Origin of the sequence: Enterobacter quasiroggenkampii, from assembly GCF_043972695.1 — a bacterium.
Classification (GTDB): Bacteria; Pseudomonadota; Gammaproteobacteria; order Enterobacterales; family Enterobacteriaceae; genus Enterobacter; species Enterobacter quasiroggenkampii.
The window spans coordinates 2754442-2809932 of the sequence record NZ_CP143745.1; the positions used below are offsets into that span (position 1 = coordinate 2754442).

Here is a 55491-nt window from a genome sequence, read left to right on the forward strand (position 1 = left end):
AATGATGGAATTTAGCGTAGAGCCGTCTTAAATACGACTCTCAATTATGGTATCGCATTCACCGCGCCTGCACGTTCACGGTGGGTTTGAAAGTGAACGCGATAACGATCAACAGCACAACTCCTGCACTCATCACCAGCCAGGCGCTGGTCAGCGAGACCGAACTGTCGCGAACGATCCCTGCAACTAACGGCATGAGCGCGGCGATCATATATCCTCCGCCCTGAACTTTAGACAGTAACTTCCCGGCCTGCGCGGGCGTTCGCGCATGATCGAACGTGACGATAAGCGACAGCGGGAAGAGGGCGCCGATACCGATGCCAAGCAGCAAGGTTGATAAGACCGGCGTGGTGCCCGGCGCAAAGACCAGACACAGTAATCCCGCCAGCAGCAGTAACAGTACAGTTATCAGCGGAACACGGCGGTCGGGGAATTTACCGATCAGCGCGGAGACGGCAAACCCGGCGGCCACCTCGGTTAAGGTCAGCCAGGCCAGCATATAGCCGCTGCTGCGTGCTGACCATCCTGCCTGAATATAGAGCGGGGGCAGCCAGGCTAAGACCAGCGTGTAGGCACCCGTCCCCACGCCAAAAAAGAGCAGAAGGAGTCCAGTCCGGGAGGTAGAGAGCGTAACGGGTTCATGTGCTGTTTGTTCCCCTTGAGGCTGTTTAACCAGGGGTAACCACAGCATCAGCGCCAGCAGCGCGAGCACGCCTGCCATAGCCAGCGCGGGCTTGAGCGAGAGCCATGAAAACAGCGGCTCGGCGACTGCCGCACCGGCCATAATGCCCGTGCTGAATAGCGACATGATCGTGCTGGCCGTTTGCATATACGCCTTTTTTATCAGGGCAGGCATTAACGCCTGGATCGTGCCGATGCTGGCCCCACCCAGTAACGCGGTACCCATCAAACCCGCCAGCGAGGTGCTGAAACCGCGTAATGAACAGGCTACCAGCAGGATGAACAGCCCGAGCATAATTCCCCTGACGGCACCGATCCTGGCTAAAAGCCAGGGGCCACACAGGGCAGCCAGTCCCATCATCGCCACCGGCAGGGTAGTCAGCAGGCTGAATTGCGTCGCGGTCAGGCCCGCTTCGCGCTGCAGCACGGAGAAAAGAGGGCCGACCGAGGCCAGAATGGGGCGCAGGTTCAGCCCGACGATAAAAGCGATAACGGCGAAGAGTAACGGTGATGTACGTTTCAACATGGCATCCTTTTCGGTTGTGAATGGCCCAGGCAAATTGCCGCGAGCATTTATCTTAACGTTAAGATAAAATCTGTTTTTGTGTAAGATGTACCGCACAACTCGATAAATTCCCACGCTATCCGGGGTGAAGATGAAAGACCATGTAGACTTCGTTGTCGGCCAGTGGAGCAGCGCCATGCCTGAGCTGGACGTCTCGTCGATGAAAATTTTTGGCCGAATGCTCAGGCTGATGAAGCACCTGGGAAAAGAACGCGCGCAGGCCATGGCGCCGTTTGGCTTTCGCGAGGGCGAGTTTGACGTCCTCGCCACGCTGCGCCGCGCCGGGGAGCCGTACTGCCTTTCGCCCACGCAGCTGTATACATCCCTGTTGATCACATCAGGGGCGATGACGAACCGGCTCAACCATCTTGAACAACAAGGCCTTATCAGGCGGATTGCCGATCCTGATGACAAGCGCAGCTCGCTCGTCAGCCTGACGCCGCACGGGCAGGCTCGTATCGAACAGGCGCTGCTCGTGCACACGGAAACGCAAAATGCGCTGCTGAGAAACCTCTCTGAGGCGCAGCGCGCGCAGCTTGAGTCTCTGCTCAGAGGGCTGCTGCTGACGTTTCCGGCTGAGGAATGGGGTGAAACGTCACCGAGTGCCGATAATACAAAAACTGCATGATTACACCTGACAAAAAGGGAACGTATGTCTTTACCGCCACTGTATGCACTGCGCGCGTTCGAAGTTGCCGCACGTCTGAACTCCTTTAGCAAAGCGGCTGAAGTCCTGAATATCACGCCGGGGGCAGTCAGCAGACATGTCCAGACGCTTGAAATGTGGTTCGACTGCGAGCTGTTTAAACGCCAGGGTCCGAAAGTAGAGGTCAGCGATGCCGGGCGTATTCTGGCCGGGCAGCTTAGCGAAAGTTTCTCGACTATTGAGTGGGCCTGTCGCGCATTCAAAAGTGAAAACCACCTTCTGCGCCTCAAAGCGCCCAGCTCGCTGACGATGCGATGGCTTCTGGATGTGCTTAAATCCTTTCGCGAGAACCACGCGAAGCCGAAAATCGAAATCGCCAGCGTCTGGATGGACTTCGACACCGTTGACTTCAGCCGCGAGCCCTACGATTGTGCGATCCTCCTCGGGAACGGCTATTTTGGCGAGTCAACGGAGAGCCGGCTGCTGTTCAGCGAATGGCTTATTCCGGTTTGTACGCCGTCTTTGCTGGAGCCTGCCCGGCATCAGCTTCCAGAGTGCGATCTTATTCATCCCTCACCGGACAGACGGGACTGGAAGCGCTGGCTGAAAAGGACGGGCTTATTCCCCGGCCTCGACATGAGCGGTGGGATCGTGTTCGACACCCTGGAGCAGGGAAGCCTTGCGGCCATGCACGGACACGGTGTAGCGATGGCCGATCTCCGGCTCACGCTCGACGCGTTGAAAAGCGGCCTTCTCGCGCTGCCCTTCAGGGAGGCGATAGCAACAGGGGACGGTTACTACCTTGTCTGGCCCAAAAATTCGCTCAGAGGACAGAGTATTGAACGGTTGCTGGCCTGGCTTAACCTTAATGCGCCAGTGGTGCCCTCTTTGGATATTGTCTGTCTTGATTTCAACGAAAAGCGGATTTAATAAATAGCGGAATATTAACAGGGAGATATTCCGCATAGTGAACGTATTTATGCGTAGGGAATATTTGCCATCTTTTTATATCTTTCCGGCAGGGCGCTGTTCAGATTGAGTAATTTATCCAGTATATAAAGAGCGGGCGTTCCCTTTGCGCGTTCAGCTTCGATCAGCGCAGAACGTAACAGATTGGTAGCCGATGTCATTTCACGGAAGTACTCCTCAGATTCAGGCGTCTGAACTTCACCTGACCCCACGTAACGCACCCGGGGCCAGTCCGCGAAGTCCAGAACCGGAAGGATCCCGTCGTCTTTGGGTAAATGCGCAGAGAGTAACTCGTCGGCGTTACGCGGATTGCTCTGGGCAAAAGAGAGCAGATGCAGGCGATGAATAAAGGGTGAAAGCAGCTCAGTGCTATCGTCTTCTGACGAAAGTAACGTTATTAACGCATGTATATTTTCACCCGCGATGTTTTTTTCAGGTGAGATCATTTTCATTAGATGAAATAAAACATCGAGTGTCATACGTACTCCATAGACTTGCAGGTGTATTTATTATTTGAGTTTCGCTCTCTGTTCCAGGTCAGGAAGAGATTGGGAATGAAGGGATGGTATTTCAATGCGATCAGGTTTGAAAAACGAGAAATAGTGGGATTCAATGTGAGTTTTACTCAACGTCAAATGTTGAACAACCACACTATACTTACGCCCTGAAACCGAACGCGTGGCATGAGGATGGTATGACCGCCGAGAATTTATCCAGAATGGGCGCTGCAAAAGTCCGCCAGGTGATGGATCAACATGGCAATACGTTGATAGAAAAATACCCTGTTAGCGATGTTGAATACGGCTTTTATGAGCGTGCTGCGGACCCGCTACGTCGCGTTGTTGCATCCCCGCGACTGTTGCACGCCGATCCGCATCGACGCTGCCTGAGGATCGAATATGTTCCTCATAAGCTCTCTCAGGATGAGATTTCCGGGGATGAGATATTGAGACGCCTTGTCCGCCTTCATGATTATCCTGCCGATCCTGCATGGATTTATCACACCCATACCTGGTCTGAGTCAGGGCTTGAAAAATCCTTGTCTCTTTTGGAATTACCCATGCGTGCTGAGCAGCAGATGCGATGTTTTCAACAAGCGGGCAGCGTTTTGTTTAGTCAGGAATGTTTAATTTCTGGTGATACCAATGCGGGTAACTGGGGCAGAAGAGAAAACGGCGATGTGATCCTTTTCGACTGGGAAAGATTCGGTACTGGCAGTCCGGCTATCGACCTTGCTCCGCTGGTTCAGGGGATGGGCTCAAAACAAAGCATTTTACAACTTGCCGAGCGCTACTGTTTTTTTGCCACGCATTCTGATGCATATCAACTAGCCAGGGAAATCACTATCGCCAAAGCATGGATTGTCACAGAAGTGGTGTTATTACTGCACGAAAGGAAAAAGCCTGATTTGAATCTTTACCTTAACTGGTACAGAAAACACCTCCCTGATTGGCTTGAAGAGTCCGTCTCATCTCTTTAATGCCTTATATCAGCCTTCGGGGCGATAACGCAGGCAGTGATTTGTTTCACAAATCCCATCGCTCCTCGACCGTTCAGGATGGTATAACGTCTTGCGGCAATCGGGTTGCCGTAGACAGCCCACATTCCTAAAGGTGTATATGAAACAAATTACTTTCAGTGACCTGCAGCAGCAAAGCGAGCAGGCCGCAAATTCTCCTCGCTTACGCGCCCATCGTAATTTACACCCTGAACTGAGCGACCCGGTGCAGCGCCTGGCCATTGCAATGGAACCTGGTACCTATGTTCGCCCCCATCGCCATCCTCACACCTTTGAACTGCTGACGGCGCTGAGCGGTCGCTTTCTGGTGCTGAATTTTGACGACAGCGGCAACGTGACCCGGCGTGTGGTGTTAGGTGAAGAGTGTAAAGTGCTGGAGATGGATGCCGGAACCTGGCATGCCGTGCTGTCGCTGGATAAAGGTGGCGTCATTTTTGAGGTTAAACACGGGGGGTATCAGCCCGTGCCCGAGCATGATACCGCCCCATGGTCACCGGCAGAAAACGAGCCTGGCACCGAGAAGCTGATGCGATGGTATGCTCAGGCACAGGTGGGTGACGGTGGGTTTACCCTGTAATTATTCTCTTATGTGCCCGGCGCGCGGAAAGGCGAGCCGGGTAAAGAGATAAGCGCTCACGCGAGTCAACTCACCGTATTAAAAAGCCAGTCACGAGCAGTCGAGAGCGTCACGAACGGGCCTGCCAGCGTGCTGTTGTGATGGGCAATAATGTCGCTGGCGGATAAATAGTCATTATCCATTGTGGTATGCGCATCTGAAATTAATACCGTCCTGAAACCTAGTTCCGGTGCGGCCCGGCAGGTCGTATCGACGCAAAACTCTGTTTTCATCCCGGCAATGACCAGCTGTTTAATACCTCGCTGATTAAGTTCTCGCAGCAATACCGTATCCCGAAAACAGCTGGGATAGCGCTTGGTGAAAACAACGTCCTGCTCCTTCACGTCCAGTTCAGGTATCAGCTGTGTTAACGGCCCCTTTTCTGAGAAGGGGGAGTCGTCCGGCCCAATATGGCGGGCAAAAAAGACGGGCACCTGCGCGTCTCGGGCGTTGGCGATTAACAAGCGGATATTGGCCAGAACGGCATCGGCGGAGCGAGGGGAAACCGGGCCCCGAAAGAGGCCCTGCTGCATGTCGATAATCAAGAGAGCATTGTCAGATGAAACCATTTTCTTTCTCCATTCAGAGGGTGGTGAACGGAGAGAGATTTCCCCGTCCATGTCGGCGGGGATTGAGGTTCTGTTTGTCAGTCGTTCACTACAGATACGCTCTCACCGCCGAAGGCTCCGGTGGTGGTGAGGGTGGTTGTTGGCTGAACTGACGTAAACATATTATGACCTTCGCTGATATATCTTTTAAGTCATATCCGGACGAGCCGTTAAACTTTAAAAATTTGCTGCCGATAGTTCTTTTCAATACCATCAATATGCATGTAAAGATGAACAAAATCATATCAGCATATTTGGTAGTTGCGTATTTGTCGGCTCGACTTATTGCACAATCCAACAGTGCGAGAGACTGGATAAAAACCGTTGTGTTTCGATAAAAAATCACAAAAAGGATGTGCGTATGTTGAAAAGATTAGTCGCGGGGCAGATGAGCTTACCGATGACTTTCTGGGGATGGGGAATTTGCGGTAATTTTCTACTGGGTCTCATTGGGCTTGCTGGAGTGCAGACCGGTCATCCGGCCATGATGCCGCTTTCCTATATACTTAAAGCCATTCTGTTCAGTGCTGTACTTTCGGGCATAACTTTCATTCTGCGTCGAAAAATCACGGTATTGGGTGGGATCGCTTTTTTTATTATTTTGATTCAGGTGATTATGAGTGTAGTGATGACGATTGGCCTTTTCTCGTTATTTTTTGAATAATCAAGAAAGAGTGTTCCGGTTTGCCAGCAGGATCCCTGACGGTTAGTAACATCGAGAACTCGTGCCTCCTTTTGGCGAAGGAGGCACGCCGTTGCTGGATGGATAGCCGATATTATTTTAGGTTGCCGATCTCGCTCAGAAATTCGTCAACCTGCTCGGGCGTCGCCGTGTCTGCCTGGTAAAGGATATCGAGCTTAACGTTCTTCAACCCGCAGAAGCCAAATACCCCTTCGATTATCTGTGTCTGAATCGCCGTCGAATAGCCGTGTTTATCAAATCCGGTGAGATCGCTACCGCCAGTGGCAATCAGGCGAACGGGAACATCCCGTAAATTGCCCACGATCCGGCCGTCGTCAGCCACCTTATACGCCCAGTTCAGGGTCAATACGCGGTCGAACCAGCCTTTCAACAGCGCGGGAACCGACCACCAGTACACTGGGAAGACAAACACCAGCATATCCGCACGCTCGACGCGCTGCTGCTCGCGCAGAATATCGTCGGGGAGGGCGCTCGGATCCCCGTGATACAAGTCAAGATCGGCGCGGGTCATCGCCGGATTAAACCCTTCAGCATGAAGATCGGCCATCTCAACCTGCATACCTTCCTCGCGTAATTTTCCGGCAATGCGGGCGGCCAGTGAATGGGACAAGGACGTGTCGACAGGGTGAGCCGTCACGATCAGCGCGTTACTCATGGCATTTGTAGCAGACATAGCAACCTCAAAATGGGGGAGAAGAGATGCCTATGTTACTATTGGTAACTTAAGTGTCAATCCACCCCCGGCGATCATTTTGTGCTATCCGCGTAGGTCGCAAGCACACCGGTCATGGCGCCGCTGAGGGTATCTTCTGCAACGTTTCGGGCGAGCACGCCGTTGCCGGCCGCGGTGCTGAGCGCCTCCGCCGCGCCAATGATGGCCGTCAGTACCGCTTCCCCCTGAACGCCTTTTAAGACGATAAAAGGCGAAAGCGCGGTGCGCAGGCAGTCGGCACATTCGGCCACGCATGCTTCCCGGAACGTCTGCAGCGCGCGAGAACCGGACAGCGCCGCGGCGATTGGCCCGGTTTCAGGCCCGGCGGCAATGGCACAGTCGATATAGGCCGCGCTGAAAAAGCGGATCGTCTTCTCCAGCGTTTTGCTGTCAACCGCCAGCGTCTCGCGGAATTTCGCCAGTTGCCGATCGCTATAGTCCTGATACAGCGCCATCAGCAGCCCTTCGCGATCGCCAAAGTGGTCGTAGGGGATGGGCTTGGTCACGTTGGCCCGTTCTGCCAGATAGCCAAGGGTCAACGCCTCGGTGCCTTGCTGACGCACGATTCCACGCGCAACCTCCAGCAGCTGCACGCGGCGGTCCTCTTTTCTTAAGCGCTTAACAACCATGCTTTCCTCAGATTAGTTATCTACCAATGGTAGTTTACACGTTTTCCGTGCCGTGCTGAACGCGTTGTTCAACCGGGCGGATCCGGAACCAGATCGCATACATCGCGGGCAGGAAGACGAGGGTAATGATCGTCCCGCCCAGCGTTCCGCCGATCAGCGTCCAGGCCAGCGTTCCCCAGAACACCGAATGCGTCAGGGGAATGAACGCCAGCACGGCCGCCATGGCGGTGAGTAAGACCGGTCGCGCTCGCTGGACCGTCGCCTCGACCACCGCCTGGAACGGATCGAGGCCGTCCTTCTGGTTATGATCAATTTGACCGATCAGAATCAGCGTATTACGCATCAGAATGCCGGAGAGGGCGATCAAACCGACCAGCGCGTTGATGCCAAACGGCTGATTAAATATCAGCAGGGTCGGCACGACGCCAATCAGCCCCAGCGGCGCGGTTAAGAACACCATGACCATCGCGGAGAGTGAGCGCACCTGCAAAATGATGATCAGCAGCGTCAGGGCAATCATGATCGGGAACAGCGGTAACATGGCCTGCGTGGCTTTACCTGATTCCTCAATCGAACCCGCCATGTCGATACGGTAGCCGGCCGGTAGCGCATCGGCGATCGGCTGGAGCTGCTTCATGATGGCGACCGACACGTCCGGCGGCTGAAGATTGTCGGCGATATCACCCCGTACGGTAATCGTGGGGGTGCGATCGCGGCGGCGCAGGATCGGGTCTTCCATGCCGATCTCAATCCTGCCGATTTGAGACAGCGGCACGCGCTGTCCCGCATTGCCGACCAGGGTAAAGCCTTCGATTTTTGCCGGGTCAAGGCGGATATCACCCGCCGCGCGGGCAACGACGTCTACCGATCGAATATCTTCCCGCACGGAGGTGACAGGCACGCCTGATAACAGGAACTGAAGCTGCTCAGCAACGGCGCTGGAGGTTAAGCCGGTCGCCTGCAGGCGGTTCTGATCGAGAGTGAAATGCAATACCGGAACGCGTGACCCCCAGTCAGTGTTGACGGTTCGCATCATCGGGCTTGCCTGAAGCACGGCTTTCACCCGTTCGGCGATGTCCTGTACCTGTTTGACGTCCGGCCCCGACACGCGCCAGGCAACCGGGAAGGGCGAGTAGGGGCCAAACACCAGCTGTGTCACCCGCACGCGGGCTTCAGGTGCAAGACCGCTGGCGACGGCCTCCCTGAGCCTGAACTTAAGCGCCTCGCGTGACGTCTCGCTGTCCGTCAGGATCACGATTTTTGCAAAAGAGGGATCGGGTAGCTCGGGAGCCATTGCCAGATAGAAACGGGGCGAGCCCTGACCAATATAGGCCGTGACGATTTTGGCTTCCGGCTGCTGGCCCAGCCATGCTTCTATTTTTGCGGTTGCGGCGCTGGTTTGCGCAATCGAGGTGCCATAAGGCATCTGTACTTCAACCAGCACTTCCGGGCGATCGGAGGTAGGGAAGAACTGTTTTTTTACCAGCCCCATGCCGAGAACGGCCAGAATGAAAATGGCGACCACGGACCCGGCCACGCGCCATTTTCTGGCGATAACGCGGCCAAGCAGCTGGCGAAAACGGTTATAGCGGGGGGTGTTATAGATGGCGGCATGGCCGCCTTCCACTTTGGGGATCGCCGGCAGGATCTTCACCCCAAGATACGGTGTAAACACCACCGCCACAAACCATGAGGCAATCAGGGCGAGGCCGACAATCCAGAACATATTGCTGGTGTATTCCCCGGCGGTCGACTGGGCAAAACCATTCGGCATAAAGCCAATGGCCGTCACCAGGGTACCGGCCAGCATCGGCGCGGCGGTGTGGCTCCAGGCGTAGGCCGAGGCTTTGATTCTGTCGTAACCTTCCTCCATCTTCACCACCATCATTTCGATGGCGATAATGGCATCGTCAACCAGCAGACCGAGGGCGAGGATCAGGGAGCCCAGCGTGACACGGTCAAAGTTTATTCCCGCGGCTTCCATCACCACGAAAACGACCGCCAGCGTCAACGGTACCGCCGCGGCAACCACCACCCCCACGCGCCAGCCCATGCTGACAAAACAGACCACCATGACCACAAGCAGGGCGACGAAGAATTTGATCATAAACTCATCGACAGACGAGCGGATATTCACGGACTGGTCGGTGACTTTGGTCAGGGTCATGCCAAGCGGCAGGCTATCGTTTATTTTCGCCGTTTCCGCATCCAGCGCTTTACCCAGCGCCAGGCCGTTCCAGCTCTCACGCATGACAATGCCCAGCAGCAGGGCGGGTTCATGCTGATTGCGTATCAGCATCGTCGGGGGATCTTCATAGCCTCGCTCAACCGTTGCCACATCCGACAGCGTGAGCGTTTTGCCCTTGGCGACTAAAGGCGTATCACGAATTTTCTGCAGTTCATTGAACGCGCCATCCAGGCGGATAAAAATCTGCGCCCCCCGGGTCTCAATGGCGCCCGCCGCGGCCAGGGCGTTCTGGCTATTGAGGGCATTGAAAATATCCTGCGGTGAGAGGCCCAATGTGGCCAGACGGTCATGGGAGAAGGCGATATAAATCCGCTCGGCCTGTTCGCCGATAATGTTCACTTTTTTCACCCCGGGAACGTGCAGAAGCTGCTGGCGCAGGCCTTCGGCATCGCGTACCAGCTGCCGCTGCGGTTCGCCTTTTGCTTTCAGGGCAAAGAGGGCAAAGGTGACATCCGAGAATTCATCATTGATCATCGGGCCAATGACGCCCGCCGGAAGACGCAGGGACTCATCACCAAGCTTCTTACGTGCCTGATAGAACTCCTCCTGCACTTCAGAAGGCGGGGTTTTGTCCTGCAGTGACAAGGTGATATACGCCATGCCGGGGCGGGTGTAGGTTTCCGTACGGTCATACCACTTGAGCTCCTGCAGGCGCTTTTCCAGCGGTTCGGCCACCTGATCCTGGATCTCCTGCGCGGTTGCGCCCGGCCAGACGGCGATCGCCGTCATCTGCTTCACGGTGAAGGGCGGATCTTCCGCGCGCCCGAGCCCAAAAAAGGCGTAAATACCGGCAATCGTCACCAGAACGATCAGAAACAGCGTGACGGAACGCTCGCGGACGGCCAGCGCTGACAGGTTGAAGCGACGTTGGCTCATGGCGCGTTCTCCGCCGGAGCGGCATGGCGTTGTTCTGCCAGCCTGACAACTTCACCTTCGTGCAGAAGATGGGCGCCTAACGCAACGATCTTCTCCCCGGGCTTCACGCCACCCGTGACCTGGACCGCATCTTCGCCCACGCTCAGCACCTTAACCGGCGTCCATGTGACCTTTGCTGGCTGGGCGGAAATGCGCCAGACGCCAGGCCCTTTACCCGCATCGTAGAGTGAGGCCAGCGGGACCTGCATCGCCTGACCTTCCGTTTTCGCGTCTTCAATGCTGAGCGTGACGGTCGCCCCCAGCGGCGCGTTCGCCAGCTGACCATCCAGCACGTAGCGGGCTTCATACGTGCGGGTTGCGGCATCCGCGGAGTCAGACAGCAGGCGCAACGTCGCGGTGACCGGGTGTTGTTCACTGCCATAAAGCGTGGCCTGCGCTTCGCTGCCGACGGCAGGGCGCAGCGTCTCCGGAAGCTGGACAAGCGCTTCGCGCTGTCCCGCTCTGGCAAGGCGGATGACGACCTGCCCGGCGCTAACGACCTGACCGGGTTCGGCGAGCGTCTCCATCACCACGCCGTCTGAATCCGCCAGCAGTATGGCATAGCCCGTGGCATTTTGCGCCACGTTGGCCTGCGCGCGGGCAGCGCTGAGATCCGCCCGGGCCGTATCGGCCGCCGCTTTAATCTGATCGTACTCCGAGGCGGACACTGCGCCGGACGCCACCAGGCCGCGATAACGCGACTCATCGCTGGTGGCTTTTCTCGCCCGCGCCTGGGCAGCATCCACCGCGCGCTGCTGCGCCTGGGCCTGTAATTTCAGGTCAACAGGATCGAGACGCAGCAAAGGCTGTCCCTGTCTGACGGTCTGCCCGGTATCCACCAGGCGTTCGAGGATTTTTCCCTGAACCCTGAAGCCCAGGTCGCTTTGCGTTCTTGCCACCACCACGCCCGTGAAGGCGCGGGCGGTAGGGTTCGCCATCTCGACAGAGGCGGATCTGACAAGCGGTGGCTTAGTGCGCGGATCGTCACTCGCGGAATTATCGCCGCACGCCACCAGGGCAAACGGCAGAAGACATACGGCAACGCGGGCTGAAGTGAGCCTGAGCATGGGAAACCTTATTGAAGTAACAGGACGGTATCCGCATTCTCTGACTAGTGACCAATAATGTCAATGGTCACTAATTAGGTGGCCAGGCTTCTTAATATCAGTGAGGAGAGAAGCACCGCGGCAGCGGGGGCCATTTCAAGGTTGTACTGCAGCTGAACGGGGTTGATAAAAGGACACATCACCATGTGGATGGCCTGAGTGACCTCATCCAGCGGCGTTTTTCTTTCAAACTCTCCGGCCTGCCTGCCTTCAATAATGATGCTCTCAATCAGCTTCATCAGGCTTTCAGCATACCGTTCAGTCGACGGCCACTGCTCGCGTGCGGCGACGGCGGCGATGTCGTAAAGCTTGCGATCGTGGAAAAACAGCTCGCTTCCTGCCTCGGTAAGCGCTTTGAAAAGCCGGCGTAATTTTTCGCTTGCTGACGGTGCACCCTCAAGGGCGGAAAGCACTGCCGCCATGATCAGCTCCAGGCGGTTAGCGCAGATCACCTCGCCGATAGCCTGCTTGGAATCGAAGAACTTATAAATGTAGGACTTTGAAAAACCGATCGATTTCGCCAGCTCGGCGACGGTGGTTTTTTCATAGCCGTAGTGACCGAAGTGCTCAAAAGCCGCTTCGACGATTTGCTCTCTGACAGAGTGGTCAAGCGGACCACGTATTGATGGGGCGTTCATAGTTTTAGTCATTATGTAAGCTTAGCGTGACGGGCCAGGGTTGGCAACGAGTGACCATTTTGTACTTTGGTTACTATTGTGCTGTCTTACGTCGTAAAGACGGGACAATCGGCCAGGTGGAGTAAGTGTATCACTGTTTTTACGTTAATGTTTTTTAAGCCAGTCGAGAAAAAACTGACTGAACGCCGTAACCTGAAGCGGCTGCAGCTTGCGCTGCGGATAAACAAACTGCAGCCCGACATCTTTGCGATCGTAGCGGCTAAAGCCGGTGAAGCTGTCGGCAAACAGCACCGTGAGTCTTCCGGCCTCAACGTCGTCTTTGACGTCCCACCACGATTTCCCCGCGATGCCGGCCCCGCTGAGCGCCCACTGACGAAGCACTGCCCCGTCGTCGCACACCATGGCGGGCTCGACGCGCACAATGTTTTCCTCTCCCTCTTTTTCAAAACGCCATTCGTTCATCACCACGCCCTGAGACTCCAGCGCCAGGCAACGGTGTCGGGCTAAATCTGCAAACGTGTCGGGGATGCCGTGGTCGTTAAGATACTCCCCGGAGGCAACCAGCACCCGATGGTTCGGGCGGATGTTTCTGACGACAAGGCTGCTGTCCGGCAGGTTACCGAAACGCACGCTCATATCCAGCCGGTTAGCGACCAGATCCTCAACGTGTTCTTTTAGCGAGATGTAAAATTTTACGGCAGGATGGCGTCGGGAAAATTCAATGACGGCAGGGCTAAGATACTGTCTGCCAAAGTCCGAGGGAGAGGAAAGGCGAATGTTGCCGCTGAGCACGCCCTCTTTTTGCATCAGCAGCGATTCGGCGTGATGCACCTCTTCCAGCACGCGCAGCGCGGCGTGGTAAAACTCTTCGCCTGCGCGGGTCAGGGTGAGGGAGCGCGTGGAGCGATGAAACAGCCGCGTCTGGTAACGCTCCTCAATCGCCTTCAGCCTGGCCGTCATGGTGGCAGGGGAAAGCGACAGGCGTCGTCCGGCGGCGGAAAGACTTCCGGCCCTGGCGACTTCCACCAGTAAGGCCATGTCTTCGAGTTTACCCATTATTCATTTTTTCCGAAAAGTGCATCTATTTTTAGCGTAATTATCAAAATCAGATGCCGACTGTAAAGTGATTTCATCCAAACCATAAGGGATGAAAACATGAAACCTACCTCACTCTTTGAACGTTACAGGCTGGGTCAGTTAGAGCTGAAAAATCGTATCGTCATGGCGCCGATGACTCGCGCGCGCTCCCTTCAGCCGGGCAACATTCCCTCCGCGCTGATGGCCGAGTATTACCGGCAGCGGGCCAGCGCGGGGTTAATCATCACCGAAGCCACGCAGATCTCGCCTCAGGGTCAGGGATACTCCTGGACGCCCGGCATCCATTCGCCGGAGCAGGTTTCAGGATGGCAGCTCACGACGGGGGCCGTGCATCAGGCGGGCGGCGTCATTTTTTCTCAGCTCTGGCACGTTGGGCGAATGTCGCACGCCAGTTTTCACCCGGACGGTCAGCCCGTCGCCCCGTCAGCGCTGGCCCCGGACGCGCAGGTGTGGGTGGTGAATGAGCGTGGTGAAGGCGAGATGGTTGACTGCCCGCAGCCGAGAACGCTCTCACGCAAGGACATTCAGAACATCGTCGCGGACTATCGCCAGGCCGCTTTGAATGCCGTCCAGGCCGGATTTGATGGTGTGGAGATACACGGTGGAAACGGCTATCTGATCGACCAGTTCCTGCGCCAAACCTCCAACAAACGCACGGACGAGTACGGCGGCACGCTGGCGAACCGGATCCGCTTCGCCCAGGAAGTGTTAAGCGCGATTGCCGAAGCCATTGGTCACGACCGTACGGGCATCCGTCTTTCGCCGTTTATTACCCAGCGCGGGATGAACGACCCGCAGGTCTCTGAAGCCATACTCGCGCTTGCGGCCTGGTGCGAACAAAAAGGGATTGCGTTCATCCACCTGGCGGAAGCCGACTGGGACGACGCGCCGCAGATACCCGAGCGTTTCCGTCAATCCCTTCGCGAGACCTTCAGCGGAATGCTGATCGTCGCGGGCAACTATGACCTTGCCAAAGCCGAAGAAATTCTGGCGGCGGGCTATGCCGATTTGATTGCCTTCGGACGACCGTTTATTGCCAACCCGGACTTACCTCACCGGCTGGCGCACCGCTTGCCGCTGGCCCAGGTGCGCGACCCCGCCACGCTGTTTGGCGGCACCGCCACGGGATATACCGATTACCCAACGTACACCCTGGAGGAGGAAACGTTATGACCCGTAAAACCTTAATTATCGGCGGCGCTTCCGGCATCGGTTTCGCCGTGGGCACTCTGCTTGCCGGGCGCGGCGAGGAGATTATGCTTGCTGGGCGCGACAGCGCAAAACTGGACGCGGCACGGCAACGACTGAGCGCTCATGCCGCGTCTGTTAGCACCCTCGTGCTGGATATCAGCCGTGAGGCAGAGCTTGTTGCGCTCAGTGAAACGCTGGGCGAGGTTAATAATATTGTCGTCACTGCGGGCTCACAGGCGCCGGGCGGGCTGCTTTCCGGGCTGGATCTCCGTGCGGCAAGAGTGGCCTTTGATACAAAATTTTGGGGAAGCCTCAATGTCGCCCGCTATCTCAGCGGGAACATCGCTCCCCGCGGTACGCTGACCTTCACCAGCGGCTTTGTGGCGCGCCGCACCGTGGCGGGCGCCATCGTAAAAACCACGATGAATACCGCCATTGAGGCCGCGACAAAAGTGCTGGCGAAGGAGCTTTCCCCGCTGCGCGTCAACGTCGTGAGTCCGGGGCTGACCGACACGGAAGCGTATGCGGGGATGGACGCCGCCGCGCGGGAAAAAATGCTCGCCGGCGCGGCGGATACCCTGCCAGCCAAAGCCTGGGGAAGGGCGGAGGACATCGCGCAAGGATATCTCTTCGCCATGGACAATCCCTTTGTCACGGGGTCGGTCATTGATATTGAGGGCGGGGCGTTAATTAACTAAATCCCCACCGGTTTGAACCGCAGGAAATCGTCTGCGGGTAACGTAATACTCTGTTGAGAGACATCATGAAATATACGACGTGTTTTCGTCCAGCTGTGGCGATGCTTATTCTTGCCGCTCTGTCCGGCACCACATTTTCGGCGCAGCTGGAATGGCTTCAGCCGAAACAGCTTATTGTTGATAAGAGCTTGTCCCAGGCGCAATTAAGGGCGAATGAAGCCGTTGCCAGAGAATATGCAACGTTCTGGAATACGGGAGAAGAATCCCTGGCGCGTGATGCGCTGGCGGTGAATTTCAGCGATAAAACGCCCCCGGAAGGTCGTAAGCAGGGGCCTGAAGGCGCTATTTTAGCCTCCCGGGCGTTTCGTGCCGCCGTGCCGGACTTACGCTGTGACGTTGAGCAGATGATTATTTCAGGCACTCGCGTGGTTTCGCATTTGCATTTTTACGGCACATTCACCGGGACATTCGGCAAGCTGAAAGGAAAAGGGCAGAAAATAGATTTCATCGCTACGGATATTTATGAAGTCCGCGACGGTAAAATTGCGGCAAACTGGCATATTGAGGACAACCTGACGCTGATGAAACAGCTGGGCGCACTCTAAACCCATCACTCCGGGGCGCCCCGGAGTGATGTAGAAATCCTATAAGCCCAGATCGCTCAGCGACGGGTGATCGTCCGGGCGTCTGCCCAGCGGCCAGTGGAACAGTCGCTCGGATTCTTTTATCGGCATATCATTTACGCAGGCAAAACGACGCTTCATCAAGCCGTCCGGGTCGAATTCCCAGTTTTCGTTGCCGTACGAGCGGAACCAGTTTCCTGAATCATCATGCCATTCATAGGCATAGCGGACCGCGATGCGGTTATCCGTAAAGGCCCACAGCTCTTTAATCAGACGATAATCCAGCTCTTTTTTCCATTTCCGCTCCAGAAACGCCCGGGCCTCTTCACGGTTGGTGGCGAACTCTGCGCGGTTGCGCCATTGGGTATCCAGCGTATAGGCCAACGCGACTTTCGCCGGGTCGCGACTGTTCCAGCCATCTTCTGCCAGCCTGACTTTTTCGATGGCGCTTTCACGGGTGAAGGGCGGTAAAGGAGGACGTGTGTTCATGGCGGTTACCTCAGTGTGATTTTATGTAGACAGGTCTGTCTACTTGGGGTAATCTATGCCTGAAAAATAACGCTGTCAACACCCTTTTTGAGGCTGTCGAAAAAATGAAAACCGAACACGCAGGCAACGAAACAAAAATTAGCGTCCGGGATAAAATATTACTCACGGCGCACGATCTGTTTTATTCCACGGGCTTCAGGGCGACGGGGGTTGATACGCTGATTAAAGAGGCGAAAGTGACGAAGGTGACGTTTTATCGCCATTTTCCGAGCAAAAGTTTACTTATTCTCGCCTATTTGCACTATCGGCATGAAATATGGATTAACTGGTTTGAATCCACGCTGCGCCGACATCTCGATGACGGCGAAATACCTGCTGATGCGATTTCTGCAACGCTCTGTGAATGGTTTATTTCGCCCGAGTTCCACGGCTGTGCGTTTATTAATGCCAGCGCCGAAGCCAAATCCGAAGATATTGAAAGCGAAATAAAAGCGATATGCCGCGATCATAAAATCGAAACAAAGAATATTATTGCGTCGCTGACGACCATCGCGGATGAGCGCGTCGTCAATGAAATCATGTTGCTCATTGACGGCGCCATTATTCATGCGCAGATGGGCATGGAGACGGATGAGGTCATCACGTCGTTGAAGAGGGCACTAGAAGCAGCGTTTTTAGGGGGCAAATAATGTTTACACCTGAGACGACTGAAAAACGCCAGCAACACAACAACACTAAGCGTTGAATAACCTTCACACCGGAATGAGCAAATGGCCTATAACCGTACTTTCGCTCTCGATATAAGCTGGAAAACGCTGCTGAAAGACGCGGGGCTTGAGCCAGAACGCATCCTCCGCAGGGCAGGATTACCTGACGATCTCTTTTTACAAAAAGCGCGGGGACTCGATACGAATGAATACATTCGTTTCTGGAATGCGCTGGAGGCTGAAACGAACGATCCTGCCTTTCCCGTCCCGCTCATTGAGTTGATCTCTGCGGATGTGTTTGATCCGCCCCTTTTTGCCGCACTGTGTAGCAGCAATATGATGCAGGCTGTCCAGCGTCTGGCCAGATATAAACAGCTTATTGCTCCCATGGTTCTGGAGACAACGGTCGACCAAAACGGCAACCTTACCGTCTCACCGCGCTGGCTTTTTGCGACAACTATTCCGCCGTTTCTCCAGGTGGCAGAGTTGGGCTTCCTGCTCAAGCTTCTGCGACTGGGAACGCGCGAACCGGTTAACCCCTTACGGATCTGCGTTTCTGCGCTACCGTCATCGGTTCAGAACAGCCACTTTTCGCGTTTCTTTGGTACTGACGTGCAATACGGAGAACAGCCCGCCATCAGCTTTTCCGCAGCCGATGCGCTTCGACCCTTTTTAACGGTCAATGAGGGAATGTGGCAGGTATTTGAACCGGAACTGCAGCGTCGTCTCGGTCAGTTAAATGAACGGGCTTCAACCGCCGAGCGCGTACGAGCGGTACTCCTGGAGCTAGTTCCCGGTAACGAAGCGACTATTGAAAAAGCGGCTGAGCGTCTGGGGATGAGCAAACGCACGCTGCAGCGAAGGCTTGAGCAGGAAGGGGAAAACTTTCGCAACCTTGTCAACGCGTGTCGAGAACACCTGGCCCGTCATTATCTTCGCAATACGCGTCTTTCCGGGTATGAGATCGCGTTTTTGCTGGGTTTCGAAGATCCTAACTCATTCTATCGCGCATTTATGACCTGGACGGGCCAGACTCCTGAAGCGGCCAGGACAGCCATGCGTCTTGAGTAAACACGTGCGTATTTATCGCTCTGATGGCGCAGTTTGCGAGTCAAATGGCGCGATACGCTAGTTAACATGAGGTCAAAGGAGAGCAAACTAGCCACAGTCTACTCACCGAGGTATCTATGTTTACTCAGGACAAAAAAACTGCGCTGGTCACCGGTGCATCGTCAGGTATGGGCAAAGCCATCGCCCGTCGTCTTATTCAGGATGGCTATCAGGTTTACGCTGCTGCCCGTAGCGTTGAGAAAATGCACGATCTCGCCCAGCTTGGCGCGTACCCTCTGCGGATGGATATCTCACGTGATGAAGACATTGTGGTTGCCGTGAATACCATCATGTCGCAGACAGGTGGGGTTGACGTGCTGGTCAACAACGCGGGTTTTGGGCTCTATGGACCGGTAGAAGAGATCGGTATTGATGAAGCTCGCTATCAGTTTGAGGTTAACGTGTTTGGTGCGGCACGCCTTACGCAACTGCTGATCCCGGCCATGCGCGCCAGACGCAGCGGTTACATTATTAATATCACCTCTATGGGGGGTAAGATTTACACCCTTCTTGGAGCCTGGTATCACGCAACGAAACATGCGCTTGAGGGATGGTCTGACTGTCTGCGTCTTGAAGTGGCTGAATTTGGCATTAAGGTTGTGATTGTTGAACCGGGTTTAATCGAGACAGGCTTTGGTGATGTGGTCAGCGGCAATATAGTTAAACGTTCAGCAAATGGCCCTTACGCTCGCCTCGTGGAGAAAGTGGCTAAATCGGTCAAAAATGCATACGGGAATGGCAGAGGCAGCGACCCGAAGGTGATTGCGGACGTGGTTGCCCGCGCCGTTAAAAGCCCTCATCCGCGTACACGTTATGCAGCCGGCAAGTATGCAAAGATGCTCATCCGCATGCGTCTCTGGTTGGGAGACCGTCTGTTCGATCGCGTTATCCTTGGCCAGACGCTATGACCCAAGCGCCGAGGATGAAACAATCCTCGGTGTCAGTATGTGCTCTTACACAAGGCTGTAAACCCCCGCTCCCCAGTAACCGGTTACCGGGGAAGTCTGTTCTTTCCAGCCTGATGCGATCAGTTCCTTCGCAATAAACCGATTGATCATTCCGTGCCCCATGAGCAAGACGGGGCCGTCAGAGTCCTTCGCTACATTCACCAGGATTTCTGCCGCCTTAACGGCACGTTCTTTTGCGGCGCTTACGCGCTCTGACTCGCCAGACAGGCCGCAGAGCCAAAGAACGCGAAACAGCGCTGTCCAGTAAAAAGGCGATAGCCGTAACCCCGGAATACGGAACACCGGCAGCTCTGCTTCCCGGAAAACCTCATCGATTAAGCCCGGTTCACACCCCAGCGATTTCAATGATGAAAGGGCTCGCGGGAGAGGGCTGCTGAGAAACGTCAGCGCGCGGCACGCGAGGATTTGAGCCATCTCCGAAGGTCTGTCGCGGCCCGTTGAAGAGCGGTTATAGCTGTCGATCCATCCCACCATTTCCCTGTACGACACCTTTCCCGCGCCCCTGTATTCGGGTTCGCCGTGGCGCATCAAAATAATTTCCATATGTCTTCATCGCTCACCATCCATTCACCAGAGGCAGACTAGCGCGTTCTCACACTGATTTTCACCCACCCGTTTTGGTGTGTCAGGGCGTTGATCGCACTTATCAGACTTGTCGGTCTTTTAATTAATAAGTAGACTCACCAGTCTTTTAAATGATCAAAGAGATAATTCAGTGTCAAAAATCACGTCATCTATCACAACACTCTGTCTTTCAAGAATTTTACTGACCTTTTTCTTCTGGATGGCAGGCTTTTACGGGTTGTTCAACTTTGGAGAGATTGTGCTGGAAATGGTGGACGTGGGTCTCCCCTGGCCCGTCTTATTCGCGACAGGCACCATTCTCTGTCAGCTTGTAGGCTCTGCTCTGGTGATTTCGAATTTTGCGGGCTACGGATGGATTGGATCGGCAATGCTGATTGTGTTTACATTACTCACCATTCCGGTGGGGCATCCATTCTGGAAATTTAGCGAGCCCCAGCGCACCCAGGAGTTTCATATCGCGCTTGAACACATAACCGTTATCGGGGGGCTCATGATGAGCATGCTTTTGTCAGGTCGTAAACGATGAGAGAAAAGGTTCGGCAGAAAGGCCGCCCAAAAGATCCGTCAAAGGAGCAGTCGATACTGCAGGCCGCAAGAAGCCTGTTTCTCGAGAAAGGCCTCGATGTCACGACGGAAGAAATTGCCCGCGTTGCCGGGGTGGCAAAAGCCACGCTTTATGCCAATTTCGCGGATAAAGATCTGCTTGTTGAGGCCGTACTCCGTAAGGAATCGGATCTGACCATCAGTGACAGTGATTTTTCCGAGCGGCATCATCTGTCGTTGACCGAGGTCTTAACCGCGTTTGGCAACCGTTTTGTCCGCTTCATCAACCAGCGCGAGCTGACGGGCTGGGACCGCTTAATTGCCTCCGCCGCTATTCGTCATCCGGAGTTACCCGCGCGTTTTTATGCGGCAGGTCCCGGCAGGGCGCAGCAGATGCTGGAGACAATTATCGGTGAAGCCGTTGAAAAGGGCTTACTGATCGCGTGCTCCCCGCGCGAAGCGGCTGACGACCTGGCCGGGTTGTGGCTCGGGATGACAAGCCTTGAGATAAAGCTTGGCGCCAGAAAAAGCTTATCTGATGAAGAAATTGCTCGTCGGGTCACGCATGCGATCGCTGTTTTTATGTGCGCGTATTCTGTGGAAAAGCGCTGAGCATAACCATTTAGAGTAAAGGTAACGGAAATGAGAACACAGAAACGATGCCTCGGCTGCGTGGCTATTGTGGTTGATGACTACGATCGTGCCATTGAATACTACACCGACAAGCTGGGTTTTACCCTTGTAGAGGATACGCCCCAACCGGGAAAACGCTGGGTAGTCGTCTCACCCAACCTGGAAAGCGACTGCAATATTTTGCTGGCTCGTGCGTCTAACGAGAGGCAGGAAGGTTTTATCGGGAATCAATGCGGTGGCCGAGTTTTCCTGTTCCTTCAGACGGATGATTTTTGGCGCGATTACCATGCCATGAAAGCAAAAGGCGTTCATTTTTGTGAAGAACCTCGTGAGGAAGAGTACGGTATGGTGGTGGTGTTTGAAGATGTTTACGGCAACCGCTGGGACCTCTATCAACATGCCCAACGCGGGTGATGACCAGGGATACCTTCCATGACTCTTCGAATTCGACAGGCCAGCGGTGCCGATTCTGCGCTCGTATGCGAACTTGGATACCGCATATACCCCGCCCATTTTCAGCATCTGTGGGTATCCGACGCCGAGATGAAGGCCTTTCTGGACGGCGAGTACGCCGTTTCTGTACTTGAACAGAGCCTGATAGATAACACTGTGTCCTGGTATGTTGCAGAGACCGATCGGCCAGTGGGATTCATGAAAGTGACGTGGGACGCCATGCTTCCAGAAACAGACAAGAGGGGCGTTCTCCTCAACAAGCTCTACCTCGATCCTGCCGAAACCGGCAAGAACTATGGTCAGGACATGTTCAATAAAATTATCGACATGGCCCGGAGCAGGGGAAAGGACTATCTCTGGCTGGAAGTGCTTGAGCAGAACGCAGGAGCGTACCGGTTCTACCAGAAGCAGGGCATGCTCTGCATTAAGAACGTCCTTTTTGAAACAGCCTCACAGCAGAGCATACTCAGAATTATGGGGATGTCTCTTTAGGGCCAGGGCTCTCATCCCGCTGTGCCAGCGACAGCGCGCTGGCGCTGGCGGGATCGAACAGCGAGATGCTCTCAATCTGATTGAGTAAAATCACCTTGCGGAATGACATGGCGCTGCGGGGTTCCGAGTCGAGCGTAATGTCATGCTCGGCGTACCACCGGCTGTAATTATTCTCGATGCGCAGGTTCATCGTCTTCTCGTCCCGGTACCCGCTCAACATCGGGATCAGCACGATATTGGCCGTTTTTTCATATTCCAGCGTCGCGGTGTGGATCATACCCACGTATATCCGCCTCGAGCGGAGCGTGACCTGCGCCAGCTCGCCTTGCTCCATACATTGATAGAGCAGTTGCTCGATCCCGCTCGCCTGCGCAAGCCGTTTGTAGAGCTTTTTCCGACTCTCGCCATCCAGCCTGGCACTGCCTGCCCAGTTAGACCGGTAGAGACAAAACAGGATGGCAAACGCCAGCATTACCACCACCGGCGCCTGAATGCCTAAAAAACTCCAGTTCATAAAGTCGATTTGCCAGTCGGTGTATTTCGGTGAGGCAAAATGGAAAGCGTTGTTGGCGGCGGAAAGGCTAAGCAGCAGCAGCCAGAGTAACCCCGTGGCAATCACCCCTTGCAGAACGAAAATACAGCCGTAAAGCGCAACGAGAAAATAGACATCCCAACCGAAGGAACGCTTGATTTTAAAGCGGGTCGACAGGTCGCGGCTGGTGTACCAGTACCCGCAGACCATCAGCACCATAAATATCGCCGTTCCCATATCAGGCCCTCTTCAGCGCGTTAACGTGACGCAGAAAGTCCTGCCGCACCTCGTTGCTCTTGTAGTTCACCGAGGCGTTCCCGTCCTGGTCGATGATGATGCGGTCGCCATCTTCCACGGCTTCAATAATTTCCTGCTGACTCATCACCTGCAGTAAGGATTCCGGGCTTGAGAACAGGGAGAGAAAGAAACGTTTCATGTCAGGCATCCTTATGAATAAAAAGGATAAGCCTGGAAGATGACCGCTGAATTTGCCTTAAGGATAACCTGAAAGTGAGTGAAAGTCGGGTGGCGGCTATGCCTTACCCGGCCTACAAAAGCTTCAACCGAATGAGCTTTCAACTTATTGATATTTATGTGTAATAAAAAATAAATTCGCACAAACTTGGACAAATAACGTTAATTGTGTAAGTTTTAATTATGCGATTACGCCACGTTGTTTACAGCCAGGATGTGACCCATGAGCACTTTGCCCTCTGTCGTGAGTCGGTTTGTCGAGTACTACGCCGCACTGGATAGCCAGCCGCCGTCCGCGCTGGCGGGGCTTTATCATTCGAATGCCACGCTTATCGATCCCTTCGGTGAGCACAACGGTATTTTTGCGCTTCAGCGCTATTTCACCCATCTGCTGGCCAACGTCGAGAACTGCCGTTTTTCTATCGATCCGCCGCTGTGCAGCGGGAATCGATTTGTTGTCACCTGGGTGATGCACTGGTCGCATCCGCGCATTGCCGGAGGCGAACCGCTCGATCTGCCGGGGTGCTCGGTGGTGGAGACGGAAAACGATCTCATCACGCGCCAGCGGGACTACTACGATGCGGGAGAGATGATCTACGAACATCTTCCTCTGCTGGGCTGGGCGGTTCGCGGCGTGAAGCGGAGGGTGAAATCATGAAGACGGTGTTGATTACCGGCGCAAGCTCGGGGATTGGCGCCGGGCTGGCGAAATCCTTCTCTGCTGACGGCTACCATGTGATTGCCTGCGGGCGCGATCCGGCGCGTCTGGAAGCGCTGCATCAGACCTGTCCCAATCTCACCGTGCGCCTGTTCGATATGACGGACAGGGACGCCTGTCGCCAGGCGCTGACCGGCAGCTACGCCGACCTGATTATTCTCTGCGCGGGTACCTGCGAATACCTCGACGGTGGCGTGGTGGATGCGGCGCTGGTGGAGCGGGTCATGAACACCAATTTCCTTGGGCCGGTGAACTGCCTTGAGGCGCTACAATCGCAGCTGGTTGCCGGTAACCGTGTGGTGCTGGTGAGTTCGATGGCGCACTGGCTGCCTTTTCCCCGTGCAGAGGCCTACGGCGCGTCCAAAGCGGCGCTGAGCTGGTTTGCCGAGAGCCTGCGCCTGGACTGGGAGCCAAAAGGGATTGCCGTCACGGTTGTCTCTCCGGGCTTTGTCGATACGCCCCTGACGCAAAAAAACGATTTTGCCATGCCGGGCAGGGTGACCGTCGACGAGGCGGTCAAGGCGATCCGTATCGGACTGGCGGCCGGGAAAATGCACATCGCGTTTCCGTCCGGGTTTGGCTTCATTTTGCGGCTGCTCTCCGGGCTGCCTGCGTTTCTTCAGCGCACGCTGCTGCGCAGGATGGTGCGTTCATGAATATTGCGATTATCGGCAGCGGCATTGCCGGGCTGACCTGCGCCTGGCGGCTGGCCGGACACCATCAGGTGACCCTGTTTGAAGCGGGATCGACGCCGGGCGGCCATACCGCAACGGTTGACGTGACGACGCCACAGGGTACATACGCGATCGATACCGGGTTTATCGTCTACAACGACCGTACCTACCCGCGCTTTATGGGCCTGCTCAGCGAGCTGGGCATCAGCGGGCAAAAAACGCAGATGAGCTTTTCGGTGCACGACCCCGCGACGGGGTTTGAGTACAACGGCCACACGCTGACGTCGCTGTTTGCCCAGCGTCGAAACCTGGTGAATCCGGCATTCTGGCGGCTGCTGGGCGAGATCGTTCGCTTTAACCGCCTGGCAAAACAGGCGCTGGACGGGGAGGTGGATCCGAACGCCACGCTGCAGACGTTTCTGGACCAGCACGGCTTCACGCCGTTTTTTGCGCGCCACTACATTCTGCCGATGGGGGCCGCCATCTGGTCATCGTCGCTGCAGGAGATGACGCGCTTCCCGCTGCCGCTCTTTTTACGTTTCTTCCAAAACCACGGTCTGCTTGATATCACTCATCGCCCGCAGTGGTACGTGGTGCCGGGCGGCTCGCGGGAGTATATCCGCGCGATGCGGGACAAATTGGGGGATCGGCTGACGCTGCATCTCAATTCGCCGGTTCAGCGGGTGAGCCGCCACGAGCGCGGGGTCACGCTCCAGCTCGAAAACGGCAGCCATACCTTCGATCAGGTGATATTTGCCTGCCACTCCGCTCAGGCGCTGGCCATGCTTGACGACCCGACCACCGCAGAGCGCGAGGTGCTGGGCGATATCGGCTGGCAGCGCAACGAGGTTGTGTTGCACAGCGACCCGTGCTGGCTGCCGGTGCGGCCGCGCGCCTGGGCCAGCTGGAACTACCGCCTGAGCGAGCAGGCGCAGGCCAGCGCCTGTGTCACCTACAACATGAATATCCTGCAGGGGCTGCCTGCGGGCAGCCCGCTGTTCTGCGTCACCCTGAACCCGGACGCGCCGGTGGATGAGCGCTTCGTTCTGCAACGCTTCGTTTATGAACATCCACTGTTTAACCCGCAAAGCTGGCGGGCGCAGGCGCGGCGCGGCGAGATCAACGGCCACCGGCGGAGCTGGTTCTGCGGAGCCTACTGGTACAACGGTTTTCATGAGGACGGGGTGCGCAGCGCGCTGGACGTGGTCAATGCGATAGCGGCCGGGGAGGGGAACTGAGATGAACAGCTGCCTTTACCACGGCGTATTACGCCACCGCCGCCTGCAGCCGAAAACCCATGAATTTCGCTACAGCGTGTTTATGGCCTGGCTGGATCTCGATGAGCTGCCGCAGCTCGCGTCCGTCGGCGTGCGGCGCAATCGCTTTGCTGCCGCCTCTTTCCATGACGCGGACTATCCGCTCGGCACGCCGCTTAAAGAGAACGTGCTGAGCAGGCTGGAGAGCCTGACCGGGGAACGTCCTGACGGGCGGGTCATGCTCCTGACGCAGCTGCGCTATTTCGGGTTCCATTTCAATCCGGTCAACTTTTACTACTGCTATGACGGAAAGGGTACCCTGCGCTGGCTGCTGGCGGAGGTCCGCAACACGCCGTGGAACGAGCGTCATTATTACGCGGTCGACGGGCAACATGCCCAGCCCACGGAAAAAGCGTTTCACGTTTCCCCCTTCAACCCGATGGACATGATCTACCACTGGCGCTTCAACGACCCGGATAACACGCTGCATATGCACATTGAAAATCATCAGGAGGCGAAGGTGTTCGACGCCACGCTGGCGCTGCGCCGGGAGCCTCTGACGCGCCCCGCGCTGCGTTCGCTGCTCCTGCGTATCCCGCTTATGACCCTCAAAACCGTTTTCGCCATTTACTGGCAGGCGCTGCGCCTGTGGCTCAAGCGCGTGCCGCTGTATAACCATCCCGTCAGCAGGAGTGAACGCTCATGACCGATCCCGTCTTTGCGTTAGAACCCGATATCCCGCGCAACGTGCGCCTTGCGCGCTGGCTGCTTTTTCGTCTGTTAAGCGGTATCCGCGGCGGCTCGCTCACGCTGCGAGAAGGGGCGCAGACTTTTCATTTTGGTGAGTCAGCCTCCGCGCTGCATGCCGACGTGCAGATCCTCACGCCCGGCGTCTACTGGCGTGTCCTAACGGGCGGGAGCCTTGCCGCGGCAGAAGCCTGGATGGACGGCGAATGGGAAACTACGCACCTTACGCCGCTACTGGAACTTCTGGCGCTCAACGGCGAGGTGCTTGGCCGTCTGGAAAACGGGTTCCGCCTGTTCGGCAGACCGCTGGAGCGGCTACGCCACTGGACGCGACGAAACTCCCGCGCGCAGGCGCGTGAAAATATTGCCGCCCATTACGATCTGGGTAACACCTTCTATGCCCATTTTCTGGATAAGGATCTGCTCTATTCCAGCGCCTTGTTTACGGAGGACGAGCAGGATCTCACGGCGGCCCAGCAGGCCAAAATGGCACGTCTGTGCGAACAGCTGGCGCTGAAGCCGGGCGATCATCTGCTGGAAATTGGCACTGGCTGGGGAGCGATGGCGGAATACGCGGCCCGTCATTATGGCTGTCGGGTGACCACCACCACGCTATCGCAGGAGCAATACGTCTGGGCGACCGAACGAATTGCCCGCGCCGGACTGCAGGATCGGGTCGAGGTGCTGCTCTGCGACTATCGCGACCTCACCGGGCAGTACGACAAGCTGGTCTCGATAGAGATGATTGAAGCCGTCGGGCAGCGCTATCTGCCCACATTCTTCCGTACCTGCCAGGCGCGGCTGCGCCCGGGAGGACGCATGGCGATTCAGGCCATCACCATTCAGGACCAGCGCTATCGCGACTACAGCAAAAGCGTCGATTTTATCCAGCGCTACATTTTCCCCGGCGGTTTTCTGCCGAGCATCACCGCGATGAACGATCTGATGACGCGCCACACCGATTTCGTGGTGCGCAATCTGTTCGACATGGGGCCGGACTACGCCCGCACGCTGGCGCACTGGCGACAGCGCTTTGTCCACGCCTGGCAGGAGATTGAAAAGCTCGGCTTTGATGAGCGGTTTCGTCGCATGTGGCTGTACTACTTTGGCTACTGCGAAGCCGGGTTTAACGCCCGCACCATCAGTGTGGTGCAGCTGACCGCCGAGCGCGTATGAAACGATATCTTCAGGTCTTTCTGCTGGCCGTCGCGTTCGATCTTTACTGGGCGCTGGTGGTGCTCTTTCGCGAAAAGGGCCTGATTATCTGGCTCGCGCTGGCGATCCTGGCGTGCCTGCTCTTGCCGTCTGTATACCGTTTTTACGCCATCGGGCTGGCCGCGGCAGGCAGTTTGCTGGATACGCTCTGGGCGCTGACGGGACTGATAGCCTTCACGGGCGACTCCCTGATGCCGCTATGGATGGTGGCATTGTGGCTGATGTTCGCCACCGTCTGGACGCAGCTTACGCGCACCACCACGTTGCCCGGCTGGCTGCTGACCCTGCTGGCCGCCGTGGGTGGCCCGGTGGCGTACCTGATTGGCGAGCGGCTGGATGCCATCACATTTCTGGAGCCGACTTTTATCGTCGTCAGCTGGATGGCGCCGGGTTGGCTGGTGTTGATGCTGTTTTTCCACCTGCTGATGGGGAGACAAAAATGAGAGCTGCGATTTTGCTGCTTTGGCTGATCGCCATGCCTGCGGCCCAGGCCGCCGACTGGCTGGCGTGGCGTAAGGTGGGCGATGCCACGCTCACCTGGGGGCCGTTCACCGTCTATACCTCCCAGCTGCGTACGCCGGATGGGCGTTACGGTCGGGAGAACCAGGATCAGGCGCTGATAATTACCTATGCGCGCGACATCGATCGCGATGAGCTGGTCGAGGCGACCCGCGACCAGTGGCAGGCGCAGGGGATCCTTGCGCAGGAACCGCAAAGCGAAGCCTGGCTGCGGATGCTCCGGTCGCTGTGGCCCGATGTTCGACCGGGCTCACAGCTGGCGTTTGTCCTTGATGACCAGCAGGGGCAGTTCTGGTACCGCGATCCGACCCTTCAGAAAACCTTTATTCCCCTGGGACCACGCCAGTCAGAAGCGTTCAGTACCCGTTTTCTGGCCATCTGGCTGGCTCCCCGTACGCAATATCCTGAGCTGCGTCAGCAGTTAATCGGAGGCCAAAAATGAAACGTTTCCTGATGATGGTGCTGGCATTAACGATGCTGCTGGCGGGCTGTAGCACGGAGGTGACCGAATACCGCCACCAGCAGCCGCGGCTGGATATCTTCCACTTCTTCCAGGGCAAAACCGAAGCGTGGGGGATGGTGCAGGATCGCAGCGGCAAGCAGATCCGACGTTTTCACGTTGAGATTACCGGGGACGTTATCGGCGATACGCTGACCCTGAACGAGCACTTCGTTTACGACGACGGCGAGAAGCAACAGCGAGTCTGGCATATCCGGCGCCTGGGGAACGATCGCTACGAGGGCACGGCGGGGGATATCGAAGGGGTTGCGACTGGGCAGGCCGCAGGCAACGCCTTCAACTGGCATTACAGCATGAACGTGAAGGCCAACGGCAGTACCTGGCTACTGAACTTTGACGACTGGATGTACCTGCAGGATGAGAACCATCTGTTTAATAAAACCGAGATGAAGAAACTGGGCGTCACCGTCGCCACGGTGACGCTGTTCTTTACCCGTAAAGAGTGATGATACGAGCAGTGAACAATCCCCTCGCCCCTATGGGGAGAGGGTTAGGGTGAGGGGAACATACGGCTAAGGTGGTATTTCCGTTCACTTTATGTTCCTTGCTACTCTGTAACGACATGACCGGTGAACGTGCCAGGGTGGCTCAGTCGCCACCACCCTGGCGACCCGGGCTCCCGGCGGTAAATCGCCGCTTCGCGGTACCCTCAGCTTATTCCTTCAGGCTATCGGGTCGGGCATGAGCCTGCATCCCTGCAGGCCACGCCCTCTCGGCGCATCCCTGCGCCTCGCCCCGGCCTTACGGAAACGCTTCGGCGATTTACAGCCGGACCAGGGCATGGCTGCAAGTAATTGCTTCACTTTAAAAAAACTTAATCGCTTTCGGTAAAAATTTTCTGGGGAGCCCTCAGTCCGAAAGATGCGATCTCATGTCCTGTCGGTGCGGGTTTTACTACCCGAGTAAATAAAGACAAGCGCAATCCCCAGGCAGACTACCGCCCCCAGACGACTCGGCGAGAACGAAATGGCGGGATTACCCAGCCAGCCAAAGTGATCAATCAACATGCTCATGGCGAGCTGGCCAAAGATCACCGCCACCGTGGCGACGGCGGTACCGATGCGCTGCACCGCCACGACCATAATCACAATATAAGGCACGCCAAACATTGCCCCGAGAAGCTGCCATTTCGGCACGTCCAGCAGGCTGACGGCCTGCTTAGGCTCAAAGAAGAAAATCAGCAGGGCGGTCACCAGCGCGCCGACGGAGAAGGTCAGAAACGCGCTTTTAAATACCCCCACGCTGCTGCCGAGCTGGCCGTTAATGGCGGCCTGAATGCTTAGCGTTGCGCCGCCGCAGACGGCCAGAAGAATCATAATCAGTGTCATACGCTACCCCTGTGCGACCAGAACCAGTGCCGCAATAATGAACCCCAGTGCAATAATGCGCTTTGCGTTTATCTTCCTGTGCGGCGAACCCAGCAGACCATAATGATCAATGATCAGGCTTTTAAAGACCTGGCCGGCCAGAATGCCAATCATGGTCATGGCGATGCCGATGGTGGGTGTCGCCACGGTCAGGATGACCACGTATACCGGACCGAGCACGCCGCCGAGCAGCTGCCAGCCGGGCTGTGCGAAAAACGACGGGCTGTTGCGCGGGCTGAAAAACAGCATCAGCAGAAATGTTAGCGCGGCGCCGACGCCAAAAATGCTGAACGTCGCCCATAAATCCCCGACCTTTCCCCCCAGTGGTCCCAGCAGTCCCGCCTCGACGGAGAGGCCCATCCCGCCAGCAATCACCAGTAAAATCAAAACAAACTGCATTCTTCTTCCTCCGTTTTCAGGCGAAGAAGATTACGTGGGTTGTTCAATGAGAAAAATGCCATAATGCAGTAAACACCTTTGCGGGAAATGCATTAATGGTTGACGCCAGCAACATCAACATCCGCGCGCTTCTGATCTTTATCGACGTGTATGAAGCGCAGAACTTCTCCGTCGTGGCGCGGCGGCAGGGGATATCGGCCTCGCAGATATCGCGCGTGATCCACCAGCTTGAGGATGCGCTCGGGCAGCAGCTTTTCTATCGCAATACGCGGGCCGTCATTCCCACGGAAAGCGGTCATCTGTTTATCCGTTACGCCCGGTCAATGGCGGAAAACCTGGAAGAGGCGCGCCGGGAGCTGGACGCGCGTGCGCTGGAACCGTCCGGTGCGATCCGCATTAACGGACCGGTGTTTTTCGGCCAGAAGCATATAGCTCCAGGACTTCCCGGCCTGTCGGAACGCTATCCCCGCCTGAACGTAGAGCTGACGTTGACCGATGATTTTATTGACCCCCACCGGGATGCGGCAGACCTTATCTTCCGCATTGGCGTACTGACGGACTCCTCGTTTCGGGCGCGGGTGTTCGGGCAGCAGGTGTATCATCTGGCCGCGTCGCCAGATTACGTGCGTAGACACGGTGCACCTGAAGGGCCGGACGATCTGAATCGCCATCACTGTCTTGTCTATCGCGGATCGTCAGGGCCTAATCGCTGGCTGTTGCGCAGGGCGGGCGAGGCGTGGATACACTATCCCGTGACGCCATTGATGACCTCGAATAATGCGGAAGCGCTGCTGGCTGCGGCGCGGGGCGGGATGGGGATTGTGCTGTTTCCGGACTGGCTGGTGAGCGAGCCGCTCCAGCGCGGTGAGCTGATTCCGCTCCTGCCCGCGCTGGAGTGTGCCATCAATACGGAACAGCAGGCGATCGCGGCGATCTACCCCGATGCCCGACATCCGCCCCTGAACGTCAGGGCGGTCATTGATTATTACGTCGAGCGTTTTGGTACGCCGCTTTACTGGCAAAGGTAAGGGGATTACGCGCCAAGCTCTTTGCGGATAATCTCAGCGCCCGCGCTTAAGGCTCTCAGCTTGCCGTTGGCCACCTGACGGGAGAGGGGAGCCATGCCGCAGTTGGTTGACGGATACAGCTTGTCTGCGTCAACAAACTGCAGCGCTTTACGCAGCGTATCGGCCACTTCCTCCGGCGTTTCAACCGTGTTGGTTGCTACGTCAATCGCGCCAACCATCACTTTTTTGCCGCGGATCAGCTCAAGCAGATCCATCGGCACGCGAGAGTTGTGGCACTCCAGGGAGATGATGTCGATGTTAGAGGTCTGCAGCTTAGGGAAGGCCTCTTCGTACTGGCGCCACTCGGATCCGAGCGTCTTTTTCCAGTCGGTATTGGCCTTGATGCCGTAGCCGTAGCAGATGTGGACCGCGGTCTCGCACTTAAGCCCTTCAATGGCGCGCTCCAGCGCGGCGATGCCCCAGTCGTTGACCTCATCAAAAAAGACGTTAAACGCCGGTTCATCGAACTGGATAATATCCACGCCTGCGGCCTCTAGCTCTCGCGCTTCCTGATTGAGGATTTTGGCGAATTCCCAGGCCAGCTTTTCTCGGCTTTTATAGTGCGCGTCGTACAGGGTGTCGATCATGGTCATTGGCCCCGGCAGAGCCCATTTGATCGGCTTGTCCGTGAGCTGGCGCAGGTACTTTGCATCGTCGACGAAGACCGGTTTCTGGCGCGCGACGGCGGAGACCACGGTTGGCACGCTCGCGTCATAGCGGTTACGAATGCGCACCGTCTGGCGGTTCTCAAAATCGACGCCGCTCAGGTGTTCAATAAAGGTGGTGACGAAATGCTGGCGGGTCTGTTCCCCGTCGCTGACGATATCGATTCCCGCGCGGATCTGCTCATCCAGAGACAGGCGCAGCGCATCCTGCTTGCCTGCCAGCAGTTCCTGATCCTGCAATTTCCAGGGTGACCAGAGCGTTTCAGGTTGCGCAAGCCAGGTCGGCTTAGGCAGGCTGCCAGCCGTTGAAGTCGGGAGCAATGTTTTCATAATAAAAGACCTTTTTTGATGTATTAAAGCGTGTAGTTATCAGACCACTGCTCAAGAATGTGTTTGTAAGGCTTAATGAAGTACTCTTCGGTAAATCGACCCTGTTCAATCGCCAGACGGCTTCGCTCTTCCCGGTCATACACAATTTTGGTTAAGGAGTGATCCTGTTGGTTCAGATCCGGTCGGTAGCACAGTCCGGCCGCCGAGTTGGCGTTATAAATTTCCGGGCGATAGATCTTCTGGAACGTCTCCATCGTGCTGATGGTGGCGATCAGTTCGAGATCGGTGTAGTCGCTCAGTAAATCCCCGGTAAAGAAGAACGCGAACGGCGCCACGCTGTGTTCCGGCATGAAGTAGCGCACGCTCAGGCCCATCTTCGCGAAGTACTGCTCCGTAAGCGATTCGCCATCCGGCTGGTACTCAACGCCCAGCACGGGGTGCTGGTTACCGGTGCGGCGATAGATATCTTTGCTGGAGACGCTCAGGCAAATCACCGGTCCTTTTGTGAAGTTCTCTTTGTATTCCGGTGAACTCACAAAATGGCGGAAGATATTGCCGTGCAGTTCGCCAAATTTTTCCGGAATGCTGAAGTGCTGCTGGTTCTTGTTGTGCTCCAGCAGCAGGACGCTGAAATCATAATCCCGCACGTAAGACGAGAAGTTATTCCCGACAATGCCAGGGATACGCTGGTTGTTTTTCTTGTCGACAATGGTGGTTTGCAGTATCTCAATGGCCGGGAACGGCTTTTCCGCGCCAATATTCAAATCGACAGAGATGATCTCAAGCTCAACCGCATAGCGATCGGCGTTTGGGTTATCCCAGCGCGCTAAAGCGTTAAAGCGGTTGTTGATCATCACCAGGGTATTGCGCAGGTTCTCCTGACGCTTTTCCCCGCGGGCCAGGTTGGCGAAGTTGGTGGTCGTACGCGTATTTTCTGACGGGTTGTAATTCTCATCGAAGCAACTGCGCTTAAGGGTATATGTGAAAGCTTTGCTCATTGTGGTTATGCATCCTAAGTTCATGTTGCTAAGAAGTTACCAATGCATAATTTATGCCTGAGCCCGCGGCGCAGGGGAAGTGACTTAATTTCAATGCAACATGAGGGAAGTTCATGAACGGACTGCGATGGTTATCTGCTTCGTGATTGTTCGGGCGGCGCTGGGAAGAAATAGGCTGGTTGCAATTACAACCAGCAATGGATGTTGCGGATTTCAGTTCATTGTATCAATCAGCGCGGACAACAATTCGCTGAAGTTAACATGTGATTCAATGGCAAATTCGGTAGATGCCTTATCACGGATCTCGAAACAGTCATCTTTGAAGTTGTAGGCAAACACGGACATAGCATCTTCACCAATGAGTACCTTGTCAGTAAGGTTTGGATCAACATAGATGTCGTTGTCACGTATTTCAACGTTTCGAATGTAGATATTCGACCATACGGGTTCACCGTTTTTCGCCTGCACCAGGCTGTACAGCGTCAAACCGTTATACTCAAACCCATCCATGATTGCGAACATACCAGAGTAGTCCCGCCGGTTAATCATCAGGCGTTGGATATCCTCGTAAACTCTTCTCTTCTGAGCATCCCATTCAGCAGGGGCGGCGTTGCGCATCAAATCTGCTATTACGTCTGGATCTACTGGGTTCGCTACGGGGAAATTATTGTCAACCAGCAATGTTTTAAGGATATTTGGGGTGAAATAACTCTTCAACTGAGCGGGAAGCAAAGCAGGCATTGCTATTGTTCTTCCTTCTTCGTCGCAAAACTCGACAAGATAGGCCAGCGTCGGGGTATTGAACACCATAACAATCGTACCAATAGTCCCCTTTACCAGCCCTTCATTCGGTAAATCCTCTCCTAAAACCACAACGTCTAATTCGGCTCTTTTCATTTGTATTTTCTCATTTAACGAATAGGGTTGTCAGGCGAGGAACTAACGCGTCTGTTTCATACATCCAGCCAGTACGCACGATCGCTGTTTCACCGTTGACACCTAAAATGGGCATTTCGACAGCCATTGTTTGACCGTAACTATTTGCCTGTAACACTTTTGCTGGGGCCAATAATATGCCTTCCTGAATTCTTGCGGCTAAAACATCTGCATTAGTTGGGTTGTATCCCAGCGCTGACTCAAACACTCGGGCTTTGTGTCCTCCAGTAGGATGTGTTGAATCTAAAGCATAAGCCGCGAGTTTTTTCGGGTCGACAACCGCGTGTTCAGCATTTACTAGTGTGCCGCTCTGAGAGGTGAAACCTTTTACATATGGGCTCTCAAGTGCTGGTATTTTACTGAACCCCGATATTTCATCTATTTCGCTTAAAGGATTTAACCTGCCCATTGTTAATCCTGCTGCAACGGAGGCGCTCGCAATGATTAACCCTTTGTTGTTCATGACTTGCTCATAACCTGCTGGAGCATCTCCGCCAAGCTGCAGCGCGGTTTCATGAAACCCTGTAATATTGCCGTTATAAATACCACCCGCGGCGAGCAGACGACCAACAGCTTTATTGTTCAGCGTTTTCTCCGACGGTGCAGTGGTTGGCGCGTAATAATCATAATGCATCCGTTGAGTAGGAGCAGGCTTCCTGCCTTGCCGATCGGCAATAACGTGCCGGTAGGCACTCAGGATTTCGTCCTTATACCATGCATGCCACGATGAGGAAGTAGGGGTGAAAATTAGCTCGCCGTTATTGTCGATATAAAATGGGTTCCGGTCGCTGCTCCAGCGCCTGGAGGTATCCACACCAACAAGCCAACCAATTTTCAGCTCGTGTTTTACTTCGTCATAAATGGGATCTGCGTCGCTGCGATACCTGCGTTCATACGGTCTTTGATGTGGGGATACGCTATATTTTTTCTTGGGGAGACCAAAAGTAAGACTGTGACCGTTCGCTTCATAAGAGAGATCGTAATAAATACATGCCTCTCTCAGCGAGCCCGCAGGCGTCAGAATATATTGAAAATCTTCAGGGTCTAATCGCCGTGTTATTTCATGTGACCTGTAGAGTCGAAACATCTGAAATCCTTATCCTTTATTTTTGTGTGGATTCTCCGCCTCGACAGTTTAAAAATCAACCGATGAACACAGTGAATATTCAACAATTCAGTGCTGATCATGAATAGAAGCAGACAAAAAATGTAAATTACAGTCTCCTGAAATGCGCTATGAATATGCCAACGCCTGTAGTGGGTACAGATATAAACCTCACATCATATTTATGAACGGCTCATTTTTTAAGAAAATGACCTGGTGATTTTTAACCACTATTCACGCATTACCATTCGTAGAAGCTGCATGAAGAATGAACCAGACTCCGGCAGCAAAACGCCATGCCTACTGCTCTGGCACACGCTCTGCAATTCCCGCTATAATCCCCAAAATTTCCAACCGGTTTAGAAACAATCATGACAAAACTCACCTTACAAGAGCAGATGCTGAAAGCGGGCCTCGTCAGCAGCAAGAAAGCGGCGAAAGTGCAGCGTACGGCAAAGAAATCACGCGTTCAGGCGCGTGAGGCTCGGGAAGCGGTAGAAGAGAACAAGAAGGCGCAGATCGAGCGTGATAAGCTGCTGAGCGAGCAGCAGAAGCAGGCCGTGCTGGCGAAAGAGTTTAAGGCGCAGGTGAAGCAGCTGATTGAGATGAACCGCATCACCGTGGCGAAAGGCAACATCAGCTTTAACTTTACCGACGGTACGCTGATTAAAAAGATTGAAGTCGATAAGCAAACGCAGACCCAGCTGATCAACGGCCGTCTGGCGATTGCTCGCCTGGTGCTCAATGCTAACGGTGACTGCGACTACGCGATCATTCCGGCAGTGGTGGCCGATAAAATTGCCCAGCGCGATGCCGACAGCATCGTGTTAAATAGCGCGCTCAGCCAGGAAGAGCAGGACGAAGACGATCCGTACGCGGACTTCAAAATCCCTGACGATTTGATGTGGTAAACCGCGTTCAGAACGGGGCGGCGTGACGGGCGTTAACCGGCTCGCCGCTCACGGGATGAATAAAATTCAGCTCGCAGGCATGCAGCATCAGCCGGGGCGCTTCCTCAGCACCCGGCACGTCAAGACCGCCATACAGATCGCACCCCAGAATCGAGTGCCCCAGTTGCTGGCAGTGAATACGCAGCTGATGGGTTCGCCCGGTCTCCGGGATCAGTTTCACCCGTGTTAACGGTAATCCCGCCCCCTGATAAAACCGTTCCACAACCTGGTAGCGGGAGCGGGCGGGTTTCCCGGTAATGGCGCAGATCGACATCAGCGGGAACAGCGCCGGGTCTTTGGCAATCGGCGCATCAATGACCCCTTCATCATTTTCCACGTGGCCGCAAAGCAGGGCGCAGTAGACTTTCTCCACGTTGCGCTGGCTAAACTGCTGGCACAGTGCCGCGTTGATGGCCTTATTGCGCGCAACCACCATCAGCCCGGACGTACCAAAATCCAGACGGTGCACCAGCGTGCAGCCCGGGAACGTCTGGACCAGACGATAATGGACGGAATCAAGGTTTTGCGGATTTTTGCCCGAGAGGCTGAGCAGGCCGGAAGGCTTGTCGATCAGCAGCAGATGTTCATCCTGCCAGAGGATCTGAATGTCATCGTGACACGGTGGGGCAATAAAAGAATCAATAATCGCAGACATCAGGCCGCCCGGCTGGAGAGTGGGAGCGGATGATAACGAAATGCGGGGAAAAGAAAAACCCTCCCACCGGACGGTGAGAGGGTGAAGTCTTACGCTGCAACCAGGCTGTCGATGGCGGCTTTCGCGTCGGTCTGCGCTTTGGTCGCCACTTCTGGACCGTAAGCGATACCTTCCGCGAACACGAAGTTCACGTCAGTGATGCCGATGAAGCCCAGGAACAGGCTCAGGTACGGTGCAACCAGGTCGGTTGGGGTGTCTTTATGGATACCGCCACGGCTGGTCAGTACGATCGCACGCTTGCCTTTCACCAGACCTTCCGGGCCGTTCTCGGTGTAACGGAAGGTTACGCCAGCGCGCGCCACCAGGTCGAAGTAGTTCTTCAGCTGGGTTGGGATGTTGAAGTTGTACATTGGGGCGTTGATGACGATGACGTCATGCGCCTGCAGCTCAGCAATCAGCTCGTCGGACAGAGCCAGCGCTTCCTGCTGGCGTGGAGACAGCGGTGCATCGCTTGGGCGCAGCGCGCCAACCAGCTCGCCATCCAGCACAGGAATTGGGTTTGCAGCCAGGTCACGCACGGTGATTTCGTCGGCAGAATGCTGTTCACGCCACTGTTCAACGAAGTAATCAGACAGCTGACCAGACTGAGAGTACCCTGCCAGAATACTGGATTTCAAAACTAATACTTTGCTCATGGGTGATTCCTGTTGTTGCATTTGATTGAAGGGGGTTGCCCCGTTGCTTGTTGACACTCTATTCACAATCCTGCCACAGAGATAGCGCAATATATCGAAGCCTATGTTCGAATTTTTTGAATAAGGCGCGAAAGGCGTCAGTGTGGTACTCTATAGCAATCATTAAAAAGAGAGTTTATCAGGGCGTGTACTGCCCTTTAACGCTATGACAGAACAACAAAAATTCACCTTCCCGATGCTCCTGCAACAGCTCGATTCTCTGACGCTGCGCGACAAACAGCGCTTCGCCCGCCGTCTGCACGGCGTCAAGAAGGTTAAAAATCCTGATGCACAACAGGCCATTTACCAGGAGATGGCGAAAGAGATTGAACAGGCAGCAGGGAAGGTTGTGCTGCGCGAAGCTGCGCGCCCGGCGATTACCTACCCGGAAAACCTGCCCGTCAGCCAGAAGAAACAGGACATTCTTGAGGCCGTCCGTGACCACCAGGTGGTGATTGTCGCGGGTGAAACCGGTTCGGGGAAAACCACCCAGCTGCCGAAAATCTGTATGGAGCTGGGCCGCGGGATCAAAGGCCTGATTGGCCACACCCAGCCGCGTCGTCTGGCGGCGCGCACCGTTGCCAACCGTATTGCCGAAGAGCTGCAGACGGAGCCGGGCGGCTGCATCGGCTACAAGGTCCGTTTCAGCGATCACGTTAGCGACAACACCATGGTCAAACTGATGACCGACGGTATTCTGCTGGCGGAAATCCAGCAGGATCGCCTGCTGATGCAGTATGACACCATCATCATTGATGAAGCGCACGAGCGCAGCCTGAACATCGACTTCCTGCTCGGCTACCTGAAAGAACTGCTGCCGCGTCGCCCGGATCTGAAAGTGATCATCACCTCCGCGACCATCGATCCGGAGCGCTTCTCGAAGCACTTCAACAATGCGCCGATTATCGAGGTGTCAGGTCGCACGTATCCCGTGGAAGTGCGCTATCGCCCGATTGTGGAAGAGGCGGATGATACCGAGCGCGACCAGCTGCAGGCCATCTTCGATGCCGTTGACGAGCTGGGTAACGAAAGCGCGGGCGACATTCTGATCTTCATGAGCGGCGAACGCGAAATCCGCGATACCGCCGATGCGCTCAGCAAGCGCGACCTGCGCCACACCGAGATCCTGCCGCTGTATGCCCGCCTGTCCAACAGCGAGCAGAACCGCGTCTTCCAGCCGCACAGCGGACGCCGCATCGTCCTGGCGACCAACGTGGCGGAAACCTCGCTGACCGTGCCGGGCATTAAATACGTGATCGATCCGGGTACGGCGCGCATCAGCCGCTACAGCTACCGTACCAAGGTTCAGCGGCTGCCGATTGAGCCCGTTTCGCAGGCGTCTGCTAACCAGCGTAAGGGCCGCTGTGGCCGCGTGTCGGAAGGGATCTGTATTCGTCTCTATTCCGAAGACGATTTCCTGTCGCGCCCGGAGTTTACCGACCCGGAAATTCTGCGCACCAACCTGGCGTCCGTTATCCTGCAGATGACCGCCCTGGGGCTGGGCGACATCGCGGCGTTTCCGTTCGTCGAAGCGCCGGACAAACGCAACATTCAGGACGGCGTGCGTCTGCTGGAAGAGCTCGGGGCGATCACCACCGACGAGCAGGCGACGGTCTACAAACTGACGCCGCTGGGTCGCCAGCTCAGCCAGCTGCCGGTCGACCCGCGTCTGGCACGCATGGTGCTGGAAGCGCAAAAGCACGGCTGCGTGCGCGAGGCGATGATCATTACCTCGGCGCTCTCCATTCAGGATCCGCGCGAGCGTCCAATGGACAAACAGCAGGCGTCGGACGAAAAGCACCGCCGCTTCCACGATAAAGAGTCCGATTTCCTCGCCTTTGTGAACCTGTGGAACTACCTCGGCGAGCAGCAGAAGGCGCTCTCCTCGAATCAGTTCCGCCGTCAGTGCCGCGTAGATTTCCTCAACTATCTGCGCGTGCGCGAGTGGCAGGATATCTACACCCAGCTGCGCCAGGTGGTGAAAGAGCTGGGCATTCCGGTCAACAGCGAACCGGCGGAGTACCGCGAAATCCATATCGCGCTGCTGACCGGCCTGCTGTCCCACATAGGGATGAAGGATGCCGAGAAGCAGGAGTATACCGGCGCGCGTAACGCCCGTTTCTCCATCTTCCCCGGTTCCGGCCTGTTCAAGAAGCCGCCAAAGTGGACCATGGTCGCGGAGCTGGTGGAAACCAGCCGCCTGTGGGGACGCATTGCCGCGCGTATCGATCCGGAATGGGTGGAGCCGGTGGCGCAGCATCTGCTTAAGCGCTCGTACAGTGAACCGCACTGGGAGCGCGCGCAGGGCGCGGTGATGGCGACCGAAAAAGTGACCGTTTACGGCCTGCCGGTCGTCGCCGCGCGTAAGGTCAACTACAGTCAGATCGATCCTGCCCTGTGCCGCGAGCTGTTTATCCGCCACGCGCTGGTGGAGGGCGACTGGCAGACGCGGCACGCCTTCTTCCGTGAAAACCTGAAGCTGCGTGCTGAAGTGGAAGAGCTGGAGCATAAATCGCGCCGCCGCGACATTCTGGTGGATGATGAAGCGCTGTTCGAGTTTTATGACCAGCGCATCAGCCACGACGTCATCTCCGCTCGCCATTTCGACAGCTGGTGGAAGAAGGCCAGCAAAGAGACGCCGGACCTGCTCAACTTTGAAAAGAGCATGCTGATTAAAGAAGGCGCGGAGTCGGTCAGCAAACTCGACTACCCGAACTTCTGGCATCAGGGCAACCTCAAGCTGCGTCTGACCTATCAGTTTGAGCCGGGGGCAGACGCGGACGGCGTGACCGTCCACATTCCGCTGCCGCTGTTAAACCAGGTGGATGAGAGCGGGTTCGAGTGGCAAATCCCCGGCCTGCGTCGCGAGCTGGTGATTGCGCTGATCAAATCCCTGCCGAAACCGGTTCGCCGCAACTTTGTGCCTGCGCCAAACTACGCGGAAGCGTTTTTGGGCCGCGTCACACCGCTGGAGCTGCCGCTGCTGGACGCGCTGGAGCGTGAGTTCCGCCGAATGACCGGAACGACCATCGACCGCGACGACTGGAACTGGGATCAGGTGCCCGATCACCTGAAAATCAGCTTCCGCGTGGTGGACGATAAAAATAAAAAGCTGCTGGAAGGGCGTTCCCTGAGCGAGCTGAAAGAGGCGCTGAAAGGCAAAGTCCAGGAGACGCTGTCTGCGGTGGCCGACGACGGCATCGAGCAGAGCGGGCTGCACATCTGGAGCTTTGGCCAGCTTCCGGAAAGCTACGAGCAGAAGCGCGGCAACTATAAGGTGAAAGCCTGGCCTGCGCTGGTGGACGAGCGCGACAGCGTGGCGATCAAACTGTTTGATAACCCGCAGGAACAGCAGCAGATGATGTGGCGCGGGCTGCGTCGCCTGCTGCTGCTCAACATCCCGTCGCCGATCAAGTATCTGCATGAGAAGCTGCCGAACAAGGCCAAGCTGGGGCTCTACTTTAACCCGTACGGCAAAGTGCTGGATCTGATTGACGACTGCATCTCCTGCGGCGTGGACAAACTGATCCACGAGGCGGGCGGCCCGGTCTGGACGGAAGAGGGCTTTGCCCAGCTGCATGAAAAGGTGCGCGCGGAGCTGAACGACACCGTGGTGGAGATTGCCAAACAGGTCGAGCAGATCCTCACCACCGTGTTCAATATCAACAAGCGTCTGAAAGGGCGCGTGGATATGACCATGGCGCTGGGGCTGTCTGACGTGAAGGCGCAGATGGCGGGGCTGGTTTACCGCGGCTTTGTCACCGGCAACGGATTCAATCGTCTTGGCGATACGCTGCGCTATCTGCAGGCGATTGAAAAACGGCTGGAGAAAATGGCTATCGACCCGCACCGCGACCGTGCGCAGATGCTGAAAGTGGAGAGCGTGCAGCAGGCGTGGCAGCAGTGGCTGAACAAGCTGCCGCCAGCGCGCCGCGACGATGAAGACGTGCAGGCGATCCGCTGGATGATCGAGGAGCTGCGCGTCAGCTTCTTTGCCCAGCAGCTCGGTACGCCGTATCCGATTTCGGATAAGCGTATCCTGCAGGCGATGGAGCAGATTTCCGGTTAAACCCTTGCCCGGTGTCGCTGCGCTTACCGGGCCTACGGGAGAACGGGTAGGCCGGGTAAGGCGTAGCCGCCACCCGGCTGGTTATCGTTCTACAATCGCCAGCGTAAACCCATCCCAACCCTTAATCCCCACCGTTTGCAGCGCGGTGGCGGTTAAGCGCGGGTTATCCCCCATCATCTCAATAAAACGCCGCACGCCCAGCACGCGCGCGTCGTCGCTTTCCCCGTTGATTACCTCGCCGTCACGCACCACGTTATCGCCGATAATTACCGTGCCGGGGCGGGAGTAGTGCAGCGCCCATTCCAGATAGCCGGGATTGTTTGGCTTATCGGCATCAATAAAGATCAGGTCGAACGGCGGAACCTCACCGAAATTCTCCAGCGAGCTCAGGGCCGGGCCTTCAATTAATTCAATACGTTCGTCTAGCCCCGCGAGGTGAATATTCTGGCGGGCAACCCCGGCATGCGTCGGATCGGCCTCAAGCGTAATCAGCTTACCGTCCGGCGGCAGCGCACGCGCCATCCAGATTGAGCTGTAGGCACCCAGCGTCCCAATCTCAAGAATGCGTCTTGCCTGCGTCATGCGCACGAACAGCGCCAGCAGCTGCCCCTGATTGGCCGCGACATCGTGTTCGGGTAGTCCGGCGCGTTTGTTGTTTTCCAGCACCTGATGCAGTACGTCATCGTCAGGAATCAGCGAAGAAATCATGAAATTATCAACTGCAGACCACTGTTGTTGCATAGATTGTCTCCTGAGGGGGAATCGCCGGGTGGCGGCTGCGCCTTACCCGGCCTACGTGACGAAATCCAGGCCCGTTAAGCGCCTTCAGACATTGACCCAGCCGCCGCCCAGCGCTTTATACAAATCAATCTGCGCCAGCAGCAGGTTATTTTTCACCTGCACGACGCTGGTCTGGACCGAGAACAGCGTGCGCTGCGCGTCCAGCACGTCAAGATAGGAGGAATAACCGTTGCGATAGCGATTCTGCGCAATGCGCAGCGTCTCCTGCGCCACATCCTGCTGGGCAAGCAGCTCCGTCAGCTGTTCCTGATAGCGACTTATCGCATCAAGGTTGTTGTTCACTTCGGCAAACGCGTTACGCACGGTTTTTTCATAGGCGTACAACGCCTGGTTACGCTGGGACTGGGAAATGTCCACCTGCGCATTCAGCGCCTGGCGGTTCAGCAGCGGGGCGAGAATACTGCCCCCGACGCTCCAGAGCTGAAGCGGGTTGTCCAGCAGGCCGGATAGGGTGCGATCCTGAACCGATCCGCTGGCGGTCAGGTTGATCGACGGCAGCAGGCTGGCGCGCGACGCCGCGAGCGAGGCATCCGCCGCCACCAGCTGGCGTTCGGCCTGGACGATATCCGGGCGGCGGTTCAGGAGCGCAGAAGGCAGCTGCGACGGCAGCGTCAGCGGCGTCAGTGCCGCGAAGCTTGCGCTGCGCGCCACGTCGCCGGGGTTGCTTCCCAGCAGCAGGCTCAGGGCATTCTCCTGCTGTGCAATCTGGTGCTGCAGCACGGGCACCTGCGCCCGTGTTGAGCGAAGCTCGGAATCCGACTGCATCAGCTCCAGACGCGAGCTGTAGCCCGTCTCAAACTGACGTTTCGCGAGGTTAAATGCCTCCTCGCGCGATTTCAGCGTGGATTCGGTCACCCGCAGCTGCTCGTCAAGCGAGAGCAGGGTGACATACCCGGATGCCACAGACGAGGCGACGGTCAAATCCGCGGCCGCGGCCGCGGATTTTTGCGCCGCCAGCGAGGCTTCGGCAGCGCGCGAGGTGCTGCGGTTGACGCCCCAGATATCCACGTCATAGCTCGCCGTCAGGCTCCCTTTGTACAATGTGCCGTAAACCGGCAGCCCGGTCGCGGCGGATTGTGAACGGGCGCGCGTCCCCGTTACGCCTACGTCGAGGGAGGGAAACAGGCTGCCGTCGGCCGCATAGACCCGCGCCTGATACTCGTTTATCCGTTCGCGGGCGATCAGCACGTCGCTGTTATGCTGTAGCGCCTGGTCCACATAGCGGTTGAGATGGTTGTCATGGAAATTACGCCACCAGAGCTGCTCCGTCGGGCTGGCAGGGCCGGAGACGGTGCGCCACTGGGTGGGGATGTGCAGCGTCGGCTGCGCCGGTTTGACGTCAACGGACTGGCATCCGGCCAGCATGACCGCCGCCACCAGCGCGGCTATCGGGCGAAGGATCATTACTTCGCCTCCCGCGTATCAATGGTCACCTGTACCGACATACCCGGACGCAGCAGCGCGGAATCTTCTGGCTTACCGAGTACCTCAATGCGCACCGGAATACGCTGGGCTATTTTGACAAAGTTGCCGGTGGCGTTGTCCGGCGTGATGGCGCTGAACTCCACGCCGGTTGCCGGGGAGATGCTCTCCACGCGGCCCTGATACGCTTTGTTGTTCAGGGCATCAACGGTGAATTTCACCGGCTGACCGACGCGCAGCTCCGCGAGCTGGGTCTCTTTAATATTGGCAATGACCCAGTGCTGCGGCGGCACCAGGGTGGTGAGGTGCGTCCCGGCGGTCACGTAGGCCCCGAGACGCACGGCGATCTGGCCGAGCTGACCGTCACGCGGTGCCACAATGCGGGTGTTTTGCAGGTCAATCTGTGCCAGCTCCAGAGCGGCTTTGGCGTTTTCAACATCCGCCTCCAGCGCACCGCGATTGACAATCACCGTCTGCAGATCCTGACGCGACATCTCAAGCGCGGCTTTCGCCTGGTCAATGTCGGCACTGCCCTGAGCGGCACTGGCCAGCGCCGCGTCGCGTTCGCGAATGGAAAGCGAGCCGTCAGACGTCAGCTCTTTCACCCGCTTTAAATCCGCCTGGCTTTTCAGGCTCTGCGCGCGGGCATTTTTCAGCGCGGCGTCATTTTTGGCGATCGTTGCTTCGGCGCTTTTACGCTGCTGCAGGTTGTTATTCAGGGCGGCAATTTTCATCGCCAGCTGCGCCTCGGCCTGGTGCACGCGCTGACGGTAGATACGGTCATCAATCTGCAGCAGCAGGTCACCTTTTTTGACCTGCACAAAGTCCTGAACCTTCACCTCGGTGATATAGCCGTTCACCTGCGGGCTGATAAACGTCGTCTGGCCGCGCACGTAGGCGTTATCGGTAAACTGCGCGTGACGGGTGAACGGCGGCAGTTGCCACGCATAAAGGATCACCAGTACGCCGACGATACCGATGGCTGCGGCGGTGAAAACGGAAACAATGCGCACATTTTTGCGGGTGTTGGCCTGCTCTTTGGCGGCATCCTGCTGACTCATAAACTCTCCAGAACTCTTTCAATTATTTGTTGCCGGTGGCGTTCTTCAGCGCCAGACGGGCAGTGATGCGCAGGCGCAGCAAGCGCCATAAAATCCAGACCAGCGTGGCGGCAGCGATGCTCGCCGTCAGCAGATAAGTATCGTTGTAGGCCAGAATATTCGCCTCCAGCGCGGTCACCGTTTGCAGCTGCGTTATCGCCTGGGTGCCCAGCAGCGCGCTGTCGCCAATCAGGCTTTTGTACATTTGGGTATAAAGCTGAATTCGCTCGTTGACCAGCGGGTTGAGCGTGGTGAGCTGGTCCGCCAGCAGGCTGGAGTGGTACTTCTCGCGCCAGGTCTGGAAGGTGCCGAGGATCGCGGAGCCCAGCAGGCCACCGAGGTTCTGGCTCATGCCAAACATCACCGAGAAGCTGACCAGGTTACGCGGGTCGGCGATCACCCCGCCAATGGCGGCCAGCATAGCGGGCGCCAGGAAGAAGGCGCTGCCGAAGCCCAGCAGGAACTGGCTTACCATCAGCTGATCCGGACGGGTCAGGTTGTTGGACTGGCTGTCCAGCAGCGAGGCAACAATCATCAGCGCCAGAGACGTGATGATTGGCCACGCCAGTTTCGTTGGCTTGATGGTGAGACAGCTGGTGACAATCCCGCAGACGATCCCGGCGAAAATAGACCACGCCAGGTGCGTCATCTGCTCGTTCTGTAAGCCCACGTACTGCAGCCAGCCGATGACGCCGGTGTTTTGCTCGGCCAGCACGATACGGATCAGCAGCATAATCAGCCCCAGACGGACGATGCTGCCGCTCGACAGCCAGCGGGTGTTCAGCAGCGGGTTGCTGCGGTTATGTTCAAAGACGATGGCTGCGACAATCAGCACCAGCGATAGGGCCAGCGACCAGCCGATCCAAGGCGCTTCGAACCACCAGTCAAGGCGGCCTAAAGAGAGCACGGCGCAGAGGAGGGCCATCCCGGGGGCCATTAAAAAGAAGGTGATAAAGTCTTTTTTCTCGAAGACCTTGCGCCGGTCGCCCGGCGGCAGTTTTAAGGCGATTACGCAGGCCAGGGAGATCAGCGCCAGCCCCAGTTCGAAGAAATAGAGCCCGCGCCACTCGTCCAGCTGCAGCAGCTCGGTCGAAAACAGGCGGGCCAGCGGGATGGCGAGCGACGATCCGGTGATGCCGATGGTCAGCGCCTTCAGGCGGTGCTTCGCAGGCCAGGCCTGGATTTGATAGTAAATCCCCAGTGAGCTGAGCGCGGCGGCCACCATGCCGTGCGCGGCGCGAACCATCAGCGCCGAGCTGAGATCGTTTACGAAAAGATGGAAGAAGGTGACCAGCACGTACAGCACCAGAAAACCTTCCGTAAAGGCGCGCAAACCGTACTGCTGGCGGAATTTCACCAGCAGCAGGTTGATGGAGATGTTGGTCATCACATAGACCGCGGGCAGCCAGGCGATTTCGGTGGACCAGGCCCCGAAAGTCCCCTGCAAATTTTGCAGGTTGGCGGTCACCACCGCATTCCCCAGCGCCCCCGTCAGGCAGACCAGCAGGCCCACGACGCCGTAGGCAATGCGTTTTGGCGTACTGTGTTCGGGCGTGGAGGGCGAACCCAGCAGGGCGGGTTTCTCATGTGGCTGCCACTCGCGAGGAGCATAAGGGTCGCGTTCGGGCAGGCGCATAACGTCGTTTACCTTAGAAATGATTGAATAATTAGCGGGCTAGCGATTCTACGACTCCCGCAAATGATAATTCAAGTGAATATGATTTACGCATGTTAATCAAATGGTGAAGGGAAATTTAAGGAAAAAGAGCGGCCCGCAGGACGGGCCGGGAAGGGTCAGAGACGTTCGGGCTGCGCCTGGATGAGAGTGGCGCGCTTAACGCGGCTGGCGCAGAAAATCGCGATTAAAGAAATGGTCACCGTGACGGCAAGATACCAGGCCACCGGCACCCAGTCGCCGTCGTATTTTGCCAGCAGTCCGGTCGCAATCAGCGGCGCGGTACCGCCTGCCAGCGCGGCACCCAGCTGATAGCCTAGAGTAATGCCGGTGTAGCGCACGTTTGCACTAAAGATTTCAGAGCACAGCGTGCCCAGTACCGCGGTGACAGGGGCCCACAGCACGCCAAAGGCGATGATCGTCGCGAGCACGATACCCCATGTGGTGCCGGTATTGAGCAGCATAAACCACGGTACGATAAACAGGCCCAGCACGAAGACGCTGATCGCGTACATGCGCTGACGGCCTACCTTATCGGAGAGCAGCCCCATTAGCGGGATCATAATGGTCGCCACCAGCGCACCCAGCGTCACGGCTTCCAGCGCCTGCGATTTCTGATACGTCAGCGTGCTGGTGGCATAGCTCACCACGAAGGTCGAGAAGATGTAGAAGGGGGCGGTTTCAACCACCTTCAGACCGGCGGCAATCAACACTTCACGCCAGTGATGCTTCAGCGTATCGCGCAGCGGGGCCTTAGCCACCTGACCGGACGCTTTGACTCGCTTAAAATCGGGCGTTTCATCAATATCTTTGCGGATCCACAGGCCGAGCAACACCAGAACCGAGCTTAGCAGGAACGGGATGCGCCAGCCCCAGGAGAGGAAATCCGCCTCGCTGAACAGGGTCATCAGCGAAACGATAAAAGTTGCCATCAGCATACCGATGGTGACGCCCGCCTGCGGAATACTGCCGAAGAAGCCTTTACGTTTTTCTGGCGCATATTCATAGGCCAGCAGTAGCGCGCCGCCCCATTCACCGCCAATGCCCATCCCCTGAATGATACGCATCAGGATCAGCAGAGCGGGCGCCCACAGGCCAATCATCTCATACGTGGGCAGCAGGCCAATCATGACGGTTGCACCTCCCATCAAAGAGAGGGTCAACACGAGGGTTTTTTTACGTCCGATGCGGTCGCCAATGTGGGCGAAAAGTACCCCACCAATGGGGCGAATAAAGAAGGTTAAGGAGAAAGAGAGATAAGAGAGAATGAGTCCGATCACCGGATCGACCATCGGGAAAAAGATCTTATTGAAGACCAGCGCGGCCGCCGTACCGTAGAGAAAATAGTCAAACCATTCAATGGCGCTCCCGGTAAGGCTGGCGATTAACACCTTTTTATTTTTTCGTAATACCGTCGTCGTACTTTCATGTTCTGTCATGACCAGAAACCCCGCCACGTTGATGATGAGAGAGGTGTCACCTGGCGCGCTTCAGGTGCAACCTGTGTTGATAAAAAAGGTTGTGAAATTGTTAAGCAACTTAGGGTTGGATGTTGTCTTTGGCAAGCGCAGGGGGGATAAAACTGGTCAGATCACGGCGAAATAAGCAGCGTTGGGTGCTTTTTCATGACGCCTGCACAATACAATGTTTTGTAGGGCTGGAAATCAAAAGCATAATAGGCAGGTGCAACCCGATGATTTTTGGATGTTTCTGGTTATTTCAGAAAAATGATAAATTCGGCGCTTCAACAACGTGAGGAGTTCACCATGGTTCAGCCCCATTTTCCCGTTCTGGCGGATGCCACGCTGGCGGCTTTCAATACTGTCGGTGAATGGCTGGCGCAGGACGACCTGAGCGCGACGAGTCCGCTCCCGGAAGTCGATGCGGTGATTCTGGCCGGAAACGCGGTGATCCCCACCATTGACGCGGCCTGCCGTATTGCCGCCCAGAGAGATGTACCGCTTCTGATCAGCGGCGGCATCGGCCATTCGACCCCCTTTTTATATACCGCCATTGGCAATCATCCGCGTTACCACACCGTACCGGTCACCGGGCGGGCCGAAGCGAGCATTCTTGCCGACATTGCGCGGGCGTTCTGGCAGATCCCCGAGGCGCGTCTGTGGGTTGAGGATCGCTCCACCAACTGCGGTGAAAACGCGCGCTTTAGCTGGAACATGCTGAAACAGCATCATCGAACGACCGGGCGGGTGCTGGTGGTGCAGGATCCGACGATGCAGCGCCGCACGATGGCGACGTTTGCCCGCGTGTGTCGTGATGAGCCCGATTCACCGCAGTGGATAAGCCATCCCGGGTTTACGCCGACGCTGCAAAACGGTAACGAGGGCGTGGAATTCAGCGAGGGCCACACCGGACTGTGGCCCGTTGACCGTTACCTTTCACTGGTTATGGGGGAGCTGCCGCGCCTGTATGATGACGCCAACGGCTATGGCCCGGCCGGGCGGGATTATATTGCTCACGTTGAATTCCCCGAGGCCGTCACCGCCGCGTGGAAACAGCTACAGCAGGATCCTGTCCTGAAGGGCGCACGTAAAATAATTTAGGCACGGAACAATCCCCTCGCCCCATTGGGGAGAGGGTGAGGGGGAAAAATCACAGCGCCGCAAACTTATCCAGCGTCCGCACCAGTTGCGTCACAAACCCATACTCGTTGTCATACCAGGCAACGGCTTTCACCAGCTGAAGGTCTCCCGCTTCTGACACCTCCGTCTGCGTGGCGTCAAACACCGAACCATAATGCGAGCCAATCACATCTGACGACACAATCTCTTCATCGGTATACCCGAACGATTTATTGCCCTGAGTGGCCTTTTTCAGCGCGGCGTTAATCTCCTCAACGGTCACTTTCTTGCCCAGAATCGCCACCAGTTCGGTCACGGAGCCCGTTTTAACCGGCACACGCTGGGCGTGGCCTTTCAGTTTGCCGCTGAGCGCAGGGATCACCAGACCAATGGCTTTGGCGGCGCCGGTGGTGTGCGGAATGATATTCTCTGCCGCCGCCCGGGAGGCGCGAAGATCTTTCCCGCGCGGGCCATCCACCAGCGCCTGGGTACCGGTATAGGCATGAATGGTGGTCATGGTGCCCACCTTAATTTCAAACGCGTCGTTCAGGGCTTTTGCTAGCGGGGCGAGGCAGTTGGTGGTGCAGGAGGCGACGGAAATAATGGTATCACTGGCGTCAATGGTCTCGTCGTTCACGCTGTAGACGATGGTTTTCATGTCCCCCGCGGGCGCAGAGATCAGCACCTTCTTCGCGCCCGCGTCCAGGTGCGCCCGTGATTTCTCTTCAGACGTATAAAAGCCGGTGCACTCCACAACGATATCCACGCCCGCGGCTTTCCACGGAATGTGCTTTGCCTCTTTTTCGGCATACACCGCGATGGTTTTACCGTCAACGATCAGCGCATCCTCGGTGAAATCCACGCTCCACGGGAAGCCACCGTAGTTGGAATCGTGCCTGAGCAGGTAGGCCAGCACTTTGGGAGAGGTGAGGTCGTTGATGGCGACGACGGTATTACTGTCCTGGGTTTCAAGAAGGCGGCGCAGAACAAGACGTCCGATGCGTCCAAATCCGTTAATGCCAATTTTACTCATGGTGTTCTCCTGTAAACGTGTCGATGTGACAGTTTGAACTCATCCAGGCTTAGACCATCACGGGCAGGGCGGCAATTGAAGATGCTTCATGCGGGAGGATGTATTTGAAAAACCATACAGAAAAGTTAATGAATTTTTAAGGAAAGGAGATTATGTTGGCGCGGTAACTGTTTTTAATCGAGAAATCACATGCGCACTAAATATACAAGCCTGCAAATTGGCATCCACTGGCTGGTGTTTCTGTTAATCATCGTCGCCTACTGCGCCATGGAGTTCAGAGGTTTCTTCCCGCGCACCGCGCGCCCGACGATCAACATGATCCACGTCTCATGTGGGATCAGTATCCTGGTGCTGATGGTGACGCGTCTGCTGGTTCGCCTGAAATTCCGTGCACCACCGATTCAACCGAAGCCAAAAGCGATGGTGACGGGGATGTCTCATCTGGGGCATCTGGTGGTGTATCTGCTGTTTATTGCGCTGCCGCTGATTGGCATTGTGATGATGTATAACCGGGGCAGCGACTGGTTTGCTTTTGGCCTGGCGATGCCGCATGCGGCGGAGTCCAATTTTGACCTGGTAGATATGCTGAAAGAGTGGCACGAGACGCTGGCAAATCTGGGCTATTTTGTGATTGGCCTGCACGCGGCGGCGGCGCTGATGCATCACTATTTCTGGAAAGATAATACTCTTCTGCGCATGATGCCGAAAAAGCGTTCGTAGTCTTCTCGCCCGGCGGCGCTTCGCTTGCACGGGCCTACAAACGGCTCTGAATCGTAGGCCGGGTAAGCGCAGCGCCACCCGGCTTGTTTTTAACCCAGCAAAGCACGCTCTTCAACTGTTAATGCCAGCGCCTGGGTTGACCCCGTCTCAGACGACTTCACCGCCGCTTCCAGCACGGCCATCACCGCTAATGCCTCAACCGGGTGGACCGGATTGGTGATTTTCCCAAGCAGCGCGTCACGCACGTTGATGTAATACTGGCGCTGATCGCCTTTCGGGGTAGGGATCGTCTGCGATGCGCCGTCAGCGCCAAAGAACACCATACTGTCGCTGTCTTCGCCCCAGGCTTCACTCCCAGGGATAACCCCGGAGAGCAACTGTGCTTCCTGCTGATCGATTCTGGCCTTCACCACGCTGCCCTTGTCCCCGTGGACGGCAAAGCGCGCCGTACCGCCCGCCACCAGCATGCTGGCGTGCAGAATCACCTTATGCTCCGGATAGTTTAAGACCACGTGCGCCCAGTCGTTGATTTCTGCGCCGTCGCGCAGCGTCGCGATATTCCCCTGAACCGACTGCGGCAGACCAAAGAGCTGTAGCGTCTGGTCGATAAGATGAGGCCCCAGGTCAAACCACAGGCCGCTCCCGGGGACATTCTGCTCGCGCCAGCGCACGCGCACTTCCGGGCGGAAGCGGTCGATATGCGACTCCAGGTGCTTAACCTTGCCGAGCGTGCCTTGCTCAATGACCTGCTTAATGCCGAGGAAATCGCTGTCCCAGCGGCGGTTGTGGAAGACAGAAAGCAGTAGCTGCTTTTCCTCCGCCAGCGCAATCAGGTCGCGGGCTTCCTGCATGTCGAGGGTGAAAGGCTTATCCACGACCACGTGTTTACCTGCGTTCAGGGCCAGCGTCGCCAGCGGGGCGTGCGTGGCGTTGGGGGAGGCAATCACCACCAGGTCAACATCAGGATGCTGAATAGCCTCTTCAGGGGTGGCGACCACCTCTACGTCCGGCAGATCGCGTTTCACCTTCTCTTCATCACGAGAAGAGACCACGGCCAGCTTAAGCCCGTCCACAGACTGGATTAACGGGGCATGGAAAGTTTTGCCCACAAATCCATACCCGATCAGCGCAATGTTAATTGTTCGAACTGTACTCATGAACTTCTCCACGTTAATTCGCGCACACCGTGACCTGCAATGCGCCAGGGTCCCCAAGCTCAGGCCAGGGACGATCTAAAAAGAGTTGTTGAATGTTAGATAACCCGGAAACCAGATACGGTTCGCAGCGGTTGACTTTCAGGTGGTCGGCAACAATCCAGTGCGCATGGCTTGCGTCTAGCATCGCGCGTTTAACCTCGGCATCCGCTTCTTTACCGGCGCTCAAACCGAGTTCAGCATGAATGGCGCACGCCCCGAGGATGGCGATATCTGCCCGATAGCGGGACAGCAAGGACAAGGTGGCGCTTCCGGCAAACAGGCGCTGCTTATGGTCCCATTTCCCGCCGAGCAGGATCAGTTCAACGTCTTCCCGGTCGCTAAAATGCTGGGCGATATCCAGCGACGTGGTAATGACGGTCAGCGGCCCGCGAAGAAAGGAGGCGACAGCCATCACCGTGCTGCCCGCATCCAGAAACAGGGTAGAACCCGCAGGAACCTGCTGTGCGACCTGTTTTCCCAGGCGCTGTTTGGTTTCCGGCAGCAGCGTATTGCGGCCCTGGCGATTCATGGCGGAAAGATTCAGCGCGATGGCCCCACCGTGGTTCTTCTGCGCCAGCCCCTGGTTTTCCAGGTCGGTCAGATCCCGACGGATGGTATCGGCTGAAACCTGCAGCTTTTCTGCCAGCTCGGTGATGCTGGCCTGGCCTTGCTCGCTCAGGATATCCAGAACGTGGCGTTGTCGTGCGGTTTTGTGCATCGGTCTGCGTTCCTGCAAAATGTCGCAATAGTTTGCATAATACAGCATTTTAACGCAGAGAAAAGGGCAACGTCGTTTTGATGTCGTGGAGAGGCGTGATGATTCAGATGCGTGATTATTAAAATTGTATTAACCAGGTATAAGTAAGCTGTTTTGAATGTTAACCACAATGTTATTGTTATGTTTTATTTAACGATTTGGGTTATGTAACCACTACACTCCTATTGTCTGGATTTTTATTCTGTTAAATGTTTCTAGCGTGGTTTTTGATTGCTTTAATTAGTTTATTAATAGCATTAAATTCTAATTTTGCTGGTTTGGCTACTTAAATTGACACTTCTTTGAAAATCTTTGTGTCTGACCCGCCCGGAAATTAACGCAAAAATGTGCAGGTGACGAATTAAGAATTTTCCTTAAATAACAGTCGGTTTATATGTTTCATCTGAAAGGTCATTTTAAGAGTTTTGTCCAGAAACCCCATCTTTTTTCTTAATTGTAACACCACATTAACATTGGGGGTGTAGTGGCTTATAACGCATTTTGTTATGCTGCTAACCACTTTAGGAAATAAGTAAATTCTTAATTTAAATAAGACGCAGGCAGATCTCATCTCCAGAGGAAATGGGTATGGGGAGTTTTACCTAAAATTCGGCAAGGATGCGAAATAAGATATTTGTCTAATTATCTATACCTCTTTTTGGGTAATTGCTTCAGTGTCACTCAGAGTCAGGGAGATAAAAATGACGATATTGCGAAAGCCTATGTTACGTCGATTTACAGCAGCACTGGCATTCATTTCATTAGCCATAAATACGGCGTACGCCAATAGTAGTCAGGTGGGTATTGCCCCGGTTGCCACGACAACCTTAAAAGAAAGTATTCTTTTTGCTATCGATCGCGATCCGTCGATTAGTCAGCAGGCCGCGCAACTCGGTATTGGTCAGGCGCAAATAGATGAAGCGCGCAGCGGCTGGATGCCGCAAATATCGCTGAACGGCAGCACGGGCCATAGCCAGACCACCGATTCCAGCGGGTCGCTGAAGAATTCAGCCGCGTGGGGGCTGAGCCTGACGCAGCTGATATATGACTTTGGCAAGACCAATAACAGCATCAGCCAGTCTTCCGCCCAGCGCGATAGCTATCGCTACCAGCTGATGAGCACACTCTCTGACGTGGCGGAAAAAACGGCGCTGAGCTATGTCGAGGTCAAACGCTATGCCGATCTGCTGCAGGCGGCAAAGGAGAACGTTCAGGCGCTAAAAAATGTTGAGCAACTGGCAAAGCTGCGCGCCGACGCGGGCGTGAGCTCGACCTCCGATGAGCTCCAGACCCGCACGCGTATTGCCGGCATGCAGGCGACGGTCGCGCAGTATCACGCCGCCTTAAACAGCGCCCGCGCAAGGCTCGCGGTATTAACCGGAATGCAGGCCGATAACTTTTCGCCTGTACCCGCAAATCTCGCGGTTGAGCCTGATTCGCTCAACCGCATTGATTATTCGCTGATACCGGCGGTTATGGCCGCGCAAAACATGGAGCGCTCAGCCCAGTATGGCGTGGAAACGGCGAAGTCCCAGCACTGGCCGACCTTAAGCCTGAAGGGCGGACGTACCCGTTACGAGTCGGACAACCGTTCGTACTGGGACGACCAGATCCAGCTCAACATTGACGCACCGCTTTATCAGGGCGGCGCGGTCTCTGCACGCGTGCGGCAGGCTGAAGGGGCACGGGCCATGGCCTCCTCTCAGGTCGATCAGGCGCGTTTCGATGTCCTGCAAAAAGCCTCCGTCGCGCAGGCGGACTGGACCGGTGCACGGGGAAGAATGGAGGCCGGGAAACAGCAGCTGGAAAATGCCCTGCGCGCCCGTGATGTCTATAAAAATGAGTACACCCTGAGCAAGCGGAGCATTAACGATCTGCTCAGCGTTGAGCAGGATGTCTGGCAGGCCACCTCGGCGAAAATAATCGCTGAGTATGATGGCTGGAGTTCGGCAATTAATTATGCTTCCGCGGTTGATAATTTAATGCCGCTTATTGGAATAGAGAAAAACGCTGCCGCAAAACTACCCGATTTGAGTTAAAAAAAGACGCGTATTGTCGCGAAAAATAAGTCTGAAAATAATGGGTGTTTTTTCCCAGGGATAGCTACATCCGTCTGGTGGACATATCCACAGG

Annotated in this window: 58 protein-coding genes; 29 read left to right on the forward strand and 29 right to left on the reverse strand. The window is 56.1% G+C overall.

What is annotated here, in order from left to right:
• Window positions 1-58: 58 nt before the first annotated feature.
• Entirely contained in the window at window positions 59-1207 is a 1149-nt protein-coding gene (locus V1572_RS13215) for an MFS transporter (RefSeq protein WP_395299192.1), read from the reverse strand.
• 130 nt (window positions 1208-1337) lie between these two features.
• Here V1572_RS13215 and V1572_RS13220 point away from each other — a divergent pair, with 130 nt between their 5' ends.
• Complete coding sequence (locus V1572_RS13220) at window positions 1338-1874, forward strand: MarR family winged helix-turn-helix transcriptional regulator (protein WP_126534461.1); 537 nt, start codon at window positions 1338-1340, stop codon at window positions 1872-1874.
• Between the two features lie 24 nt (window positions 1875-1898).
• Window positions 1899-2822, forward strand: a complete 924-nt coding sequence (locus V1572_RS13225) for a LysR substrate-binding domain-containing protein (protein ID WP_395299193.1) — start codon at window positions 1899-1901, stop codon at window positions 2820-2822.
• Between the two features lie 47 nt (window positions 2823-2869).
• On the opposite strand, the gene V1572_RS13230 is transcribed toward V1572_RS13225, so the two are convergent.
• On the reverse strand, window positions 2870-3340 hold the full coding sequence (locus tag V1572_RS13230) for a hypothetical protein (protein ID WP_111966737.1): 471 nt from the start codon (window positions 3338-3340) through the stop codon (window positions 2870-2872).
• Between the two features lie 215 nt (window positions 3341-3555).
• On the opposite strand from V1572_RS13230, the gene V1572_RS13235 reads away from it, so the two are divergent.
• Complete coding sequence (locus V1572_RS13235) at window positions 3556-4341, forward strand: phosphotransferase family protein (protein ID WP_395299194.1); 786 nt, start codon at window positions 3556-3558, stop codon at window positions 4339-4341.
• Window positions 4342-4480: 139 nt separating this feature from the next.
• Complete coding sequence (locus V1572_RS13240; RefSeq protein ID WP_126534464.1) at window positions 4481-4957, forward strand: WbuC family cupin fold metalloprotein; 477 nt, start codon at window positions 4481-4483, stop codon at window positions 4955-4957.
• Between the two features lie 65 nt (window positions 4958-5022).
• Here V1572_RS13240 and V1572_RS13245 read toward each other — a convergent pair whose 3' ends face one another.
• Entirely contained in the window at window positions 5023-5565 is a 543-nt protein-coding gene (locus V1572_RS13245) for a cysteine hydrolase family protein (protein WP_063621554.1), read from the reverse strand.
• A 400-nt stretch (window positions 5566-5965) separates the two neighbouring features.
• Here V1572_RS13245 and V1572_RS13250 point away from each other — a divergent pair, with 400 nt between their 5' ends.
• Window positions 5966-6268 (forward strand): hypothetical protein, encoded by a 303-nt coding sequence (locus tag V1572_RS13250; RefSeq protein ID WP_048030616.1) that lies wholly within the window; start codon window positions 5966-5968, stop codon window positions 6266-6268.
• Between the two features lie 112 nt (window positions 6269-6380).
• Here the strand turns inward: V1572_RS13250 and V1572_RS13255 are convergent, their stop codons facing one another.
• From V1572_RS13255 to V1572_RS13280, 6 genes are all read right to left on the reverse strand, one after another.
• Window positions 6381-6980: an NAD(P)H-dependent oxidoreductase gene (locus V1572_RS13255; protein ID WP_126534466.1), complete on the reverse strand. Its 600-nt coding sequence runs from the start codon at window positions 6978-6980 to the stop codon at window positions 6381-6383.
• Between the two features lie 74 nt (window positions 6981-7054).
• Entirely contained in the window at window positions 7055-7648 is a 594-nt protein-coding gene (locus V1572_RS13260) for a TetR/AcrR family transcriptional regulator (RefSeq protein ID WP_395299195.1), read from the reverse strand.
• A 34-nt stretch (window positions 7649-7682) separates the two neighbouring features.
• Window positions 7683-10772 carry an efflux RND transporter permease subunit gene (locus V1572_RS13265; protein ID WP_111966733.1) on the reverse strand — a complete coding sequence of 1030 codons (3090 nt, stop codon included), beginning with the start codon at window positions 10770-10772 and terminating at the stop codon, window positions 7683-7685.
• Window positions 10769-11878, reverse strand: a complete 1110-nt coding sequence (locus V1572_RS13270; protein ID WP_395299196.1) for an efflux RND transporter periplasmic adaptor subunit — start codon at window positions 11876-11878, stop codon at window positions 10769-10771. Before V1572_RS13270 ends, V1572_RS13265 begins: the two co-directional genes overlap by 4 nt.
• Before the next feature lie 74 nt (window positions 11879-11952).
• Window positions 11953-12567: a TetR/AcrR family transcriptional regulator gene (locus V1572_RS13275; protein ID WP_395299197.1), complete on the reverse strand. Its 615-nt coding sequence runs from the start codon at window positions 12565-12567 to the stop codon at window positions 11953-11955.
• A gap of 132 nt (window positions 12568-12699) precedes the next feature.
• Window positions 12700-13611 (reverse strand): LysR family transcriptional regulator, encoded by a 912-nt coding sequence (locus V1572_RS13280; protein WP_395299198.1) that lies wholly within the window; start codon window positions 13609-13611, stop codon window positions 12700-12702.
• Window positions 13612-13710: 99 nt separating this feature from the next.
• Between V1572_RS13280 and V1572_RS13285 the strand changes: the two genes are divergently transcribed.
• From V1572_RS13285 to V1572_RS13295, 3 genes are all read left to right on the forward strand, one after another.
• Window positions 13711-14826, forward strand: coding sequence for an alkene reductase (locus V1572_RS13285; protein ID WP_395299199.1), 1116 nt, complete (start codon window positions 13711-13713; stop codon window positions 14824-14826).
• Window positions 14823-15542, forward strand: coding sequence for an SDR family oxidoreductase (locus V1572_RS13290; RefSeq protein ID WP_395299200.1), 720 nt, complete (start codon window positions 14823-14825; stop codon window positions 15540-15542). Before V1572_RS13285 ends, V1572_RS13290 begins: the two co-directional genes overlap by 4 nt.
• 65 nt (window positions 15543-15607) lie before the next feature.
• Window positions 15608-16147 carry an ester cyclase gene (locus tag V1572_RS13295; protein ID WP_229225819.1) on the forward strand — a complete coding sequence of 180 codons (540 nt, stop codon included), beginning with the start codon at window positions 15608-15610 and terminating at the stop codon, window positions 16145-16147.
• Window positions 16148-16186: 39 nt separating this feature from the next.
• Here the strand turns inward: V1572_RS13295 and V1572_RS13300 are convergent, their stop codons facing one another.
• Complete coding sequence (locus V1572_RS13300; RefSeq protein ID WP_021241363.1) at window positions 16187-16654, reverse strand: nuclear transport factor 2 family protein; 468 nt, start codon at window positions 16652-16654, stop codon at window positions 16187-16189.
• A 104-nt stretch (window positions 16655-16758) separates the two neighbouring features.
• Between V1572_RS13300 and V1572_RS13305 the strand changes: the two genes are divergently transcribed.
• From V1572_RS13305 to V1572_RS13315, 3 genes are all read left to right on the forward strand, one after another.
• Window positions 16759-17343 carry a TetR/AcrR family transcriptional regulator gene (locus tag V1572_RS13305; RefSeq protein ID WP_262749523.1) on the forward strand — a complete coding sequence of 195 codons (585 nt, stop codon included), beginning with the start codon at window positions 16759-16761 and terminating at the stop codon, window positions 17341-17343.
• 81 nt (window positions 17344-17424) lie between these two features.
• Window positions 17425-18432, forward strand: a complete 1008-nt coding sequence (locus V1572_RS13310; protein ID WP_395299201.1) for an AraC family transcriptional regulator ligand-binding domain-containing protein — start codon at window positions 17425-17427, stop codon at window positions 18430-18432.
• Window positions 18433-18548: 116 nt separating this feature from the next.
• On the forward strand, window positions 18549-19379 hold the full coding sequence (locus V1572_RS13315) for an oxidoreductase (RefSeq protein WP_047748967.1): 831 nt from the start codon (window positions 18549-18551) through the stop codon (window positions 19377-19379).
• A 45-nt stretch (window positions 19380-19424) separates the two neighbouring features.
• Here V1572_RS13315 and V1572_RS13320 read toward each other — a convergent pair whose 3' ends face one another.
• Window positions 19425-19982, reverse strand: a complete 558-nt coding sequence (locus tag V1572_RS13320; RefSeq protein WP_223540441.1) for a histidine phosphatase family protein — start codon at window positions 19980-19982, stop codon at window positions 19425-19427.
• 172 nt (window positions 19983-20154) lie between these two features.
• Between V1572_RS13320 and V1572_RS13325 the strand changes: the two genes are divergently transcribed.
• From V1572_RS13325 to V1572_RS13340, 4 genes are read left to right on the forward strand one after another with little or no spacing between them, the layout of a single operon-like run.
• Window positions 20155-20550: a DoxX family protein gene (locus V1572_RS13325; RefSeq protein ID WP_023292497.1), complete on the forward strand. Its 396-nt coding sequence runs from the start codon at window positions 20155-20157 to the stop codon at window positions 20548-20550.
• Window positions 20547-21179 (forward strand): TetR/AcrR family transcriptional regulator, encoded by a 633-nt coding sequence (locus tag V1572_RS13330; protein WP_371897496.1) that lies wholly within the window; start codon window positions 20547-20549, stop codon window positions 21177-21179. Before V1572_RS13325 ends, V1572_RS13330 begins: the two co-directional genes overlap by 4 nt.
• A gap of 30 nt (window positions 21180-21209) precedes the next feature.
• Entirely contained in the window at window positions 21210-21614 is a 405-nt protein-coding gene (locus tag V1572_RS13335; RefSeq protein ID WP_395299202.1) for a VOC family protein, read from the forward strand.
• An 18-nt stretch (window positions 21615-21632) separates the two neighbouring features.
• Window positions 21633-22145 (forward strand): GNAT family N-acetyltransferase, encoded by a 513-nt coding sequence (locus V1572_RS13340; RefSeq protein ID WP_395299203.1) that lies wholly within the window; start codon window positions 21633-21635, stop codon window positions 22143-22145.
• On the opposite strand, the gene V1572_RS13345 is transcribed toward V1572_RS13340, so the two are convergent.
• Window positions 22126-22914: a hypothetical protein gene (locus V1572_RS13345; protein ID WP_045910465.1), complete on the reverse strand. Its 789-nt coding sequence runs from the start codon at window positions 22912-22914 to the stop codon at window positions 22126-22128. The genes V1572_RS13340 and V1572_RS13345 overlap by 20 nt on opposite strands.
• 1 nt (window position 22915) lies before the next feature.
• Window positions 22916-23113: a hypothetical protein gene (locus tag V1572_RS13350; protein WP_008502331.1), complete on the reverse strand. Its 198-nt coding sequence runs from the start codon at window positions 23111-23113 to the stop codon at window positions 22916-22918.
• Window positions 23114-23374: 261 nt separating this feature from the next.
• Here V1572_RS13350 and V1572_RS13355 point away from each other — a divergent pair, with 261 nt between their 5' ends.
• The 8 genes from V1572_RS13355 to V1572_RS13390 are packed head-to-tail and all read left to right on the forward strand — an operon-like array spanning window position 23375 to window position 29246.
• Window positions 23375-23809 carry a nuclear transport factor 2 family protein gene (locus V1572_RS13355; RefSeq protein ID WP_045910466.1) on the forward strand — a complete coding sequence of 145 codons (435 nt, stop codon included), beginning with the start codon at window positions 23375-23377 and terminating at the stop codon, window positions 23807-23809.
• Window positions 23806-24525 (forward strand): SDR family NAD(P)-dependent oxidoreductase, encoded by a 720-nt coding sequence (locus V1572_RS13360; RefSeq protein ID WP_167210484.1) that lies wholly within the window; start codon window positions 23806-23808, stop codon window positions 24523-24525. The genes V1572_RS13355 and V1572_RS13360 overlap by 4 nt, the downstream gene beginning before the upstream one ends.
• On the forward strand, window positions 24522-25781 hold the full coding sequence (locus V1572_RS13365) for an NAD(P)/FAD-dependent oxidoreductase (protein WP_395299204.1): 1260 nt from the start codon (window positions 24522-24524) through the stop codon (window positions 25779-25781). The genes V1572_RS13360 and V1572_RS13365 overlap by 4 nt, the downstream gene beginning before the upstream one ends.
• Before the next feature lies 1 nt (window position 25782).
• Complete coding sequence (locus V1572_RS13370; protein ID WP_395299205.1) at window positions 25783-26505, forward strand: DUF1365 domain-containing protein; 723 nt, start codon at window positions 25783-25785, stop codon at window positions 26503-26505.
• On the forward strand, window positions 26502-27722 hold the full coding sequence (locus V1572_RS13375; RefSeq protein ID WP_395299206.1) for a class I SAM-dependent methyltransferase: 1221 nt from the start codon (window positions 26502-26504) through the stop codon (window positions 27720-27722). The genes V1572_RS13370 and V1572_RS13375 overlap by 4 nt, the downstream gene beginning before the upstream one ends.
• Entirely contained in the window at window positions 27719-28204 is a 486-nt protein-coding gene (locus V1572_RS13380; protein WP_069719274.1) for a DUF2878 domain-containing protein, read from the forward strand. Before V1572_RS13375 ends, V1572_RS13380 begins: the two co-directional genes overlap by 4 nt.
• The gene (locus tag V1572_RS13385; RefSeq protein ID WP_048030580.1) at window positions 28201-28722 is read left to right on the forward strand and encodes a hypothetical protein; all 522 of its coding nucleotides are present in this window, start codon (window positions 28201-28203) and stop codon (window positions 28720-28722) included. The genes V1572_RS13380 and V1572_RS13385 overlap by 4 nt, the downstream gene beginning before the upstream one ends.
• On the forward strand, window positions 28719-29246 hold the full coding sequence (locus V1572_RS13390) for a DUF3833 domain-containing protein (RefSeq protein ID WP_395299207.1): 528 nt from the start codon (window positions 28719-28721) through the stop codon (window positions 29244-29246). Before V1572_RS13385 ends, V1572_RS13390 begins: the two co-directional genes overlap by 4 nt.
• Window positions 29247-29669: 423 nt before the next feature.
• Here the strand turns inward: V1572_RS13390 and V1572_RS13395 are convergent, their stop codons facing one another.
• Both V1572_RS13395 and V1572_RS13400 read right to left on the reverse strand, forming a co-directional pair.
• The gene (locus tag V1572_RS13395) at window positions 29670-30128 is read right to left on the reverse strand and encodes a DMT family transporter (RefSeq protein WP_045910474.1); all 459 of its coding nucleotides are present in this window, start codon (window positions 30126-30128) and stop codon (window positions 29670-29672) included.
• A 3-nt stretch (window positions 30129-30131) separates the two neighbouring features.
• The gene (locus V1572_RS13400; protein WP_045910475.1) at window positions 30132-30566 is read right to left on the reverse strand and encodes a DMT family transporter; all 435 of its coding nucleotides are present in this window, start codon (window positions 30564-30566) and stop codon (window positions 30132-30134) included.
• 95 nt (window positions 30567-30661) lie between these two features.
• Between V1572_RS13400 and V1572_RS13405 the strand changes: the two genes are divergently transcribed.
• The gene (locus tag V1572_RS13405) at window positions 30662-31594 is read left to right on the forward strand and encodes a LysR family transcriptional regulator (RefSeq protein WP_223540450.1); all 933 of its coding nucleotides are present in this window, start codon (window positions 30662-30664) and stop codon (window positions 31592-31594) included.
• Between the two features lie 5 nt (window positions 31595-31599).
• Here V1572_RS13405 and V1572_RS13410 read toward each other — a convergent pair whose 3' ends face one another.
• From V1572_RS13410 to V1572_RS13425, 4 genes are all read right to left on the reverse strand, one after another.
• Window positions 31600-32628 carry a methionine synthase gene (locus V1572_RS13410; protein ID WP_048030571.1) on the reverse strand — a complete coding sequence of 343 codons (1029 nt, stop codon included), beginning with the start codon at window positions 32626-32628 and terminating at the stop codon, window positions 31600-31602.
• A 23-nt stretch (window positions 32629-32651) separates the two neighbouring features.
• Entirely contained in the window at window positions 32652-33626 is a 975-nt protein-coding gene (locus V1572_RS13415; RefSeq protein WP_021241378.1) for a DUF1852 domain-containing protein, read from the reverse strand.
• Between the two features lie 213 nt (window positions 33627-33839).
• On the reverse strand, window positions 33840-34523 hold the full coding sequence (locus V1572_RS13420; RefSeq protein ID WP_223540451.1) for a YrhA family protein: 684 nt from the start codon (window positions 34521-34523) through the stop codon (window positions 33840-33842).
• A 10-nt stretch (window positions 34524-34533) separates the two neighbouring features.
• Window positions 34534-35649, reverse strand: coding sequence for a DUF6883 domain-containing protein (locus V1572_RS13425; RefSeq protein WP_395299208.1), 1116 nt, complete (start codon window positions 35647-35649; stop codon window positions 34534-34536).
• Between the two features lie 389 nt (window positions 35650-36038).
• On the opposite strand from V1572_RS13425, the gene V1572_RS13430 reads away from it, so the two are divergent.
• Window positions 36039-36578 (forward strand): DUF2058 domain-containing protein, encoded by a 540-nt coding sequence (locus V1572_RS13430; protein WP_128302211.1) that lies wholly within the window; start codon window positions 36039-36041, stop codon window positions 36576-36578.
• A 7-nt stretch (window positions 36579-36585) separates the two neighbouring features.
• Here the strand turns inward: V1572_RS13430 and V1572_RS13435 are convergent, their stop codons facing one another.
• Window positions 36586-37272 carry an RluA family pseudouridine synthase gene (locus tag V1572_RS13435; protein ID WP_223540453.1) on the reverse strand — a complete coding sequence of 229 codons (687 nt, stop codon included), beginning with the start codon at window positions 37270-37272 and terminating at the stop codon, window positions 36586-36588.
• Between the two features lie 89 nt (window positions 37273-37361).
• Window positions 37362-37967 carry an FMN-dependent NADH-azoreductase gene (gene azoR / locus V1572_RS13440; RefSeq protein ID WP_008502313.1) on the reverse strand — a complete coding sequence of 202 codons (606 nt, stop codon included), beginning with the start codon at window positions 37965-37967 and terminating at the stop codon, window positions 37362-37364.
• Between the two features lie 205 nt (window positions 37968-38172).
• Here azoR and hrpA point away from each other — a divergent pair, with 205 nt between their 5' ends.
• A complete protein-coding gene (hrpA, locus tag V1572_RS13445; protein ID WP_048223098.1) occupies window positions 38173-42075 on the forward strand; it encodes an ATP-dependent RNA helicase HrpA in 3903 nt (1300 codons plus the stop codon).
• An 81-nt stretch (window positions 42076-42156) separates the two neighbouring features.
• Here hrpA and V1572_RS13450 read toward each other — a convergent pair whose 3' ends face one another.
• The 5 genes from V1572_RS13450 to V1572_RS13470 all read right to left on the reverse strand — a co-directional run bounded on the left by V1572_RS13450 (window position 42157) and on the right by V1572_RS13470 (window position 48512).
• Window positions 42157-42816: an O-methyltransferase gene (locus V1572_RS13450; protein WP_223540455.1), complete on the reverse strand. Its 660-nt coding sequence runs from the start codon at window positions 42814-42816 to the stop codon at window positions 42157-42159.
• 84 nt (window positions 42817-42900) lie between these two features.
• Window positions 42901-44280, reverse strand: a complete 1380-nt coding sequence (locus V1572_RS13455; protein ID WP_395299209.1) for an efflux transporter outer membrane subunit — start codon at window positions 44278-44280, stop codon at window positions 42901-42903.
• Complete coding sequence (locus tag V1572_RS13460) at window positions 44280-45359, reverse strand: HlyD family secretion protein (protein ID WP_048223106.1); 1080 nt, start codon at window positions 45357-45359, stop codon at window positions 44280-44282. Before V1572_RS13460 ends, V1572_RS13455 begins: the two co-directional genes overlap by 1 nt.
• A 22-nt stretch (window positions 45360-45381) precedes the next feature.
• Window positions 45382-47034, reverse strand: coding sequence for an MFS transporter (locus V1572_RS13465; protein ID WP_045910485.1), 1653 nt, complete (start codon window positions 47032-47034; stop codon window positions 45382-45384).
• Window positions 47035-47192: 158 nt separating this feature from the next.
• Entirely contained in the window at window positions 47193-48512 is a 1320-nt protein-coding gene (locus V1572_RS13470; RefSeq protein ID WP_090418188.1) for an MFS transporter, read from the reverse strand.
• Between the two features lie 327 nt (window positions 48513-48839).
• Between V1572_RS13470 and V1572_RS13475 the strand changes: the two genes are divergently transcribed.
• Window positions 48840-49634: a YdcF family protein gene (locus V1572_RS13475; protein ID WP_045353960.1), complete on the forward strand. Its 795-nt coding sequence runs from the start codon at window positions 48840-48842 to the stop codon at window positions 49632-49634.
• A gap of 49 nt (window positions 49635-49683) precedes the next feature.
• Here the strand turns inward: V1572_RS13475 and gap are convergent, their stop codons facing one another.
• Window positions 49684-50685: a type I glyceraldehyde-3-phosphate dehydrogenase gene (gene gap / locus V1572_RS13480; protein WP_023327422.1), complete on the reverse strand. Its 1002-nt coding sequence runs from the start codon at window positions 50683-50685 to the stop codon at window positions 49684-49686.
• A 189-nt stretch (window positions 50686-50874) separates the two neighbouring features.
• Between gap and cybB the strand changes: the two genes are divergently transcribed.
• The gene (cybB, locus tag V1572_RS13485) at window positions 50875-51405 is read left to right on the forward strand and encodes a cytochrome b561 (protein ID WP_021242559.1); all 531 of its coding nucleotides are present in this window, start codon (window positions 50875-50877) and stop codon (window positions 51403-51405) included.
• Window positions 51406-51494: 89 nt separating this feature from the next.
• Here cybB and V1572_RS13490 read toward each other — a convergent pair whose 3' ends face one another.
• Together V1572_RS13490 and V1572_RS13495 are read right to left on the reverse strand one after the other, a co-directional pair.
• Entirely contained in the window at window positions 51495-52562 is a 1068-nt protein-coding gene (locus V1572_RS13490; protein WP_262801725.1) for an oxidoreductase, read from the reverse strand.
• Between the two features lie 13 nt (window positions 52563-52575).
• A complete protein-coding gene (locus tag V1572_RS13495; RefSeq protein WP_023618764.1) occupies window positions 52576-53319 on the reverse strand; it encodes a DeoR/GlpR family DNA-binding transcription regulator in 744 nt (247 codons plus the stop codon).
• Between the two features lie 740 nt (window positions 53320-54059).
• Here V1572_RS13495 and V1572_RS13500 point away from each other — a divergent pair.
• Window positions 54060-55397: a TolC family outer membrane protein gene (locus tag V1572_RS13500; RefSeq protein WP_045910489.1), complete on the forward strand. Its 1338-nt coding sequence runs from the start codon at window positions 54060-54062 to the stop codon at window positions 55395-55397.
• Window positions 55398-55491 lie beyond the last annotated feature (94 nt).

What these genes read in the sequence shown, in the direction of transcription:
- V1572_RS13215 (WP_395299192.1), bottom strand. Translation starts at nt 1,207, where the DNA reads ATGTTGAAACGTACATCACCGTTACTCTTCGCCGTTATCGCTTTTATC.
- V1572_RS13220 (WP_126534461.1), top strand. Translation starts at nt 1,338, where the DNA reads ATGAAAGACCATGTAGACTTCGTTGTCGGCCAGTGGAGCAGCGCCATG.
- V1572_RS13225 (WP_395299193.1), top strand. Translation starts at nt 1,899, where the DNA reads ATGTCTTTACCGCCACTGTATGCACTGCGCGCGTTCGAAGTTGCCGCA.
- V1572_RS13230 (WP_111966737.1), bottom strand. Translation starts at nt 3,340, where the DNA reads ATGACACTCGATGTTTTATTTCATCTAATGAAAATGATCTCACCTGAA.
- V1572_RS13235 (WP_395299194.1), top strand. Translation starts at nt 3,556, where the DNA reads ATGACCGCCGAGAATTTATCCAGAATGGGCGCTGCAAAAGTCCGCCAG.
- V1572_RS13240 (WP_126534464.1), top strand. Translation starts at nt 4,481, where the DNA reads ATGAAACAAATTACTTTCAGTGACCTGCAGCAGCAAAGCGAGCAGGCC.
- V1572_RS13245 (WP_063621554.1), bottom strand. Translation starts at nt 5,565, where the DNA reads ATGGTTTCATCTGACAATGCTCTCTTGATTATCGACATGCAGCAGGGC.
- V1572_RS13250 (WP_048030616.1), top strand. Translation starts at nt 5,966, where the DNA reads ATGTTGAAAAGATTAGTCGCGGGGCAGATGAGCTTACCGATGACTTTC.
- V1572_RS13255 (WP_126534466.1), bottom strand. Translation starts at nt 6,980, where the DNA reads ATGTCTGCTACAAATGCCATGAGTAACGCGCTGATCGTGACGGCTCAC.
- V1572_RS13260 (WP_395299195.1), bottom strand. Translation starts at nt 7,648, where the DNA reads ATGGTTGTTAAGCGCTTAAGAAAAGAGGACCGCCGCGTGCAGCTGCTG.
- V1572_RS13265 (WP_111966733.1), bottom strand. Translation starts at nt 10,772, where the DNA reads ATGAGCCAACGTCGCTTCAACCTGTCAGCGCTGGCCGTCCGCGAGCGT.
- V1572_RS13270 (WP_395299196.1), bottom strand. Translation starts at nt 11,878, where the DNA reads ATGCTCAGGCTCACTTCAGCCCGCGTTGCCGTATGTCTTCTGCCGTTT.
- V1572_RS13275 (WP_395299197.1), bottom strand. Translation starts at nt 12,567, where the DNA reads ATGACTAAAACTATGAACGCCCCATCAATACGTGGTCCGCTTGACCAC.
- V1572_RS13280 (WP_395299198.1), bottom strand. Translation starts at nt 13,611, where the DNA reads ATGGGTAAACTCGAAGACATGGCCTTACTGGTGGAAGTCGCCAGGGCC.
- V1572_RS13285 (WP_395299199.1), top strand. Translation starts at nt 13,711, where the DNA reads ATGAAACCTACCTCACTCTTTGAACGTTACAGGCTGGGTCAGTTAGAG.
- V1572_RS13290 (WP_395299200.1), top strand. Translation starts at nt 14,823, where the DNA reads ATGACCCGTAAAACCTTAATTATCGGCGGCGCTTCCGGCATCGGTTTC.
- V1572_RS13295 (WP_229225819.1), top strand. Translation starts at nt 15,608, where the DNA reads ATGAAATATACGACGTGTTTTCGTCCAGCTGTGGCGATGCTTATTCTT.
- V1572_RS13300 (WP_021241363.1), bottom strand. Translation starts at nt 16,654, where the DNA reads ATGAACACACGTCCTCCTTTACCGCCCTTCACCCGTGAAAGCGCCATC.
- V1572_RS13305 (WP_262749523.1), top strand. Translation starts at nt 16,759, where the DNA reads ATGAAAACCGAACACGCAGGCAACGAAACAAAAATTAGCGTCCGGGAT.
- V1572_RS13310 (WP_395299201.1), top strand. Translation starts at nt 17,425, where the DNA reads ATGGCCTATAACCGTACTTTCGCTCTCGATATAAGCTGGAAAACGCTG.
- V1572_RS13315 (WP_047748967.1), top strand. Translation starts at nt 18,549, where the DNA reads ATGTTTACTCAGGACAAAAAAACTGCGCTGGTCACCGGTGCATCGTCA.
- V1572_RS13320 (WP_223540441.1), bottom strand. Translation starts at nt 19,982, where the DNA reads ATGGAAATTATTTTGATGCGCCACGGCGAACCCGAATACAGGGGCGCG.
- V1572_RS13330 (WP_371897496.1), top strand. Translation starts at nt 20,547, where the DNA reads ATGAGAGAAAAGGTTCGGCAGAAAGGCCGCCCAAAAGATCCGTCAAAG.
- V1572_RS13335 (WP_395299202.1), top strand. Translation starts at nt 21,210, where the DNA reads ATGAGAACACAGAAACGATGCCTCGGCTGCGTGGCTATTGTGGTTGAT.
- V1572_RS13340 (WP_395299203.1), top strand. Translation starts at nt 21,633, where the DNA reads ATGACTCTTCGAATTCGACAGGCCAGCGGTGCCGATTCTGCGCTCGTA.
- V1572_RS13345 (WP_045910465.1), bottom strand. Translation starts at nt 22,914, where the DNA reads ATGGGAACGGCGATATTTATGGTGCTGATGGTCTGCGGGTACTGGTAC.
- V1572_RS13350 (WP_008502331.1), bottom strand. Translation starts at nt 23,113, where the DNA reads ATGAAACGTTTCTTTCTCTCCCTGTTCTCAAGCCCGGAATCCTTACTG.
- V1572_RS13355 (WP_045910466.1), top strand. Translation starts at nt 23,375, where the DNA reads ATGAGCACTTTGCCCTCTGTCGTGAGTCGGTTTGTCGAGTACTACGCC.
- V1572_RS13360 (WP_167210484.1), top strand. Translation starts at nt 23,806, where the DNA reads ATGAAGACGGTGTTGATTACCGGCGCAAGCTCGGGGATTGGCGCCGGG.
- V1572_RS13365 (WP_395299204.1), top strand. Translation starts at nt 24,522, where the DNA reads ATGAATATTGCGATTATCGGCAGCGGCATTGCCGGGCTGACCTGCGCC.
- V1572_RS13370 (WP_395299205.1), top strand. Translation starts at nt 25,783, where the DNA reads ATGAACAGCTGCCTTTACCACGGCGTATTACGCCACCGCCGCCTGCAG.
- V1572_RS13375 (WP_395299206.1), top strand. Translation starts at nt 26,502, where the DNA reads ATGACCGATCCCGTCTTTGCGTTAGAACCCGATATCCCGCGCAACGTG.
- V1572_RS13380 (WP_069719274.1), top strand. Translation starts at nt 27,719, where the DNA reads ATGAAACGATATCTTCAGGTCTTTCTGCTGGCCGTCGCGTTCGATCTT.
- V1572_RS13385 (WP_048030580.1), top strand. Translation starts at nt 28,201, where the DNA reads ATGAGAGCTGCGATTTTGCTGCTTTGGCTGATCGCCATGCCTGCGGCC.
- V1572_RS13390 (WP_395299207.1), top strand. Translation starts at nt 28,719, where the DNA reads ATGAAACGTTTCCTGATGATGGTGCTGGCATTAACGATGCTGCTGGCG.
- V1572_RS13395 (WP_045910474.1), bottom strand. Translation starts at nt 30,128, where the DNA reads ATGACACTGATTATGATTCTTCTGGCCGTCTGCGGCGGCGCAACGCTA.
- V1572_RS13400 (WP_045910475.1), bottom strand. Translation starts at nt 30,566, where the DNA reads ATGCAGTTTGTTTTGATTTTACTGGTGATTGCTGGCGGGATGGGCCTC.
- V1572_RS13405 (WP_223540450.1), top strand. Translation starts at nt 30,662, where the DNA reads ATGGTTGACGCCAGCAACATCAACATCCGCGCGCTTCTGATCTTTATC.
- V1572_RS13410 (WP_048030571.1), bottom strand. Translation starts at nt 32,628, where the DNA reads ATGAAAACATTGCTCCCGACTTCAACGGCTGGCAGCCTGCCTAAGCCG.
- V1572_RS13415 (WP_021241378.1), bottom strand. Translation starts at nt 33,626, where the DNA reads ATGAGCAAAGCTTTCACATATACCCTTAAGCGCAGTTGCTTCGATGAG.
- V1572_RS13420 (WP_223540451.1), bottom strand. Translation starts at nt 34,523, where the DNA reads ATGAAAAGAGCCGAATTAGACGTTGTGGTTTTAGGAGAGGATTTACCG.
- V1572_RS13425 (WP_395299208.1), bottom strand. Translation starts at nt 35,649, where the DNA reads ATGTTTCGACTCTACAGGTCACATGAAATAACACGGCGATTAGACCCT.
- V1572_RS13430 (WP_128302211.1), top strand. Translation starts at nt 36,039, where the DNA reads ATGACAAAACTCACCTTACAAGAGCAGATGCTGAAAGCGGGCCTCGTC.
- V1572_RS13435 (WP_223540453.1), bottom strand. Translation starts at nt 37,272, where the DNA reads ATGTCTGCGATTATTGATTCTTTTATTGCCCCACCGTGTCACGATGAC.
- azoR (WP_008502313.1), bottom strand. Translation starts at nt 37,967, where the DNA reads ATGAGCAAAGTATTAGTTTTGAAATCCAGTATTCTGGCAGGGTACTCT.
- hrpA (WP_048223098.1), top strand. Translation starts at nt 38,173, where the DNA reads ATGACAGAACAACAAAAATTCACCTTCCCGATGCTCCTGCAACAGCTC.
- V1572_RS13450 (WP_223540455.1), bottom strand. Translation starts at nt 42,816, where the DNA reads ATGCAACAACAGTGGTCTGCAGTTGATAATTTCATGATTTCTTCGCTG.
- V1572_RS13455 (WP_395299209.1), bottom strand. Translation starts at nt 44,280, where the DNA reads ATGATCCTTCGCCCGATAGCCGCGCTGGTGGCGGCGGTCATGCTGGCC.
- V1572_RS13460 (WP_048223106.1), bottom strand. Translation starts at nt 45,359, where the DNA reads ATGAGTCAGCAGGATGCCGCCAAAGAGCAGGCCAACACCCGCAAAAAT.
- V1572_RS13465 (WP_045910485.1), bottom strand. Translation starts at nt 47,034, where the DNA reads ATGCGCCTGCCCGAACGCGACCCTTATGCTCCTCGCGAGTGGCAGCCA.
- V1572_RS13470 (WP_090418188.1), bottom strand. Translation starts at nt 48,512, where the DNA reads ATGACAGAACATGAAAGTACGACGACGGTATTACGAAAAAATAAAAAG.
- V1572_RS13475 (WP_045353960.1), top strand. Translation starts at nt 48,840, where the DNA reads ATGGTTCAGCCCCATTTTCCCGTTCTGGCGGATGCCACGCTGGCGGCT.
- gap (WP_023327422.1), bottom strand. Translation starts at nt 50,685, where the DNA reads ATGAGTAAAATTGGCATTAACGGATTTGGACGCATCGGACGTCTTGTT.
- cybB (WP_021242559.1), top strand. Translation starts at nt 50,875, where the DNA reads ATGCGCACTAAATATACAAGCCTGCAAATTGGCATCCACTGGCTGGTG.
- V1572_RS13490 (WP_262801725.1), bottom strand. Translation starts at nt 52,562, where the DNA reads ATGAGTACAGTTCGAACAATTAACATTGCGCTGATCGGGTATGGATTT.
- V1572_RS13495 (WP_023618764.1), bottom strand. Translation starts at nt 53,319, where the DNA reads ATGCACAAAACCGCACGACAACGCCACGTTCTGGATATCCTGAGCGAG.
- V1572_RS13500 (WP_045910489.1), top strand. Translation starts at nt 54,060, where the DNA reads ATGACGATATTGCGAAAGCCTATGTTACGTCGATTTACAGCAGCACTG.